Annotated in this window: 53 protein-coding genes and 1 riboswitch (2 of these 54 only partly in view); of the genes, 33 read left to right on the top strand and 20 right to left on the bottom strand. The window is 71.7% G+C overall.

From position 1 onward, the window contains the following. The 3 genes in view from LMU33_RS24440 to LMU33_RS24430 are tightly spaced (at most 40 nt apart) and all read right to left on the bottom strand, a layout consistent with a single transcriptional unit that may run on beyond the window. On the bottom strand, positions 1–677 hold the 5' portion of the coding sequence (locus LMU33_RS24440; RefSeq protein ID WP_228622759.1) for a TetR/AcrR family transcriptional regulator. 1 nt of this gene lie to the left of the window's left edge; only the first 677 of its 678 coding nucleotides appear in the window; its start codon is at positions 675–677; only part of the stop codon is in view: it crosses the left edge, with 2 bases visible at positions 1–2. 40 nt (positions 678–717) lie between these two features. Continuing rightward, entirely contained in the window at positions 718–1,287 is a 570-nt protein-coding gene (locus tag LMU33_RS24435; RefSeq protein ID WP_228622758.1) for a hypothetical protein, read from the bottom strand. Then, the gene (locus tag LMU33_RS24430) at positions 1,280–2,059 is read right to left on the bottom strand and encodes an alpha/beta hydrolase (RefSeq protein ID WP_228622757.1); all 780 of its coding nucleotides are present in this window, start codon (positions 2,057–2,059) and stop codon (positions 1,280–1,282) included. Before LMU33_RS24430 ends, LMU33_RS24435 begins: the two co-directional genes overlap by 8 nt. Positions 2,060–2,233: 174 nt before the next feature. On the opposite strand from LMU33_RS24430, the gene LMU33_RS24425 reads away from it, so the two are divergent. From LMU33_RS24425 to LMU33_RS24410, 4 genes are all read left to right on the top strand, one after another. Continuing rightward, positions 2,234–2,974 carry a lysophospholipid acyltransferase family protein gene (locus LMU33_RS24425; RefSeq protein WP_228622756.1) on the top strand — a complete coding sequence of 247 codons (741 nt, stop codon included), beginning with the start codon at positions 2,234–2,236 and terminating at the stop codon, positions 2,972–2,974. Positions 2,975–2,999: 25 nt separating this feature from the next. Further along, entirely contained in the window at positions 3,000–4,205 is a 1,206-nt protein-coding gene (gene macS, locus LMU33_RS24420; RefSeq protein ID WP_228622755.1) for a MacS family sensor histidine kinase, read from the top strand. Continuing rightward, a complete protein-coding gene (locus LMU33_RS24415) occupies positions 4,202–4,879 on the top strand; it encodes a response regulator (protein ID WP_228622754.1) in 678 nt (225 codons plus the stop codon). The genes macS and LMU33_RS24415 overlap by 4 nt, the downstream gene beginning before the upstream one ends. Positions 4,880–5,011: 132 nt before the next feature. Continuing rightward, on the top strand, positions 5,012–6,040 hold the full coding sequence (locus LMU33_RS24410; protein WP_228622753.1) for a 6-phosphofructokinase: 1,029 nt from the start codon (positions 5,012–5,014) through the stop codon (positions 6,038–6,040). Positions 6,041–6,087: 47 nt separating this feature from the next. On the opposite strand, the gene LMU33_RS24405 is transcribed toward LMU33_RS24410, so the two are convergent. Both LMU33_RS24405 and LMU33_RS42045 read right to left on the bottom strand, forming a co-directional pair. Continuing rightward, positions 6,088–7,950: an anthranilate synthase family protein gene (locus LMU33_RS24405; protein WP_228622752.1), complete on the bottom strand. Its 1,863-nt coding sequence runs from the start codon at positions 7,948–7,950 to the stop codon at positions 6,088–6,090. A gap of 93 nt (positions 7,951–8,043) precedes the next feature. Then, entirely contained in the window at positions 8,044–8,100 is a 57-nt protein-coding gene (locus LMU33_RS42045; RefSeq protein WP_073894098.1) for a trp operon leader peptide, read from the bottom strand. A 107-nt stretch (positions 8,101–8,207) separates the two neighbouring features. Between LMU33_RS42045 and LMU33_RS24400 the strand changes: the two genes are divergently transcribed. Both LMU33_RS24400 and LMU33_RS24395 read left to right on the top strand, forming a co-directional pair. Continuing rightward, positions 8,208–9,560 (top strand): class II 3-deoxy-7-phosphoheptulonate synthase, encoded by a 1,353-nt coding sequence (locus tag LMU33_RS24400; RefSeq protein ID WP_228622751.1) that lies wholly within the window; start codon positions 8,208–8,210, stop codon positions 9,558–9,560. 149 nt (positions 9,561–9,709) lie between these two features. After that, positions 9,710–9,934, top strand: a complete 225-nt coding sequence (locus LMU33_RS24395) for a (2Fe-2S)-binding protein (RefSeq protein ID WP_228622750.1) — start codon at positions 9,710–9,712, stop codon at positions 9,932–9,934. Here LMU33_RS24395 and bfr read toward each other — a convergent pair. Then, positions 9,931–10,410, bottom strand: coding sequence for a bacterioferritin (bfr, locus tag LMU33_RS24390; RefSeq protein WP_228622749.1), 480 nt, complete (start codon positions 10,408–10,410; stop codon positions 9,931–9,933). The two genes, LMU33_RS24395 and bfr, sit on opposite strands and share 4 nt — an antisense overlap. Positions 10,411–10,595: 185 nt before the next feature. On the opposite strand from bfr, the gene LMU33_RS24385 reads away from it, so the two are divergent. Beyond that, positions 10,596–11,228: a sulfite oxidase-like oxidoreductase gene (locus LMU33_RS24385; protein WP_228622748.1), complete on the top strand. Its 633-nt coding sequence runs from the start codon at positions 10,596–10,598 to the stop codon at positions 11,226–11,228. Positions 11,229–11,243: 15 nt separating this feature from the next. Here the strand turns inward: LMU33_RS24385 and LMU33_RS24380 are convergent, their stop codons facing one another. After that, the gene (locus LMU33_RS24380) at positions 11,244–12,137 is read right to left on the bottom strand and encodes a deoxyribonuclease IV (protein ID WP_228622747.1); all 894 of its coding nucleotides are present in this window, start codon (positions 12,135–12,137) and stop codon (positions 11,244–11,246) included. Between LMU33_RS24380 and LMU33_RS24375 the strand changes: the two genes are divergently transcribed. Beyond that, positions 12,125–12,481: a hypothetical protein gene (locus LMU33_RS24375; protein ID WP_228622746.1), complete on the top strand. Its 357-nt coding sequence runs from the start codon at positions 12,125–12,127 to the stop codon at positions 12,479–12,481. The genes LMU33_RS24380 and LMU33_RS24375 overlap by 13 nt on opposite strands. 57 nt (positions 12,482–12,538) lie before the next feature. On the opposite strand, the gene pknB is transcribed toward LMU33_RS24375, so the two are convergent. The 4 genes from pknB to thiO form a co-directional block, all read right to left on the bottom strand. Further along, positions 12,539–14,455, bottom strand: a complete 1,917-nt coding sequence (gene pknB / locus LMU33_RS24370; RefSeq protein ID WP_228622745.1) for a Stk1 family PASTA domain-containing Ser/Thr kinase — start codon at positions 14,453–14,455, stop codon at positions 12,539–12,541. Between the two features lie 815 nt (positions 14,456–15,270). Next, positions 15,271–16,065 (bottom strand): thiazole synthase, encoded by a 795-nt coding sequence (locus tag LMU33_RS24365; RefSeq protein ID WP_228622744.1) that lies wholly within the window; start codon positions 16,063–16,065, stop codon positions 15,271–15,273. Positions 16,066–16,068: 3 nt separating this feature from the next. Continuing rightward, entirely contained in the window at positions 16,069–16,281 is a 213-nt protein-coding gene (gene thiS, locus LMU33_RS24360) for a sulfur carrier protein ThiS (RefSeq protein WP_228622779.1), read from the bottom strand. Positions 16,282–16,283: 2 nt separating this feature from the next. Continuing rightward, entirely contained in the window at positions 16,284–17,465 is a 1,182-nt protein-coding gene (thiO, locus tag LMU33_RS24355; protein WP_228622743.1) for a glycine oxidase ThiO, read from the bottom strand. Continuing rightward, positions 17,463–17,574: riboswitch (TPP riboswitch) on the bottom strand. It overlaps the preceding gene by 3 nt. Positions 17,575–17,627: 53 nt before the next feature. On the opposite strand from thiO, the gene LMU33_RS24350 reads away from it, so the two are divergent. The 6 genes from LMU33_RS24350 (at position 17,628) to LMU33_RS24325 (ending at position 22,480) form a co-directional block, all read left to right on the top strand. Then, the gene (locus tag LMU33_RS24350; protein ID WP_228622742.1) at positions 17,628–17,978 is read left to right on the top strand and encodes an avidin-fold protein; all 351 of its coding nucleotides are present in this window, start codon (positions 17,628–17,630) and stop codon (positions 17,976–17,978) included. A gap of 32 nt (positions 17,979–18,010) precedes the next feature. Beyond that, on the top strand, positions 18,011–19,243 hold the full coding sequence (locus tag LMU33_RS24345) for an NAD(P)/FAD-dependent oxidoreductase (protein WP_228622741.1): 1,233 nt from the start codon (positions 18,011–18,013) through the stop codon (positions 19,241–19,243). A gap of 65 nt (positions 19,244–19,308) precedes the next feature. Beyond that, a complete protein-coding gene (locus LMU33_RS24340) occupies positions 19,309–19,674 on the top strand; it encodes an Rv2175c family DNA-binding protein (RefSeq protein WP_030742629.1) in 366 nt (121 codons plus the stop codon). Positions 19,675–19,769: 95 nt separating this feature from the next. Beyond that, positions 19,770–20,417: a thiamine phosphate synthase gene (gene thiE, locus LMU33_RS24335; protein ID WP_228622740.1), complete on the top strand. Its 648-nt coding sequence runs from the start codon at positions 19,770–19,772 to the stop codon at positions 20,415–20,417. Between the two features lie 144 nt (positions 20,418–20,561). After that, on the top strand, positions 20,562–21,485 hold the full coding sequence (gene metF, locus LMU33_RS24330; protein WP_228622739.1) for a methylenetetrahydrofolate reductase [NAD(P)H]: 924 nt from the start codon (positions 20,562–20,564) through the stop codon (positions 21,483–21,485). A 56-nt stretch (positions 21,486–21,541) separates the two neighbouring features. Next, entirely contained in the window at positions 21,542–22,480 is a 939-nt protein-coding gene (locus LMU33_RS24325) for an SCO2102 family sporulation regulator (protein WP_228622738.1), read from the top strand. 47 nt (positions 22,481–22,527) lie between these two features. Here LMU33_RS24325 and LMU33_RS24320 read toward each other — a convergent pair whose 3' ends face one another. The 4 genes from LMU33_RS24320 to LMU33_RS24305 form a co-directional block, all read right to left on the bottom strand. Then, complete coding sequence (locus LMU33_RS24320) at positions 22,528–24,039, bottom strand: phytoene desaturase family protein (RefSeq protein ID WP_228622737.1); 1,512 nt, start codon at positions 24,037–24,039, stop codon at positions 22,528–22,530. Positions 24,040–24,412: 373 nt separating this feature from the next. After that, entirely contained in the window at positions 24,413–25,042 is a 630-nt protein-coding gene (locus LMU33_RS24315) for a TetR/AcrR family transcriptional regulator (protein WP_228622736.1), read from the bottom strand. Positions 25,043–25,089: 47 nt separating this feature from the next. Next, the gene (locus tag LMU33_RS24310; RefSeq protein WP_228622735.1) at positions 25,090–27,174 is read right to left on the bottom strand and encodes a YhgE/Pip family protein; all 2,085 of its coding nucleotides are present in this window, start codon (positions 27,172–27,174) and stop codon (positions 25,090–25,092) included. After that, a complete protein-coding gene (locus LMU33_RS24305) occupies positions 27,161–27,943 on the bottom strand; it encodes an ATP-binding cassette domain-containing protein (protein WP_228622734.1) in 783 nt (260 codons plus the stop codon). The genes LMU33_RS24310 and LMU33_RS24305 overlap by 14 nt, the downstream gene beginning before the upstream one ends. A gap of 165 nt (positions 27,944–28,108) precedes the next feature. On the opposite strand from LMU33_RS24305, the gene LMU33_RS24300 reads away from it, so the two are divergent. The 3 genes from LMU33_RS24300 (at position 28,109) to LMU33_RS24290 (ending at position 30,273) form a co-directional block, all read left to right on the top strand. After that, positions 28,109–28,672, top strand: a complete 564-nt coding sequence (locus LMU33_RS24300; RefSeq protein ID WP_228622733.1) for an SAV_6107 family HEPN domain-containing protein — start codon at positions 28,109–28,111, stop codon at positions 28,670–28,672. Between the two features lie 166 nt (positions 28,673–28,838). After that, positions 28,839–29,609 (top strand): methyltransferase, encoded by a 771-nt coding sequence (locus tag LMU33_RS24295; protein WP_228622732.1) that lies wholly within the window; start codon positions 28,839–28,841, stop codon positions 29,607–29,609. Between the two features lie 277 nt (positions 29,610–29,886). Next, the gene (locus LMU33_RS24290) at positions 29,887–30,273 is read left to right on the top strand and encodes an SCO2097 family morphological protein (protein WP_228622731.1); all 387 of its coding nucleotides are present in this window, start codon (positions 29,887–29,889) and stop codon (positions 30,271–30,273) included. An 87-nt stretch (positions 30,274–30,360) separates the two neighbouring features. Here LMU33_RS24290 and LMU33_RS24285 read toward each other — a convergent pair whose 3' ends face one another. The 4 genes from LMU33_RS24285 to LMU33_RS24270 all read right to left on the bottom strand — a co-directional run bounded on the left by LMU33_RS24285 (position 30,361) and on the right by LMU33_RS24270 (position 35,945). After that, positions 30,361–32,748 carry a transglutaminase TgpA family protein gene (locus LMU33_RS24285; protein WP_228622730.1) on the bottom strand — a complete coding sequence of 796 codons (2,388 nt, stop codon included), beginning with the start codon at positions 32,746–32,748 and terminating at the stop codon, positions 30,361–30,363. Next, a complete protein-coding gene (locus tag LMU33_RS24280; RefSeq protein ID WP_228622729.1) occupies positions 32,745–34,106 on the bottom strand; it encodes a DUF58 domain-containing protein in 1,362 nt (453 codons plus the stop codon). Before LMU33_RS24280 ends, LMU33_RS24285 begins: the two co-directional genes overlap by 4 nt. Next, positions 34,106–35,146 (bottom strand): AAA family ATPase, encoded by a 1,041-nt coding sequence (locus tag LMU33_RS24275; RefSeq protein WP_228622728.1) that lies wholly within the window; start codon positions 35,144–35,146, stop codon positions 34,106–34,108. Before LMU33_RS24275 ends, LMU33_RS24280 begins: the two co-directional genes overlap by 1 nt. Positions 35,147–35,396: 250 nt before the next feature. Then, entirely contained in the window at positions 35,397–35,945 is a 549-nt protein-coding gene (locus LMU33_RS24270) for a beta-class carbonic anhydrase (RefSeq protein WP_228622727.1), read from the bottom strand. 420 nt (positions 35,946–36,365) lie between these two features. On the opposite strand from LMU33_RS24270, the gene rsmH reads away from it, so the two are divergent. The 16 genes from rsmH to LMU33_RS24190 all read left to right on the top strand — a co-directional run bounded on the left by rsmH (position 36,366) and on the right by LMU33_RS24190 (position 54,514). Beyond that, entirely contained in the window at positions 36,366–37,322 is a 957-nt protein-coding gene (rsmH, locus tag LMU33_RS24265) for a 16S rRNA (cytosine(1402)-N(4))-methyltransferase RsmH (protein WP_228622726.1), read from the top strand. Positions 37,323–37,394: 72 nt separating this feature from the next. After that, the gene (gene ftsL / locus LMU33_RS24260) at positions 37,395–38,036 is read left to right on the top strand and encodes a cell division protein FtsL (RefSeq protein ID WP_228622725.1); all 642 of its coding nucleotides are present in this window, start codon (positions 37,395–37,397) and stop codon (positions 38,034–38,036) included. A gap of 223 nt (positions 38,037–38,259) precedes the next feature. Then, positions 38,260–40,221, top strand: a complete 1,962-nt coding sequence (locus LMU33_RS24255) for a peptidoglycan D,D-transpeptidase FtsI family protein (protein WP_308280803.1) — start codon at positions 38,260–38,262, stop codon at positions 40,219–40,221. Between the two features lie 27 nt (positions 40,222–40,248). Continuing rightward, positions 40,249–41,904: a UDP-N-acetylmuramoyl-L-alanyl-D-glutamate--2,6-diaminopimelate ligase gene (locus LMU33_RS24250; protein WP_228622723.1), complete on the top strand. Its 1,656-nt coding sequence runs from the start codon at positions 40,249–40,251 to the stop codon at positions 41,902–41,904. 28 nt (positions 41,905–41,932) lie between these two features. Continuing rightward, entirely contained in the window at positions 41,933–43,339 is a 1,407-nt protein-coding gene (locus tag LMU33_RS24245) for a UDP-N-acetylmuramoyl-tripeptide--D-alanyl-D-alanine ligase (protein WP_228622722.1), read from the top strand. Continuing rightward, complete coding sequence (gene mraY / locus LMU33_RS24240; protein ID WP_228622721.1) at positions 43,336–44,409, top strand: phospho-N-acetylmuramoyl-pentapeptide-transferase; 1,074 nt, start codon at positions 43,336–43,338, stop codon at positions 44,407–44,409. The genes LMU33_RS24245 and mraY overlap by 4 nt, the downstream gene beginning before the upstream one ends. Further along, positions 44,391–45,827, top strand: a complete 1,437-nt coding sequence (murD, locus tag LMU33_RS24235) for a UDP-N-acetylmuramoyl-L-alanine--D-glutamate ligase (protein WP_228622720.1) — start codon at positions 44,391–44,393, stop codon at positions 45,825–45,827. Before mraY ends, murD begins: the two co-directional genes overlap by 19 nt. Before the next feature lie 68 nt (positions 45,828–45,895). Then, positions 45,896–47,263 carry a putative lipid II flippase FtsW gene (gene ftsW / locus LMU33_RS24230; protein WP_228622719.1) on the top strand — a complete coding sequence of 456 codons (1,368 nt, stop codon included), beginning with the start codon at positions 45,896–45,898 and terminating at the stop codon, positions 47,261–47,263. 6 nt (positions 47,264–47,269) lie between these two features. Beyond that, complete coding sequence (gene murG, locus LMU33_RS24225) at positions 47,270–48,358, top strand: undecaprenyldiphospho-muramoylpentapeptide beta-N-acetylglucosaminyltransferase (protein WP_228622718.1); 1,089 nt, start codon at positions 47,270–47,272, stop codon at positions 48,356–48,358. Positions 48,359–48,384: 26 nt separating this feature from the next. After that, complete coding sequence (locus LMU33_RS24220) at positions 48,385–49,179, top strand: cell division protein FtsQ/DivIB (RefSeq protein WP_228622717.1); 795 nt, start codon at positions 48,385–48,387, stop codon at positions 49,177–49,179. A gap of 279 nt (positions 49,180–49,458) precedes the next feature. Beyond that, a complete protein-coding gene (ftsZ, locus tag LMU33_RS24215; protein ID WP_228622716.1) occupies positions 49,459–50,670 on the top strand; it encodes a cell division protein FtsZ in 1,212 nt (403 codons plus the stop codon). Further along, positions 50,667–51,431, top strand: a complete 765-nt coding sequence (gene pgeF, locus LMU33_RS24210; protein ID WP_228622715.1) for a peptidoglycan editing factor PgeF — start codon at positions 50,667–50,669, stop codon at positions 51,429–51,431. Before ftsZ ends, pgeF begins: the two co-directional genes overlap by 4 nt. A 6-nt stretch (positions 51,432–51,437) precedes the next feature. Then, complete coding sequence (locus LMU33_RS24205; RefSeq protein ID WP_228622714.1) at positions 51,438–52,157, top strand: YggS family pyridoxal phosphate-dependent enzyme; 720 nt, start codon at positions 51,438–51,440, stop codon at positions 52,155–52,157. 129 nt (positions 52,158–52,286) lie between these two features. Further along, a complete protein-coding gene (locus tag LMU33_RS24200) occupies positions 52,287–52,928 on the top strand; it encodes a cell division protein SepF (RefSeq protein ID WP_228622713.1) in 642 nt (213 codons plus the stop codon). A gap of 61 nt (positions 52,929–52,989) precedes the next feature. Beyond that, the gene (locus LMU33_RS24195) at positions 52,990–53,277 is read left to right on the top strand and encodes a YggT family protein (RefSeq protein ID WP_055707297.1); all 288 of its coding nucleotides are present in this window, start codon (positions 52,990–52,992) and stop codon (positions 53,275–53,277) included. A 55-nt stretch (positions 53,278–53,332) separates the two neighbouring features. Then, entirely contained in the window at positions 53,333–54,514 is a 1,182-nt protein-coding gene (locus tag LMU33_RS24190) for a DivIVA domain-containing protein (protein WP_228622712.1), read from the top strand. Positions 54,515–55,120: 606 nt separating this feature from the next. Here the strand turns inward: LMU33_RS24190 and ileS are convergent. Further along, positions 55,121–56,529, bottom strand: the final stretch of a protein-coding gene (ileS, locus tag LMU33_RS24185; RefSeq protein WP_228622711.1) for an isoleucine--tRNA ligase. The gene runs 1,735 nt beyond the window's last position; 1,409 of the gene's 3,144 nt are visible here — the last part of the coding sequence; its start codon lies off the right edge, out of view — the gene reads right to left on this strand; its stop codon occupies positions 55,121–55,123.

Genomic DNA, 56,529 nt, shown 5'->3' with positions numbered 1-56,529 from the left:
TACGGGGCGCTGTCCTCCGGCCGCAGCCCCTCCAGCAGCGCCCGCAACCCCGCCGCATAGCTGCCGTCGGCCGCGGCCGCGTACTCGGTAGCCGCCGTCGTCCCCAGCCGCGCCCGCAGCCGTGGAAACGGCTCCGCCGCCTGAGCCGCCTTGGCCAGGGTCTCCGAGAACATCTCCTCCGCGTCCTCCCCGGCCCGCCGCACCTTCCTCGTCAGGGAGGCGGTGGCGGACGCGCCGAGGGCGTTGCCCAGGACGTACGTCACCACCGCACCGGCGGCCCGGTCCGCCTCCTGCGGTGTGAACCCCGCGGTCTCGAAGACGCCGAGGAGATGGTCGTCGTAACGGGCCTTGCCGGTGCCGTAGAGGAGATGGGAACCGATCGCCTGCACCAGCCACGGATGCCGTACGAGCATCGCGTGCAGCCGGTCGGCCATCACCGTGGCCGTGCCCCGCCAGTCGTCCGCGTCGAGCGTCGGCAGGTCGACCTCGTGCCACACCCGGTCCGCGGCGAGCAGTACGAGGTCGTCCTTGTTCTTCACATGCCAGTAGACGGCGGTCGCCGCGGCCCCCAGCCGCTTGCCCAGGCTGCGCATGTTGAGCCCTTCGAGGCCCTCGTCGTCCAGCAGCCGCACGGCCGTCCGGACGATCTGTTCCTGGGTGAGCGTGTCGCGCGGCATGGGCTCACCCTAGGTGAGCCCCGCGGCACTTGTACAAAGTTCAGACCACCGCGCCCCGCCCCGGGTCGTCGTCCTCCTCGTCCGTGCGCATCCGCATCACCAGCGCGGCGATGCCGCCGAGGAAGCCGCCGATGCCGAGGGTCGTCAGCCACCAGGTCATGTCCCAGCCGAGCAGCACCGCCAGCAGCAGCAGGATCGGCCCGCCGACCACGCCCAGCCAGGCGAACTTCGCGGTGGTGTCGGCCTCCGGCAGCGGCGGATCCGGCGGGACGAAGTGGCCCTCGTCGTCCTCGTCGAAGTCGTCCTCGGAGGGCTCGGGCGGGTTGTAGTCGCGCGGGCCGACTCCGGGCGCGAAGGAGACCGAGCTGCCCAGCGGCCGGACCGGCGCCTTGTCGGTGTCGCTCGCGGCGTCCTTCTCGGTGTCCTTCTCCGGCTCCGGCAGTGCCAGGTCCTCCACCGGCTTGAAGGGCCTGGCGCCCGGCGGGTCCGGCGGCTCCGCGCCGTACCCCGCGACGATGGCCCGCCAGGCGGCGTCCTCGTCGAAGGGCACCTTCTGCTCGTCCGGCTCGGGGCCCTCGCGGCCCTCGCGGTCGGACTCGTGCTCAGCCACCTGTGGCCGTCCCTTCCTTGCCGAGACTGGGTGCGAGCCGGCCCATGAAGGCGAGGCTCTCCTCGAAGATCCGGTCCGCATCCTGGTCCAACGTCGCCACGTGGTAGCTGTGTTCCAGCACGATCTCCGTCACGTCCGTGGACGACACCCGGCTCAGCACCCGGGCCGAGTCGGCCGCCGGGACGACATGGTCCTGGGCGCTGCGCAGCAGCAGCAACGGCTGGGTGACCTGGGGCAGCTCGCCGTCCAGCCGGCGCAGGAACACCCGCAGCGAGTGCGCCGCGTGCAGCGGCACCCGGTCGTAGCCCAGCTCGGCCGCGCCCTCCTTGGCGATGTCGCTGGCGATGCCCTTCGTCGTCCGCACGAGATGCCGGGCCACCGGAAGGGCGTACGCCGACAGGCCGTGCACCCTGTTCGCCGGGTTGACGACCACCGCGCCCGCGACCCGTTCGCCGTGCCGGGCCGCCAGCCTGAGTGCCAGCGCGCCGCCCATCGACAGGCCCGCGACGAACACCTGGGAGCAGCGCTCGGCGAGGAGGCGCAGCTCGCGGTCGACCTCCGCATACCAGTCCTGCCAGCCGGTGACCTGCATGTCCTCCCAGCGGGTGCCGTGGCCGGGCAGCAGGGGGAGCGACACGGTCAGGCCGTGCGCCGCGTGGTGCTCCGCCCAGGGGCGCAGCGACTGGGGCGAGCCGGTGAAGCCGTGGCAGAGGAGGACCCCTACCTCCCCGCCCTCGTGGCGGTACGGCTCGGCTCCGGGGAGGACCGGCACCTTCGGCGCTCCTGTTCCTGAAGAGAGCCCCCATCCGGTGACCGGTGGCGGCGTGCGGGAAACGTGCGGATGTGCTTCACCGTACGCGACCGCACTGACACCGACCAGGGTCGTCGGGGCCTTTGACGGTCCCGACGGGTTAAGGTCTGTTCGACGGAAACAGGAGGCACGCGGGTGTTGTACGGCACGATGAAGGTCGCCATCGGTGGGCCGCTGAAGGTCGCCTTCAGGCCCTGGGTGGAGGGACTGGAGAACATACCGGCCGAGGGTCCCGCCATCCTGGCGAGCAATCACCTGTCCTTCTCGGACTCGTTCTTCCTGCCCGCGGTCCTGGACCGCAAGGTCACCTTCATCGCGAAGGCCGAGTACTTCACCACCCCCGGGGTGAAGGGCCGGCTGACCGCCGCGTTCTTCAAGGGCGTCGGACAGCTCCCGGTGGACCGCTCCGGGGCGCGCGGCGCCGGCGAGGCCGCGATCAAGAGCGGCATAGAGGTGCTGGAGCGCGGCGAGCTGTTCGGCATCTACCCCGAGGGCACCCGCTCGCCGGACGGCCGGCTGTACCGGGGCAAGCCCGGCGGCCTCGCGCGCGTGGCGCTCGCCACCGGCGCGCCGGTCATCCCGGTGGCGATGATCGACACCGAGAAGATCCAGCCGCCCGGCAAGGTGATGCCGAAGCTGATGCGGCCCGGCATCCGCATCGGCAAGCCGCTGGACTTCAGCCGCTACCACGGCATGGAGCACGACCGTTTCGTGCTGCGCGCCCTGACCGACGAGGTCATGTACGAGATCATGAAGCTGTCCGGCCAGGAGTACGTCGACATGTACGCGACGGCGGCCAAGCGGCAGATCGCGGAGGCGGCGAAGGCGGCCAAGGCGGCCGACAAGAAGGAAGCCGAGAAGAAGACAGGGGCTTGACGGAGGGCCGGGGGAACGGGGGGACATGCCCAGGCGCGAGCGCGTGATGAGGATGTCGGTCGAGCTGCCGCTGTGGCGCGCGCTCGCCGGCTACCGCGTCCTGACCATGCTGTACGCGATCGGCCTGGGCGCCACCAGGTACCACCTCTTCACGCGCCCCTGGGTCGCCGTCGGCTACTTCGCCGTCCTGTTCGTCTGGACCCTCGCCACCCTGCCGAGGGTGCGCAACGCGGCGAGCTGCACCAGGCGCTTCCTGGCCGTCGACCTGGCCGTCGCCCTCACCGGCGTCCTGATCACCCCGCTCGCCGACAGCCACCAGCGGATCGCGGGCGGCCCCACGCTGCCGTCGATATGGACCGGCGGTGCGGTGCTGGCCTTCGCGATCAAGGGCGGCTGGCGCTGGGCCGCCGTCGCCTCCACGCCGGTCGCGCTGGCCAATCTGGTCGAACGGGGCCATCCCGCCCGGGACACCGTGCACAGCCTGATCCTCCTCTGGGTGGCCTCGATCGCCATCGGCTACGTCGTGGAGGTCGCCCGCGCCTCCGAGCGCACCCTCGCCCGCGCCCTGGAGATCGAGGCCGCGACCCGGGAACGGGAGCGGCTGGCCCGGGACATCCACGACAGCGTGCTCCAGGTGCTGGCGATGGTGCAGCGGCGCGGCGCGGTCATCGGCGGCGAGGCGGCGGAGCTGGGGCGGCTCGCGGGGGAGCAGGAGGTGGCGCTGCGCACGCTGGTCTCCGGCGGTCTGCTGCCGGTCTCCCGGGTCTCGGAGGACGCCTCCGCGGGAGCCGTCGTACGCGCGGTGGAAGAGCCCGACGACGACGGACCGGTCGACCTGCGCACCCTGCTGGCGCCCTACGCGGGTGCCCGGGTGAGCCTGGCCGAGCCCGGCGCGCCGGTCGAGCTGCCCCGGCCGGCCGCGCGGGAAGTGGCCGCCGCGGTCGGCGCCGCCCTGGACAACGTGCGCGCGCACGCGGGCGAGCAGGCCCGGGCCTGGATCCTGGTCGAGGACGAGCCGGACGAGGTCCTCGTGACCGTCCGGGACGACGGCCCCGGCATCCCCGAGGGCCGGCTCGCCCAGGCCGAGGGGGAGGGGCGCCTCGGCGTGGCCCAGTCGATCCGGGGGCGGCTGCGCGACCTGGGCGGCGGCGCCGAACTCGTCTCCGTCCCCGGGCAGGGCACGGAAGTGGAACTGAAGGTACCGAAGAACGCGAAGGCGGGGCGTCGATGAGCGAGCAGCAGGACCCGATCAAGGTCATGGTGGTGGACGACCACCCCATGTGGCGCGACGCGGTCGCCCGGGACCTGGCCGAGTCCGGCTTCCACGTGGTCGCCACCGCCGGCGACGGCGAGCAGGCGGTCCGCCGCGCCAAGGCCGCCGTCCCCCACGTCCTCGTGCTGGACCTCAACCTGCCCGCCAAGCCCGGCGTCCAGGTGTGCAAGGAACTGGTCGCCCACAACCCGGCGTTGCGGGTCCTCGTCCTGTCGGCGAGCGGTGAGCACGCCGACGTGCTGGAGGCGGTGAAGTCCGGCGCGACCGGCTATCTGCTGAAGTCGGCCTCCACCGAGGAGCTGCTGGACGCCGTGCGCCGTACCGCCGTCGGCGACCCGGTGTTCACGCCCGGCCTCGCCGGACTGGTCCTCGGCGAGTACCGCCGGCTGGCCGCCGAGCCCGCCCCGGCCCCGGAGACCGACGAGCCCGGCGCGCCCCGGCTGACGGACCGGGAGACGGAGGTGCTGCGGCTGGTCGCCAAGGGCCTGAGCTACAAGCAGATCGCCGAACGCCTCGTCATCTCCCACCGCACGGTGCAGAACCATGTGCAGAACACCCTGGGCAAGCTGCAGTTGCACAACAGGGTCGAGCTGGTGCGGTACGCCATAGAGCGCGGACTGGACGACGAGTAGCGCCCGCCAGTCGAACAAGGTCGGGCTTCGAAGCCGTACACGCCGGAATCACCCTTCCCGCCTCTCCCGATGTGACGTGAATCACCATTAGCGTGACTCTCTGTCAGGGAACCGCGGTGAAGGGACTTTTCCATGCGGGTGGGAGTACTGACCGGAGGCGGCGACTGCCCCGGGCTCAACGCCGTCATCCGGGGCATCGTCCGTAAGGGCGTGCAGGAGTACGGCTATGACTTCGTCGGCTTCCGGGACGGCTGGCGGGGTCCCCTCGAGGGCGACACCGTCCGTCTCGACATCCCCGCGGTGCGCGGCATCCTGCCCCGCGGCGGCACCATCCTCGGCTCCTCGCGCACCAACCCCCTCAAGGCGGAGAACGGCATCCGCCGGATCAAGGACAACCTGGCCAAGCTGGACGTGCAGGCCCTCGTCGCGATCGGCGGCGAGGACACCCTGGGCGTGGCCGCGCGGCTGTCCGACGAGTACGGGGTGCCCTGCGTCGGGGTGCCCAAGACCATCGACAACGACCTGTCCGCCACCGACTACACCTTCGGCTTCGACACCGCCGTCAACATCGCCACCGAGGCCATCGACCGGCTGCACACCACCGCCGAGTCCCATATGCGGGTCCTGGTCGTGGAGGTGATGGGCCGGCACGCCGGCTGGATCGCCCTGCACTCCGGCCTGGCCGGCGGCGCCAACGTCATCCTCATCCCCGAGCAGCGCTTCGACGTCGACCAGGTCTGTGCCTGGGTGACCTCCCGCTTCCGGGCGTCGTACGCGCCGATCGTGGTCGTCGCCGAGGGCGCCACGCCGAAGGACGGGGACGTGGTGCTCAAGGACGGGTCGCTGGACTCCTTCGGGCATGTGCGCCTGTCCGGAGTCGGCGAATGGCTGGCCAAGGAGATCGAGAGCCGCACCGGCAAGGAGGCCCGGACCACGGTCCTCGGCCACGTCCAGCGCGGCGGCACACCCAGCGCCTTCGACCGCTGGCTCGCCACCCGCTTCGGCCTGCACGCCATCGACTGCGTCCACGACGGTGACTTCGGCATGATGGTCGCCCTGCGCGCCACCGACATCGTCCGGGTCCCGATCTCGGAGGCCACCGCCAAGCTGAAGACGGTGAACCCGAAGCTGTACGAGGAGGTCGGGGTGTTCTTCGGCTGACAGTCCGGTCCGGGCCCGGGGACCGAGCGGTCCCCGGGCCCGTCCGCTCACCCCGCCCTGCTCGCCCCGCGCAGCTGACCGACCAACTCCCGCACCACCGCGGCCCCGTTCAGGCTGAGGACCGACTCCGGGTGGAACTGCACGCCCGCGAAGCCCGGACCGCGCATCGCGTGCACCTCGTCGTTCGCCGCCCGGCTCACCTCGATGCCGTGCGCGGCCAGCTCCCGGGCGGTCTCCTCGTCGCAGCGGGCGACGAAGCTGTTGTAGAAGCCGACGGTCTCGGGCCGCCCGAACAGGTCGACCGCCGTCTGCGCCCCCTGGTACGGCACCTCCTTGCGGACGATGTCCAGCCCCAGCTCGGCCGCGATCAGCTCATGGCCCAGGCAGACGCCCAGCACCCCGTGCCGGTGCTCCCGGATCACGGTGGCGGTCAGCTCCCGCAGGAACCGCATCTTCGGGTCGGCGAGGTCCGCCGGGTCGCCCGGGCCGGGGCCGAGCACCACCGGCCCCTCGTGCGCGAGCACGGCCGCCCGCAGCCCGGGCTCGTCGTACCGCCGCACGGTCACCTCAAGGCCGCCCGAGCGCAGCACGTGCGCCAGCATCGCGGTGAAGGTGTCCTCGCCGTCGACGACCAGGGCGTGGCCGGTCAGCTCCCGTGCCGGCTGCTGCATCCGCAGCCAGAACGGCGCGAGCGCGGCCCGCCGCCCGTCCAGCGCGGCCCGCACCCGCGGGTCGTCGGCGAGCCGGGGCCGCTCGCGCTCCTCGCGCGGCCTCGACGGCCGTACGCCGAGGGCCGCCAGCACCCCCGCCGCCTTCGCGTGTGTCTCCGCGACCTCGCCCGCCGGGTCCGAGCCGCGCACCAGGGTCGCTCCGACCGGCACGCGCAGCTGTCCCCGGGAGGAGATGTCGGCGGTGCGGATCAGGATGGGGGAGTCCAGGGTCTGCGCGCCCCCGGAGTCCCGGCCGAGCAGCGCCAGCGCGCCCGCGTAGTAGCCGCGCCCGCCGACCTCGTGGCGCTCGATGACCCGGCAGGCGTTCTGCACCGGCGAGCCGGTCACCGTCGCCGCGAACATGGTCTCCTTCAGCACCTCCCGCGCATCCAGGGAGGACTTGCCGCGCAGCTCGTACTCGGTGTGCGCGAGGTGCGCCATCTCCTTCAGCCGCGGCCCGACGACCACCCCGCCCATGTCGCCGACGGTGCACATCATCTTCAGTTCCTCGTCGACCACCATCGACAGCTCCTCGATCTCCTTGCCGTCGGCGAGGAAGGAGAGGAGGTGCTCCGGGGTCGGGCCCTCGGCGGGATAGCGGTAGGTCCCGCTGATCGGGTTCATGACGACCGTGCCGCCGGACATCCGCACGTGCACCTCGGGGCTGGCCCCGACCAGCGTCCGGTCTCCGGTGTGCACGACGAACGTCCAGTACGCGCCCCGCTCGCCCTCCAGCAGCCGCCGGAACAGCGCGAGCGCGTCGGCGCGGCCGAACCCCGGGATGTCGCCCTCGTAGGTGCGCCGGATCACGAAGTTCGCGCCCTCGCCCCGGCCGATCTCCTCCGCCAGCACGCGTCCGACGATCTCGCCGTACTCCTCGTCGCCGACGTCGAAGCCGCCGCCCTCGACGCGCACCTCGTGCGCCGGAAGCTGCGCCAGCGCCACGTCGAGCGGGAGCTCGTACGACTCCTCGGGGGTCAGCACCAGCAGCGGGGTGCCGTCGTCGCGGACGTCGAAGCCGCGCTCGCGGATCTGCCGGAACGGGACGAGTGCGAGTCCCGCGTCGGGGAGATCGGCGAGCCGGTCGCAGCAGGTCACCGGGCCGAGCAGCACCTCCACCGGGTGCTCGTCGCGGCCCGGGGTGCGGCGGCGGAGCAGGGCGAAGGGGCGGTCGTCGTGCAGGAGCTGTGCCAGGTCCATGGGTCCTCTTCCGTCGATGTCGGTGAGGAACGACCCCGGACACGCCGAAGGCCGCCCCTCGGGCGGCCTTCGCGAAGTCTTGCGTACGCGCGATCAGTGGGCCGCCGGAGAAGCGGTCCACCACCAGTTCTGGATCGAAAGCGCGAACATGGCGCAAACCCTACCGCACCCGTCCCCCGGTCCACAGGACAACCGTCGCGTCTCACCCTTCGAGCCAGAAGATGGGGCATGCGACGCGACCCCGTAATGTTTACGAGGTGACCGTGAACGCTAAGACCAGCCCGAGCGCTGGCAACACCTGGCGAAACCTGCCCGCGGCGCAGCAGCCCGAGTACCCCGACCCCGAGGCTCTGCGCGCAGTGATCGCGGACCTCGAGTCGTATCCGCCGCTCGTCTTCGCGGGCGAGTGCGACCAGCTGCGCGCCCGGATGGCGGCCGTCGCCAAGGGAGAGGCGTTCCTCCTCCAGGGCGGCGACTGCGCCGAGGCCTTCGACGCGGTGTCCGCGGACCACATCCGCAACAAGCTGAAGACGCTGCTCCAGATGGGTGCCGTCCTCACCTACGCGGCCGCCGTGCCCGTGGTGAAGGTCGGCCGCATCGCCGGGCAGTACTCCAAGCCCCGCTCCAAGCCGACCGAGACCCGCGACGGCGTGACGCTCCCGGTGTACCGGGGCGACTCCGTCAACGGCTTCGAGTTCACCGAGGCGTCCCGGATCCCGGACCCCGAGCGGCTCAAGCGCATGTACCACGCGTCGGCGTCCACGCTGAACCTGGTGCGCGCCTTCACCACCGGCGGTTACGCGGACCTGCGCCAGGTGCACGCCTGGAACCAGGACTTCGTGAAGACCTCGCCGTCGGGCCAGCGCTACGAACAGCTCGCCCGCGAGATCGACAACGCGCTGAACTTCATGCGGGCCTGCGGTACGGACCCGGAGGAGTTCAAGACCGTCGAGCTGTACTCCTCGCACGAGGCGCTGCTGCTGGACTACGAGTCCGCCCTCACCCGGGTCGACTCGCGCACCGGCAAGCTGTACGACGTCTCCGCGCACATGGTGTGGATCGGTGAGCGCACCCGGCAGCTGGACCACGCGCACATCGAGTTCGCCTCGCAGATCCGCAACCCGCTCGGCATCAAGCTCGGCCCGACCACGACGGCCGAGGACGCGCTGAAGTACATCGACCGTCTCGACCCCGACCGGGAGCCGGGCCGGCTGACCTTCATCGTCCGGATGGGCGCCGACAAGATCCGCGACAAGCTCCCCGAGCTGGTGGAGAAGGTCACTGCGTCCGGCGCGACGGTGGCCTGGGTGACCGACCCGATGCACGGCAACACCTTCGAGGCGGCCTCCGGGCACAAGACGCGCCGCTTCGACGACGTGCTCGACGAGGTCAAGGGCTTCTTCGAGGTCCACAAGGCGCTCGGCACCCACCCGGGCGGCATCCACGTGGAGCTGACCGGCGACGACGTCACCGAGTGCGTGGGCGGCGGCGACGAGATCTTCGTCGACGACCTGCACCAGCGCTACGAGACGGCCTGCGACCCGCGGCTGAACCGCAGCCAGTCGCTGGACCTGGCGTTCCTGGTCGCGGAGATGTACCGGGACCAGTAGGACCTGTGGGCGATCTGGGGCGCGGATCACATCCGATCCGCGCCCCTGCCTACTTTTGCGGGCCCCGGTGGGGCGGGTAAGGTTAGGTTTGCCTCACCGATAACGGGGATGGCAGTCAAGAGAGCGACCCCGTCGGGAGGTGAATCCGCGTGTACGTCTGCAGCTGCTTCGGCATCACCGAGGCCCAGGTCAAGGAGCACGCGGAGGACGGTGCCTGCACCCCCCGCCAGATAGCCTCCGCCTGCAAGGCGGGCACGGACTGCGGCTCCTGCGTCCGCCGGATCCAGGCCCTCCTCGGCCGCGGCGCCTGCCCCCGGCGTGAACTGGCCGACCAGGGCAAGCCGGTCCTCTCCGAGTTCCCGGAAGCCGCCTAGCTCTCCGGCTGCTCGATGACCTGGGAGATGTAGAGCGCCTCGCCCAGCTTCTCCACCAGGTCCAGCTGGGTGTCGAGGTAGTCGATGTGGTGCTCCTCGTCGGCGAGGATGTCCTCGAAGATGTTGGCGGACGTGACGTCGCCCTTCTCGCGCATCACCTTGATGCCCCGGCGCAGCCGGTCGATCGCCTCGACCTCGATCTGCCGGTCGGCCTCGAACATCTCCTTCACGGTCTGCCCGACGCGCACGTGGAACAGCCGCTGGTAGTTCGGCAGCCCCTCCAGGAACAGGATCCGGTCGGTGAGCACCTCGGCGTGCTTCATCTCGTCGAACGACTCGTGCCGTGTGTACTTGGCGAGCTTGTACCACCCGAAGTTCTCCTGCATCTTCGCGTGCAGGAAGTACTGGTTGATCGCCGTCAGCTCGCCGGTGAGCTGCTCGTTGAGGAACTCGATGACCTCGGGGTCGCCCTGCATCGCAGCGGCTCCTTCCACACGGGAAACACGGGGGTGTCCGGCCGCATGATTGCACCGGCGACGAAGATCGTCCAGTAAGTGGGTACTTAGTAAGTAAGTGCTTGCTTGATGGGATTTGTCCGATCCGTGGGCTCCTGGTCGACTCATGGTCAAGGGCACTGCCCGGGGTCTGTCAGGATGGATACATGGGTCATCCGGTGGAGCGAGAGTCTGGAGCAACGGCAGGGTCCGAGCTTCCGCCGGGTCAGCGTCTCCAGCGCGGCTGGCCGGTCACGCACTACGGCCCCGTACCGAAGTTCCGCCCCGAGCGCTGGGAGTTCCGGGTCTTCGGCGCCACCGCCGACGGTGACAAGCACCTCTGGAACCACGAGGAGTTCACGGCCCTGCCGTACACCACCGTGGTGGCCGATCTGCACTGTGTGACCAAGTTCAGCATGGTCGGCGCGGAGTGGGGCGGCATCCCCGCCCGCACCATCCTCGAACTGGCCCCGCCGGCGCCGGACGTCACCCATGTGATGGTCTGGGCCGAGTACGGCTTCAGCTCCAATCTCCGCCTGTCGGACTTCGCCTCCGCCCGCACGATCTTCGCCACCCACAAGGACGGCGAACTGCTCACCGCCGAGCACGGCTTCCCCGTCCGCCTGATCGTGCCCCACCTGTACGCCTGGAAGGGCCCGAAGTGGGTCCGCGGCGTCGAGTACATGACCGCCGACCGCCGCGGCTTCTGGGAGGAACGCGGCTACCACAACATCGGCGACCCGTGGAAGGAACAGCGGTACTCCTATCAGGAGCAACCGGGGGAGGGGCCGGAGCTGTGAACCGGCCGGGCGCCGTCAGCCGTCCCTGAGCTTCTTCAGTCGTGCCACGTCCGCCGCGTGTCCCGCCCTGCCGCCGGGTGTCTCGATGATCAGCGGTACGCCTTCGGTCGCGGGGTGGGTCATCAGGGCCCGGAACGGGTCCTCGCCGATGTGCCCGGCGCCGATGTTCTCGTGGCGGTCCTTGTGGGCGCCGACGACGTCCTTGGAGTCGTTGGCGTGGATCAGCTTCAGGCGGCCCTCGCCGACGGTGTCCACGAGCAGGTCCAGGGTCTGGTGCATGCCGCTCGGACCGGTCAGGTCGTGACCTGCGGCGAAGATGTGGCAGGTGTCCAGGCAGACCCCGAGTCTGGGGTGCGCGTCCAGCGCCTCGAAGTACGGGCCGAAGTCCCAGGTGCGCGAACACAGGGAGGCACCCTGCCCGGCCGTCGACTCCAGGAGCAGAAACGGGTCGTCGTCGTGCGTCAGCTCGTCCAGCAGCGGCAGCATGTGCGCGCGCACCTGCTTCAGCGCCACCTCGCGGGCCCGCCCGCCGGTCGCGCTCCCGGTGTGCACGACCACACCCAGCGCACCGATCTCCCGCCCGCGCCGCAGGGAGTGCCGCAGCGACTCCACCGACCGCTCCACGGTCGCCTCGGTGTGCGAGCCGAAGTTGATCAGGTAGGGGGCATGGACGTACGCCGGGATCGACTCCTCGGCGCAGGCGGCGCGAAAGGCCTCGTCCTGCCGGGGGTTCCCGGCGGGCGTGGCCCAGCCCCGCGGATTGGCCACGAAGACCTGCACGGTCTCCGCCCGCAGCTCACGGGCGTACGACAGCCCCACGGAGTGCAGGCCGCCGGCCACGGGGACATGGCCGCCGACGGGGTTGCGCGCGAGGGGGGCCGGGAGCGAGGGGGAAGATGGTGAGGTCATGGCCCACCCAGCATGCCAGGACGCGTGGAGACGCCCCCGGTCAGGGTACGACTGCACCAGCGTACCCGTGCGGACGCCAGGGCAGGCCGGACACGGGGGACGCCGTCAGCTTCTCGCTGCCGGACGAGGTCAGGGGCCTCTTCGAGCCGGCCGAGGAGGACGTCTACGGCCTGGAGGAGATCTCGGTCAACGGCGGCACGGTCGTCAGGCGTGCCCAGGAGGGCCTCGGCGCGGCCGCGGCCGAGGTGTCCGGATCCGACCCGGCGTGCGTGCGGCCTTCTCCCGCAGCCGGGGGATACGCTCGCCATGACAGCGGCCTCGGCGGGGGCGGGCGGAGCGGGTAACGGACCGTCATCGGCGGCCAGTTGGCACTGGTGCCGATGAGTCCGAACGTGCCCTGGTCACCGGATGGTGATCGTGATGGTCGACCCCTTGGGCGCCTTGTCGCCGCCCTGCACCGACTGCTTCTTCACGGTGTCGCCGAACAGCCCGAGCAGGCCGCGGTCCTCCTCCACCTTGAACCCGGCGTCCTCCAGCGCCTTGTGGGCGTCGTCGACGCTGTCGCCGACCACGTCCGGCACGTCGACCATCTCCGGGCCCTTGGACAGCGTCAGCGTCACCGTGTCGCCCTCGGCGGCCTGACTGCCGTCGCCCGGGGACTGCTGGGCCACCTTGCCCTTGTCGTACTCGGAGTTGACCTGCTGGGACGCGATCTTCACCTTCAGCCCGGCGTCCGTCAGCTCCTGCCTGGCGTCGGCCGGATCGTCACCGGTCACGTCCGGCACGTCGACCGGGCGGCCCTTGCTGACGGTCAGCGCGATCGCCGACCCGGCGTGCCGCTTGGTGCCGGCCTGCGGTGTGGTCGCGATCACCGAACCCTGGGCGACGTCCTCGCTGAACTCCCGGGTGACCATGCCCGGTTCCAGCCCGTCCGCCTTCAGCCGGGCCATCGCCTCGGCCAGGGGACGGCCCGCGACATCCGGCACCTTCACCGTCTCCGGGCCCAGGGAGACGGTCAGCGTCACCGAGTCGTGGTCGCGGATCCGGGCTCCGGGCGCCGGGTCGGTGCCGATGACCGTGCCCCGCTGGACGGTGTCGTTGTACTCGCGCTTGACCTGCCCGACCTCCAGCCCGGCCGACTCCAGCCGGTGCCGGGCCTGCGCCTCGGTCTTCGACAGCAGCGGCGGGACCTTCGTGAACTGGCCGGAGTTGATGTACCAGACCCCGGCGCCCACGCCGAACACCACCAGCACGGCGGCGACGATCGTCAGCACCAGCCGCCTCGAGCGGCGGGGCGGCGCCGGCGGCGCCTGCAGCCGGGTGGTGTGCCGGACGACTCCCTCGGCCGGCTCCTCCTCGTTGACGGGCAGCGGCCGGGGCACGGTCAGCGAGCGCGGTATCACGCTCGTACGGTCGCCGGCGTTGTCGTGCTCCGCGGCGATCGCCTGCGGCGGCACCGCGTCCAGCTGCTCGTCGCTCAGCCCCCGGCGCGCCTCGCGCACCTGGGCGAGCAGTGCCACGGCGTCGTACGGCCGGATGTCCGGGGTGCGTGCGGTGGCCGAGGCGACCAGCTCGTCCAGCTCGTACGGCAGCCCCGGCACCAGTGCCGAGGGCGGCGGCACGTCCTCGTGGATGTGCTTGTAGAGGACCTGGGCGGGGGAGTCCCCGGAGTGCGGCTTGCCGCCGGTCAGCATCTCGTAGAGCACGACACCGCACGCGTAGACGTCGACGCGCGGCTCGGCGGTGCCCGTCTCTATCTGCTCGGGCGCGAGATACGAGACGGTCCCGAGCACGGTGCCGGTGGTGCTGGTCTGGGTGTCCACGGACCGCACGAGCCCGAAGTCGGCGACCTTGACCCGACCGTCGTCGCCTATCAGTACGTTCTCGGGCTTCATGTCCCGGTGCACGAACCCGGCCCGGTGCGCGGCGCCGAGCGCGGCGAGGACGGGTTCGAGGATGTCCAGGGCCGCGCGGGGCTGCAGCGCCCCGCGCTCGCGCAGCACGTCCCGCAGGGTGCACCCGGCGACGTACTCCATCGCCAGGTACACGTACGACCCGTCGGTCCCCTGGTCGAAGACCTGCACCACGTTCGGGTGCGCCAGGCGGGCGACGGACTTCGCCTCCCGTATGAACCGCTCCACGAACGATCCGTCGGCCGCGAGCGTCGGGTGCATCACCTTCAGCGCGAGCACACGGTCCAGACGGGTGTCCAGGGCCCGGTAGACCGTGGCCATCCCGCCGACCGCGATCCGCGCGTCGACGCGATAACGGCCGTCGAGCACCTGCCCGACGAGGGGGTCCTGAAGGGTCGTATCCACGCAGGGGAGTCTACGAGGACGCACCGACACTTCCCCCGCCGAGACCGCTTTCCCCCAGCCACTGAAGCCGACCTGTGACGCGACACACGACCCCACCTCACATCCCCACCCCACCGACTGCCCCCGCGCCCACCACATCGGCTGGCCCCGCGCCCGCCTCATCGACTGGCCCCGCGCCCGCCTCATCGGCTGGCCCCGCCCGGCCCGGGCCGTCGGCAAGCGACGGCTGGCGCTCCCGCGATCCGTGCCGACAGCCGGTGCCCCGCGGCCCACGCCCCCGCCGACCGCCCCCGCGCCCACCCCGCCGACTGCCCTCGCGCCCGCCTCATCGGCTGGCCCCGCCCGGCCAGGGCCGTTGGCAAGCGACGGCTGGCGCTCCCGCGATCCGTGCCGACAGCCGGTGCCCCGCGGCCCACGCCCCTGCCGACCGCCCGCGCGCCCACCCCGCCGACTGCCCCCGCGCCGACCACACCGGCTGACCGCGCCCCGGCCAGGGCCGTTGGCAAGCGACGGCTGGCGCTCCCGCGATCCGTGCCGACAGCCGGTGCCAGCCCCCGTCCGTGGCGCTCGTTTCCGCCCGCAACCGCCGTACAGCTCGCCGCCCGCCTCGGACCCGTGTCACCGGCCCGGGCCCCCACGACTCGCGGCGGTTGACGGCGCTGCCGTTCCGCTGCCGCCGTCGGCCCCCGCGGCCCCTCCCCACGACCTGCGGTCGCCGATGGTGAATGCGTCCCACGGGAAAGTCCAGTCCTCCAGTGGGCGGTGGCGGGTGGTGCGTGGGTGGGTGAGCAGCGGTGGGTGGCTGCAGCGCCGGGTCAGAACGCGGGGCGCTCGGGATCCAGCACGGCCAAGCCCTCCGCAGGAGACGACGCCTCGGCGAAGTGCCTGCGCGGAATCCGCCCCGCCAACCGAGCCAGCCGACCCCCCTCCACGGCATGCCGCATCGCCGCCGCCATGAGCTCCGGCTCCTGCGCCCGGGTCACGGCGGAGGCCAGCATCACCCCCGCACACCCCAGCTCCATGGCCAGCGCGACGTCGGACGCCGTACCGGCCCCCGCATCCAGAATCACCGGCACACGCGCGTGCTCGACGATCAGCTGGAAGTTGTGGGGGTTGCGGATCCCGAGCCCGGACCCGATCGGCGACCCCAGCGGCATGACGGCGGCGCAGCCCACGTCCTCCAGCTTCCGCGCCAGCACCGGGTCGTCATTGGTGTACGGCAGCACCGTGAACCCGTCGTCGACCAGCGTCTCCGCCGCCTCCAGCAGCTCCACCGGATCCGGCAGCAGCGTCCGCTCGTCGGCGATGACCTCCAGCTTGATCAGATCCGTGCCCAGCGCCTCCCGCGCCAGCCGCGCGGTCAGCACGGCCTCGCCCGCCGTGAAACAGCCCGCCGTGTTCGGCAGCACCCGGATGCCCAGCTTCTCCAGCACCGACAGCACCGAACCGTGCACGGAGGGGTCCACCCGCCGCATCGCGACCGTCGTCAGCTCCGTACCGGAGGCGACGAGCGCCCGCTCCAGCACCTCCAGGCTGGGCGCCCCGCCCGTCCCCATGATCAGCCGCGACGAGAAGGTCGTACCCCCGAGAACCAAGGGATCGTCGGCCATGGCTCAGCCCCCCTGCACGGCGGTGAGGACTTCGACCCGGTCGCCCTCGGCCAGCGCCGTGGTCGCCCACTGCGCGCGCGGGACGACGGTCTCGTTGACGGCGGCGGCCACCCCGGAGGGCGCCGACACCAGCGACCGTACGACGTCGTCGAGAGCGGTACCCGGAGCGATCTCCCGGCGCTCTCCGTTGACGGAGACGGACACAGTGGCGGACATGCTCATGCGGGCTGCTCCATGAGGACGGCGGCGTCGAAGCGCTGCGGTGTGAAGGGACGGGCTTCTTCGGGGAGCCGGCCACCGGCCAGCACCTCGGCCATCGCATCCCCGGTGACCGGCGTGAGCAGCACCCCGTTGCGGTAGTGCCCGGTGGCCAGCACCAGCCCGTCGAGCCCGGACGGGCCGAGCAGCGGCGCGTTGTCGGGGGAGCCGGGTCGCAGCCCGGCCCGGGTCTCGGTGAGCGGCAGTTCGGTGATGCCCGGCACCAGCTCATGGGCGTCGCGCAGCAGCTCGTACACCCCGCCGGCGGTGACCGTCGTGTCCCAGCCCAGTTCCTCGCTGGTCGCGCCGACGACCAGTTCGCCGTTCTCCCGGGGCACCAGATACACGTGGCCGCCGCGCACGATGGCCCGCACGGTACGGCTCAGGAAGGGCGCGTACCGGCGCGGCACCGTCAGCCGCAGCACCTGCCCCTTGACCGGCCGTACCGGCGGCAGCAGCGCCTCCGGCACGCCCGCGAGCCGCCCGCTCATGCTGCCGGCCGCGAGCACGACCTGCTCCGCGCGCAGCCCGGTGCCGTCCGCGAGCGTGACCCCGGCGGCCCGGTCCCGTACGGCGTCCAGCCGATCGGCCCACGCGCGGTGGAACACCACGCCGGCCCGTTCGCATGCGGCCACCAGGGCCGCCGCCAGCCGCCGCGGGTCGATCTGGTGGTCGCCGTCGACCCGCAGCCCGCCGCGCACCCCGGGCGCCAGCATCGGCTCCAGTCGCCGGCACTCCCGCCCGGACAGCCACTCCGACTCCAGGCCGCAGCGCCGCTGCAACGCGTGCAGTTCGCGCAGATGCGCGCGGTCGTCGGCGTCGAGCGCGACCTGGAGGGTGCCGCAGCGGCGGTAGCCGAGGTCGTGGCCGGTCAGCTCGGTCAGCTCGGCCGCGAAGTCCGGGTAACGGCGGGCCGATTCCAGGTTCAGCGCAAGCAGCTGCTCCTCGCCGTAGTGCAGTTCGGTGACCGCGGCCAGCATTCCGGCCGCGACCCGCGCCGCCCCGCCGCCGGGCTCGGGGTCCACCACGGCGGTCGCGAGCCCGCGCTGCGCCGCGCGCCAGGCCGTGACCAGGCCGATGATTCCGCCCCCGATGACAAGGACGTCGGACGTGTCGGACGTGTCGGACGTACGTGACGACATGGGCGTCCAGCCCCTCCCTTCGCCGGCATGACCCGGATCAGGTTCGTACGGTCGGAGGCCGCCAGCCTCCCTCTCAGCCCGGTGCGTCCGGGCTCCCGCGAGTGCTTGTACGGTGGCCACCCTAGCCCGCCCCCCTCGTCACCCGTAAGGGAGCCCCCGCCCGTGGCCCGGTCGCTCGACGGACTGATCCTCGCCCCCGTGGCGGACCAAGCCCCAGGTCAGGTGGGCACCCGCACCCGGTTCGCGTACCACGAGAAGGACGGCGAGATCTGGGCGGAGTACGCGGGCGGCGATGTCGTGCGCGGCCATTTGGTCGGCACCCGCGAGGGTGACCGGCTGGACTTCCGCTATGTCCAGCTGAAGACCGACGGGACCACTTCTTCGGGGCACTGTGTCTCCACGGTCGTTCAGCTGCCGGACGGGCGGGTGCGGCTGGAGGAGAGCTGGGAGTGGGAGTCCCAGGCGGGCGCCGGTACGAGCGTTGTGGAACAGGTCACCGGGCACGCCCGCTGACTGACGCGTTGTCACGTGTCTATGGTGATCGGGTGAGCGAGCAGACAGCGCAAGGGGGCACGTCGGCGAGGCGGCGCGTGGTCGTGGTCGGCGCGGGCATGGCCGGGGTGCAGACCGCGGTCGCCCTGCGGGAGCAGGCCTACAAGGGCCCCGTCACCGTGATCGGCGCGGAGCCGCACCAGCCGTACGACCGGCCGCCGCTGTCGAAGGCCGTACTGCTCGGCAAGGCCGAGGACTCCGCCTTCGACGTGGACTTCGAGTCCCTCGGCGTCGAACTGCGGCTCGGCTGCGAGGTGCTGGGCCTGCGCCCCGACCAGCGTGAACTGGACACCGAGGCGGGCCCGGTGCCGTACGACGTGCTGGTCCTCGCCACCGGTGCCGAGCCGATCACCCTGTCGGGCACCGAGGGGGTGCCCGGCGTGCATCTGCTGCGCACCCTGGACGACGCCGAACGGCTCAAGCCGGTCCTCGCCCGCCAGCACGAGATCGTGGTCGTCGGGGCCGGCTGGATCGGCGCCGAGTTCGCCACCGCCGCCCGCGAGGCCGGCTGTGCGGTGACCGTCGTGGAGGCCGCCGACCGGCCGCTCGCCGGCGCCCTGCCCGCCGAGGTCGCCGCACCCATGGCCGCCTGGTACGCCGACGCGGGCGTCGAGCTGCGCACGCACGCGCGCGTGGAGCGCGTCGAGCCCGGAGAGGTCATCCTCGCCGACGGTACCCGGCTGCCCGCGGGTGCCGTCGTCGTCGGCATCGGAGCCCGCCCCGCCACGGCCTGGCTGGCCGGCTCCGGCGTCGAGCTGGGCCCGCACGGGGACGTCCTCGTCGACGACCGTCTGCGCACCTCGGTCGAGGACGTGTACGCCGTCGGCGACTGTGCCTCCTTCCCCTCCGCCCGCTACGGCGAGCGGCTGCTCGTGCACCACTGGGACAACGCCCTGCAGGGCCCGCGCACGGTGGCCGCGAACGTCCTCGGCGAGACCCCGGCGGTCTACGACCCGGTGCCGTACTTCTGGTCCGAGCAGTTCGGCCGCTTCGTGCAGTACGCCGGCCACCACGTCGCCGCCGACCGCCTGGTGCGGCGCGGCGACCCGACGGGCCCGGCCTGGACGGTGTGCTGGCTGCGCGAGGACCACCTGGTGGCCCTCCTGGCGGTCGGCCGCCCGCGTGATCTGGCGCAGGGGCGCCGACTGATCGAGGCGGGCCGCCGCATGGACACGCAGGCCCTGGCCGACCCCTCGAAGCCCCTGAAGGACGCCACGGCCGACTAGCCCGGTCATCCCGGCCGGACCTGCCTGACTTCCGACTGTCAGTGGGGGATGGCAGGCTTGTTCTCGTGACCGAGATTGACGCAAAAATCGATGCTCTCGTCCCCGCCTGGCTCACCCTCCCCGACATCGCCGAACAGCTCGGCGTCGAGGTGACGCGCGTGCGGCAGCTGGTCAAGGAGGGCCAGCTCATCGCCGTACGCCGAGGTGAGAACCGCGCACTGCACGTCCCCGCCGCCTTCATCGACGGGGACAAGGTCGTCAAGGGCCTGTCCGGCACCCTGACGCTCCTGCGGGACGACGGCTTCACGGACGAAGAGATGATCGAGTGGCTCTTCACCCCCGACCCGACCCTGCCCGGCACCCCCGCACAGGCCCTGAGCGAGAATCGCGGCACGGAGGTGAAGCGCCGGGCCCAGGCGCTCGCCGTCTGAGCCGAATCGCACACGAAGAGGTGGTGTGCGGGCCGTCGTAGCCCGTACGCCACCCGCCGAAGCCGTCAGGGACACCGACCAGGGGGGACCCACGTATGTCCGACACCGCACGCGCCGCGCTCGCCGACGCCCGCCTGTACCTGTGCACGGACGCGCGCACGCGCCAGGGCGATCTTCCCGGGTTCCTGGACGCGGTCCTGGCCGGCGGTGTCGACATCGTGCAGCTGCGCGACAAGGGCATGGAGGCCGCCGAGGAGCTGGCGCACCTGGAGGTCTTCGCGGAGGCCTGCGCCCGGCACGGCAAGCTCCTCGCGGTGAACGACCGCGCGGACGTCGCCCACGCCGCCCACGCCGATGTGCTGCACCTCGGCCAGGGCGACCTGCCGGTCCCCGCGGCCCGCGCCGTCCTCGGCGACGAGGTGCTGATCGGCCGCTCCACGCACGCCGAGTCCGAGGCCGCCGCGGCCGCCGTGCAGGAGGGCGTGGACTACTTCTGCACCGGCCCCTGCTGGCCCACCCCGACCAAGCCCGGCCGCCATGCGCCCGGCCTCGACCTGGTCCGGTACACGGCCGGCCTGGGCACCGACCGCCCCTGGTTCGCGATCGGCGGGATCGACCTCGCCAACCTCGACCAGGTGCTGGACGCGGGTGCCCGCCGGGTGGTCGTGGTGCGCGCGATCACCGAGGCCGACGACCCGGGAGCGGCCGCGGCCGAGTTCGCGAAGCGGCTGCGGCAGGGCTAGCGGCACCGGCGGGGAGCCCCTGCCCCTGTCTCGATTCGTGCTTCTGTCCGTGTTTTTGTCCAAGGCGTGGACAGGAGGGTGACAATTCGGGCAAATGTCCGTCGTCCGGTTGGGGGACCGCCCGCCCCTGGCTAACCTGCCCGTATGGCCCTCGGAACCCCCTCCACCAGGACTGATCGCGCACGCACCGTGCGCGACATGCTCGCCACCGGCAAGGCGACGTACTCGTTCGAGTTCTACGCGCCGAAGACCCCCCAGGGTGAGCGGAACCTGTGGAACGCGCTCAGGAGGGTCGAGGCCGTCGCGCCCGACTTCGTCTCCGTCACCTACGGCGCCGGCGGTACCACGCGCACGACCACGGTCCGCGAGACGCAGCAGATCGTCGTGGACACGACGCTCACACCCGTCGCCCACCTCACCGCGGTCGACCACTCGATCGCCGAACTGCGGAACATCATCGGCCAGTATGCGGACGCCGGGATCCGCAACATGCTCGCCGTCCGGGGCGACCCGCCCGGCGACCCGATGGGCGAGTGGGTACCGCACCCCCGGGGACTGACCTACGCGGCCGAGCTCGTCCGGCTCATCAAGGAGTCGGGTGACTTCTGCGTGGGCGTCGCCGCCTTCCCGGAGATGCACCCCCGCTCCGCGGACTGGGACACGGACGTCGCCCACTTCGTGGACAAGTGCCGTGCGGGCGCGGACTACGCCATCACACAGATGTTCTTCCACCCGGAGTCGTATCTGCGGCTGCGCGACCGCGTGGTGGCCGCGGGCTGCGAGACGCCCGTCATCCCCGAGGTTCTGCCGGTCACGAGCGTAAAGATGCTGGAACGGGTGCCCAAGCTCAGCACCGCCCTGTTCCCCGACGCCCTGAAAGAGCGGATCCTCACAGCGAAGGACGATCCGGCGGCGGTACGCTCCATCGGTATCGAGTTCGCCACGGAGTTCTGTGCTCGGCTGCTCGCCGAGGGAGTGCCCGGACTGCACTTCATCACGCTCAACAACTCCACGGCGACCCTGGAAATCTACGAGAACCTGGGCCTGCACCACCCCCCGCAGGCCTAGACCGGCCGCACCGTGATACGACACACTGCGTAGCGGTTACTGGGAGAGGGGCGTACATGGGCTGGACGGTCCTCTACATCGCGTTCGGCATCGTCGCACTGTGGTTGCTGGGCGAGGTGCTGCTGCAGTACAAGGCGCGCCTGCGCTGGCGGCTGCTGGCGTTCGCCGGCTTCCTCGGGGTCGTGGTCGGCGTGCTGATGCCGTCCGTGATCGTGATCGGCGTCGGCGCCATCGCCTTCGCGGTCGGCCAGACCTATGTCACGCTGTCGTTCCGCCGCGGCTTCGCCGCCGGCTGGGCGGTCAAGCGCCCCGACGCCGGGGCCGAGCCCGCGGGCGGCAGCAAGCGCCGTCGCGGCAGGGCCGACCGGCACGACCCGGCCCTGGACGACACCGACCTCGGGCCCGTCGGCCCGGAGGACGACCGGGACGCCGACCCGGCCGGCTACGGCCAGGGGCCGGGCGACTACGACGACTACGACCGCGACGACGTCTTCACCCCGGCCGGCCGGCCGGCCTCGGAGCCCAGCGCGGCCGAGACCACCACCATCTACGAGCCGCAGCCCATCCCCGAGGACACCGGCTCCTACGGCGTCTACGGCGACACCGCCTACGCGGCCGCGGCCCAGTCCCAGAACGCCGAGCAGCAGAACTACGCCTACGACTACTCGGGCTACGCCCAGCAGGGGTACGGCTACGACGCCGGCGCCCAGCAGGGCTACGCCAACTACTCCGACCCGTACATCGGCAGCCAGTCCTACGGCGACGCCGCGTACGACACCGGCTACTCCGGCCAGTACGCCCAGCAGGGCTATGCCCAGGCCCCGTACGGCGGCGGCTACGGCGAGACCCCGTCGGGCGGGGTGTGGGTGCCGCAGCAGCGCACCGACGAGACCTACGGCGGCGAACTCCCCCAGGAGCAGCCGTACCCGTACCAGAACCAGGGGCAGGCCCCGCAGCAGCCCGGTGCCGGGTACGACGAGCAGTACCGTTTCTGAGGCCGTATCGCTTCCGAGGCGTACCGTTTCCGGAGGCCGGGCTCGGCTCACTGGGAGCCGCGGAACTCCGGGCCCTCCACGATCAGCCCCGCCACCAGCGCGCCCGACATGCCCGCGTGCGGCAGCCCGCCGCCGGGGTGGGACCAGCCGCCGACCCGGTACAGACCGGGCAGCCGTGTGGTGTTCGACGGGTGCAGGAAACGGCCCCGGCCGGCGGCCAGTGAGGGGGCCGGCACCGCGCCGAGGAAGGCACCCGTCTCGTCGTCGGTGTTGTCGGGTGTGCGCACCTCCTGCCACAGGACGCGGTCCCGCAGACCCGGTATCGCGGCCTCGGCGGCTTCGAGGAGATGCTCGGTGCAGTGTCGGACCATGCCCTCCTCGTCCCAGTCGGCGGCGCTCGGCACCACCGCGGACAGCACCACGGACTCGTGCCCGTCGTCCGGTCTGAGCGCGGGGTCGTCCGGGCGCAGCACGGTCACCGTGGGCGGTGGCGGCTGGTCCCCGTCCGCCGAGGCCAGGAAGTCCAGCTCGGACTCCGGGTCCGGCGCGTGGACGACCGTGCGGTGTGCGGCACCGGCGTCGCGCCCGCCGCGCAGGGCCAGCAACAGGACGAACCGCCCCGGACGGGTCACGAAGGGATCGGCCCGCACATCCCCGTTCTCGTCCAGCGGACGGTCCGTCAGCGCCTTCAGCCATGCCGGGTCCACGTCCGCCACGACATGGTCCGCCTCGGCCACCGTGCCGTCTCTCAACTCCACGCCCGAGGCCCGGCCGTCCTTGTCCAGGATGCGCATGACCTCCGCGTCGAAGACGAACTCCACCCGCCGCTTCAGACACCGCTCGTAGACGGCGCGCGCCAACTCCCTCATGCCGCCGCGCACATACCAGGTACCGAAGGCGTGCTCCATGTAGGGCAGGACGGCCGCGCTCGCCGGAGCGGTGCGCGGATCGAGGCCGTGGGCGAGCGCGGAACTGTGCAGCAGGGCGGCGAGGCGTTCGTCGCGCAGCTCCCAGGTGCCGATCTCGGCCAGCGTGCTCGCGCGCCGAGTGCGCAGCAGACGCTTGTGCGGGACGGCCGGATACGGCTCCTTCTCGGCCAGCACCCGCCAGTTGGGCCACAGCGGCTCCTCCAGCAGCGGCCTGCGGGTGCGGTCCCAGGCCTCCCGGGCCCGCACCAGGAACTCGCCCCAGCGCTCGCCCGCGCCCCCGCCCAGCGCCTCGTCCAGGGCCGCGACCACACCCGCGCGCGAGGCGTTCGGCAGCGACGCCTCGGTGCCGTCCGCGAAGAGGTGCCGCGAGGACGGATCGACCTGGACCAGCTCGACGCAGTCCTCCAGCGGCTCCTTGCCGGTCTTGACGAACAGATCGCGGTACACGGCGGGCAGCGTCAGCAGTCCCGGGCCGGTGTCGAAGCCGAACCCGTCCCGCTCGAAGCGGCGCACCGCACCCCCGTACGTGTCCGTGCGCTCGTACACCACCACCCGGTGGCCCGCGACGGCCAGCCGGGCGGCGGCCGCCATCGCGCCCATCCCGGCGCCGATCACCGCAATCCGTGCCATGTCTGCGACTTTATCGACCGCCACTGACAACCCGCCCCGCGGGAGGCCGGGGTGCCCGCGAGGCAGGCCGGAAGCGTGGGCACGCGTGCGCACGGCTGAGTATCCGTACTCAGGCCGCGAGATGAGTACGCGCACGGATGGGCCGCGGCCTCGGCGAACGGGACAGTGGAGGCACGGCAAGGGGGCGCGGCCCGGCACCGCCGACACGGGGCGGCGGAACGGCGCCCGCCACCCGGCCGCTCCTTCCGCCGATCCGTCGGCGGAAGCGAGCCGGGGGACCCGGGGACGACCACCCACGGGGGACCACAGGGGGAGTACGGGGGAGTGGGAGGGCGCCGGTCCGGCAGCGGACCGGCGCCCTCCTCGTACGTGCTCAGCCCTTGCCGCTCACGCGCCCCTGCAGCAGCCGCGACAGGGCCGCGTGGACGTCGTCGAGGGACCGCTCCGGCTGGAAGGACTTCCAGTCCAGCGCGGCCACCAGGACCATGCCGACCAGCGCGGCCGCCGTCAGCTGGACGTCGATCTCGTCGCTGAACTCTCCGGCCGCCACACCCTCGCGCAGCACCTGCTCGACCACCGCGACGGCCTCCTGCCGGACCACCATCAGCGTGGACTGCCAGGCCCGGTTGGTGCGCCACAGCTCGGCCACGTACAGCTGGGTGAAGGCCGGGTAGCGGTCGATGAAGACCAGGCCCGCGCGGACCATCGCGTCCAGTGCGTCCACCCTGCTGCCGCCGGCCCGCGCGGTCCGCTCCGCCGCCTCCTGCAGAGAGGCGGTGAGCAGGCCCACCCCGTGCCGCAGCAACTCCTCGAAGAGGACCGACTTGCTCGCGAAGTTGTAGTAGACCGTCCCCTTCGCGACCCCCGCCCGCTCCGCGATCTCGTCCACCGTGGTGGCGGAGAAGCCCTGCTCGGCGATGAGCGTGACGGCCGCCTCGTAGAGCTTCTGCCGGGTGGCCTCGCGGCGCGTGCTGCCGCCGGACCTGGCGCTGCTGCTTTCCATGGCCCTGATTCTCACAGGTACGCGCGCGTGCGGGGCCTCCCTCTCGATCACAGGCTAAGCTCCGGGTGCAGCCGGTCCAGGGTCCACACCTGGCGGCGTCGGGCCGCGAGGGCGGTCAGCGCGAGCGCGCCCGCGGTGAACGCGGTCAGCACACCGCACGCCTGCCAGACCGGGCCGAGCCCGCCGCCGGTGATCAGCCGGCGCAGCGCCTCCACGATGTAGCTCATCGGCAGGAACGGGTGGATCGCGTTGAAGAAGCCCGGGCTGGTCTGCACCGGGTAGGTGCCGCCCGCCGAGGTCAGCTGGAGCATGAGCAGCGCGAGCACCAGGATCCGGCCGGCCGCGCCGAAGCGGGCGTTCAGCCATTGCACGATCGCCCCGAAGCACGCCGTGACCAGACACAGGAAGCCGATGGTGCCGGCCGCGCGGAGCATCTGCAGACCGATCGCCCAGTGCAGTACGGCCATCAGCGCGGCCACCTGGAGCACGCCCACGGCGACCACCGGCAGCCAGCCGGCGAGCGCGATCCGCCAGGCCGGCGAACCGGCCGCCAGGGCACGCCGGTTGAGCGGCGGGATGAGCATGTAGGCGACCATCGCGCCCACCCACAGGGACAGCGGGATGAAGTACGGGGCGAATCCGGTGCCGTAGTTCGGCGCCTTGTGCAGGTCGTGCGAGGCCAGCTGGACCGGGTCGGCCATCACGCCGGTGCGCCGGTCGCGGTCCTTCTTGTCGTAGTCCGGGATCTTCCCGGCGCCGTCGTGCAGTCCGCCGGCGAGCTTTCCGGAGCCGTCGGACAGCTTGTACAGGCCGCCGTTCAGGGTCGTGGCGCCCGACGCGGCCGTCCCGATGCCGCTGTCCAGCGTGGTCGCGGCGGTCTGTGCGGTACCGAGCCCGGTGTGCAGCTTCTTGGCGCCGTCGGCGACCTTCTGGGCGCCGGCGTTCAGCTTGTCGATCTTCTTGACGGCGTCCTCGACGTCCTCGTACAGGTGCGGTGCGCGCTTTTCGAGGGCCGTGGCCTGTTTCTGGAGGGTGCCGAGGTTGTCCCGCATCGTCTTCAGGTCGCCGTCCTGGTCCGCGATCAGCGTGTTGAGGTCGTCGGCGACGGTGGCCACCTCGGCGGCGGCCGTCTTGGCCCGCTTCAGCTGGGGGCAGTACGGGTCGGGAACGGCCGCGGTCTCGCAGCGCGCCTTGTAGATCTCCTCCAGGACGGCGGAGTTCGTGTGGGCGGTCTTCGCGGCGCCCGGGGCGAGCTTCACCAGGACGTCGAGGTTGTCCTTGACGGTCCTGGCCGAGTCGGCGACCAGGCGCGCGGTGTCCCCGATGGTCTTCTCGTTGTCCTTGAGGTAGGGACCTGCCTTGTCGTGGACGCCGTCTACCTTGTCGGCGAGCGCCTGGGTGCCGTCGGCGACCCCGCGGGAGCCGTCCTGGAGGTCACCGGCGCCCGTGTTCAGCTTCTTCAGGCCCTTGGCCAGCTTGCCGCTGCCGCTCTTGGCGTCCTTCAGCCCGTCGGCCAGGTTCTTCGAGCCCTTCTCGGCCTTCCCTATGCCGGTGTTCAGCCGGTCGGCGCCCTCTGCGGCCGTGACGGTCTTGTCGTGGATGTCGGAGAACGAGACGAAGATCTTGTCCAGGAAGGTCCGGGAGGCCTTGGCGGAGGCGGCCGAGCGGACCTCGTGGAAGACGGTCCGGGAGATCTGGCCGACGATGTAGTTGTTCGCGTCGTTGGTGCGCACCTGAAGGGCGCCGGTCTCCGGGGAGTCGCCGGAGCTGGAGGCGATCCGCCGGCTGAGGTCCGCCGGCATCGTCAGCGACAGGTAGTACGTGCCGTTCTCGACGCCCTCGCGGGCCTCCTCGTCGCTCACCTCGTGCCACTCGAAGCTCCGGCTGTCGCGCAGTCCGTCCACGATGTCGTCGCCGGCGCTGATCCTCTTCCCGCCCGTGGTGGCGCCCTTGTCGTCGTTCACCAGGGCCACCGGGATGCGGTCCAGACGGCCGTACGGGTCCCAGAAGGACCACAGGTACAGGGCGCCGTAGAGCAGCGGCAGCACGAGCAGCGCGACCAGGGCGGCGCGCGGCAGCCGCCCGCGGCCGAAGCGCCTCAGCTCGAGCGCGGCCAGCCTAGGCGAGCGCATCGACGTCCTCCTTCGGATCGCTCTTTGCGTGCGGGTCGCCCTTCCCGCTCCCGCCGCCCGTGCCGGCCTGCGCGCCCGTGTCCCTTGACTGGGTCGGTACGACGACGCAGTCGCCGGGGGCCGTGCGGCAGACGACCGCCACCGTCGTCCCCGCCCGCGTGAGCGAGCGCAGCAGATCCCACAGGTCGGCGCGTTCGGCGTCCGACAGCTTGGTGTCGATGTCGTCGACGCCGAGCAGTCCGGGGCTGCCGAGCAGCGCCAGGGCGATGGACAGGCGCAGTTCCTGCGGCCGCTCCAGGTCGCGCACGGCCGTCCGGGAGCCCTTGGGCAGCGTTTCCAGGTCGAGCCCGGCGGCGGCCAGGGCCGCGTCGACGCGCAGCCGTGCCTCGTACACGCGCTGGGTGCGCGGGCGCAGCAGTTCGCGCAGGGAGTCGCCGAAACGGCTCTGCAGCAGGGCCCGTTCGCGCAGGTGCTCGCCGACGGTCAGGGCCGGCTCCAGATCGGTCACCCCGGCCACGTTGGCCACCGCGCTGACCCGGCGCAGCCGGGCCATGTGCCTCGGGAGCCGGAAACCGCCGACGGTGGCCGTGCCCGCGGTGGGCTTCATCCGTCCCGTGAGTGCGAGCAGCAGGCACGTGCGCCCGGAGCCGGACGGTCCCTCGATCGCGATGAGTGAGCCGGGCTCCGCGTCGAGGGTGACGCCGCGGAAGGCCCACCCCCGCGGTCCCTTGAGGCCAAGGCCCTCGGCCTTGACGTGCACGCCGTTCACAAGCCCCCCTGCGGCTTCGTGTTTTTGAACTGACTGGTCAGTGCAAAAATACGCCCGAAACTACGATCGAGGCAAAGCCCCAGGTCAGAACGGATTGTCAGTGCCATACCTCACGATGGGCACATACGGCACCCGTGCCGTCACCCAGACGACAGGAGGTTCGTCATGGCCAACCCGTCCGCAGCCGCCGCCCGCCGGCGCCGCGCCACCGGCCCTGCCCCCTCACTGACCGGCCCGGCGAGCGACGTGCACCCCGTGCTCCGCCGGACCACGGCCCCGCCCGCCGCCCTCGACCTGCTCGCCCAGGCCCGCGCCGCACTGGACGAGGCCACCGTCCTGGAAACACCGAACGAGCGCTATGCGACGGCCCACCTCGCCGCCCTGCGCACCGCCGCCGCCGTGCTTGCCGCCCGCGGCCGTCCCGAGACCTCCCCGCGCCGCCGCACCCGGATCCGCAGCGCCTGGGAGGTACTGCCCGAGATCACCCCCGAACTGACCGAGTGGAGCGCGCTGTTCGCCTCCGGCGCCGCCCGCCGCGCCCGCGCCGAGGCCGGCATCCAGGGCGCGGCGAGCCGCCGCGACGCCGACGACCTGATACGGGACGTGGCGATGTTCCTGCGCATCGTCGAGCGGATGCTCGTCCTCCAGCCGGTCCTGCCCCAGCCCCGCCAGGACCCCGGAGAACCGGACGGTCCGAGAGCGCGCGGTGACCTTCCGGACGCGGGCTGACCACCGGCTCGGAGCGGCCCCGCGGGCGAGCGGACGGAAGGGTTGTCCGGCGTGCGAGACGCGGACGGCGGTACCCGCCCGCGGTGACCGGGTACGGCAGCAAAGGCAATAGGGTGGAGGACGTCTGAAGCCTTCAGTCTTCCGCCCTGCCGAGGAGTCAACTGCCGTGTCGGACCCGATGCGCCCCCGCGCCTCCCTGCGTACCGCCGTGGTCTGGGAGGTCCTCCAGGACGCCCTCGACCGCCGGGTCAAGGCCACGGGCCGGGAGTCGCTGGACGTCCTCGACACCGGAGGCGGCAGCGGCAACTTCGCCGTGCCCGTCGCCCGGCTCGGCCATCGCGTCACCGTCGTCGACCCCAGCCCCAACGCGCTGTTCGCGCTGGAGCGCCGGGCCGCCGAGGCCGGCGTCGCCGACCGCGTCCGGGGCGTCCAGGGCGACGCGCACGGCCTGTTCGACGTGGTCGAGCGAGGTGGCTACGACGTCGTGCTGTGCCACGGCGTCCTGGAGTACGTGGACGACCCGGCCGAGGGCGTCCGCAACGCCGTCGCCGCGCTGCGCTCCGAGGGTGTCCTCAGCCTGCTCGCCGCCGGCCTCGGCGGCGCCGTGCTCGCCCGCGCCCTCGCCGGCCACTTCACCGAGGCCCGGCAGGCACTGCAGGACCCCGAGGGCCGCTGGGGCGCCGGCGACCCGATGCCGCGCCGGTTCACCGCCGAGCAGCTCACCACCCTGGTGGAGGGCGCGGGCCTGGAGGTCGGCGCCGTGCACGGCGTGCGGGTCTTCGCCGACCTGGTCCCCGGCGTCCTCGTGGACACCGAGCCCGGTGCCCTGGACGCGCTCCTCAAGCTGGAGGCCGCCGCGGCCGAGCAGCCCGCGTTCCACTCCGTCGCCACGCAGCTGCATGTGCTCGGTGAGACGCCGGGCGCCGCGGAGGCCTGAGCGGACGACCGTGACCCGCCGCTGATCAGGGCCTCGGCGGCGGATGGAGTACGCCACAAGACCCCCGATCGAGGGGTTTGCGCCGTATGATCGAGGTACACCACCCGGCATGACGGGTCGGCCGCCGGGGAATGGAAGCCTCAGCGAGCCGGGACGGCCATGGCGGATTCCGGTTGGCCAATTGGCGTAGAGGGGCGGGTTTCACGGGGGCGATTCCCTGCCTATCCTGAAGGGACCCCCCGGGTCGCCCCGGCGACTGCACGATGAGGAGGACTCCGTGCCGCTCTCGGAGCACGAGCAGCGCATGCTCGAGCAGATGGAGCGAGCGCTGTACGCCGAAGATCCCAAGTTCGCGTCAGCGCTTGAGGGAAACGGGCTGCGGACGTACACCCGGCGGCGGGTCTACCAGGCGGTTGCGGGCTTCCTCATTGGTATCGCTCTCCTCATGACCGGAATGGTCATGCAGCTGATCTGGGTCAGCGTGGTGGGTTTCCTCGTCATGCTGGGCTGTGCCGTACTCGCCGTCACCGGCTGGCGCAAGGCCCCGAAGCCGGGCGAGCAGCCCGCGGCGGGTGCCGTCCATCGCCAGGTGCGGCCGAAGCGTTCCATGATGGAGCGGATCGAGGAGCGCTGGCAGCGCCGCCGGGACGAACAGGGCCACTGACCTCCGGTCGTTCCCGCGGACGCGGCGACGACGACAGACAACGGGTGAGGGGCGACCACCGCCGGTGGTCGCCCCTCACCCGTGCTCTCAGCCCTGCTGCTGCGACGGTCGCCGCAAACCGTCGGGCCGGGCCCCCGCCACCCGCGCCCTGAGCGCCGACCAGCGGGCCGACACCGCCCACAGCACATGCACCGACGAGCGGGGCAGGAACAGCGCCCGCAGCCGCGTGCCGGTGCTCGCCGAGCCCCGCAGCCCCTCGATCACCCGGCGCACGTCCGCCGCCGTACCCCCCACCGGGCGCGGCCGGGGCGCGTACAGCACCTGCTCCACCGCGTCCGCGACCCGGTGCACCGCGGCCCCGGTCGCCGGGTCCAGCCGACCCAGCTCGACGATCCGCGCGGCCGCCCGCCGCGGGGTCAGCGACTCGTCCGGCGCGATGCCGTGGTCCCAGGCGCTGTCCGTCAACTCCTGCCAGGCGCCCAGGGTGTGTGCCGCCGCACCCTGCTCGGTCCGGGCGTGCCCGCCGAGCCGCACCGAGCGCACCCGCATCCGCCACAGCAGCGGCGACAGCGGAAGCGCCAGGACCACCAGCGCGGCCGCACCGATCAGCAGATACCACCACGGGCCCGGGCCACCGCCGCCGCTGGGCGGGGCCGCCGCGGCGGACGCGGTGTCGCAGCCCTGCAGCTTGACCAGCTCGGGCGTGCAGCTCTGGCTGGAAGAGGCCGACGCCGAGGGCGCCGCGGACGACTGGTGCGACGGCAGGTCCTGGTCCGGCAGCGAGGTGCCGGGCGTGTCCGACTGGGTGTACGACGGCATGGTGCCGCGGGTCGGGGTCGGCTCGAAGCGCGTCCACCCCACACCCTCGAAGTACAGCTCGGGCCAGGCGTGCGCGTCCTTCTGGTTCACCGCGATCGTGCCGTCGGCCTGCGGGGTACCGGGCGCGAAGCCCACCGCGACCCGGGCCGGGATGCCGAGGGTGCGGGCCATCGCCGCCATGGCGAAGGAGAAGTGGACGCAGAAGCCCTCCTTCTTCTTCAGGAAGTTGGCGATGGCGTCGGGGCCGCGGCCGACCTCGACCTGGGTGTCGTACTGGAAGCCGCCCGTGACGGCGAAGTAGTCCTGGAGCTTGACGGCCTCCTCGTAGTGGCTGCGCGCGCCCGCCGTGATCTCCTTGGCGGTCCTGGCCACCACCTTCGGCAGCGCGGACGGCACCTTCGTGTACTCGTGCTTCAGGGCCGCCGGCGGCTCCGGCGCGGTGGACAGCTGCTCGGCGGTCGGCTGCACGTCCAGGCTGGTCACCTGGTAGGTCTCGCCACGCGTGGTCTGGCCGCGGTCCCCGACCAGGGTCATGCCGACGGGCTCGTAGCGCCACCGGCCGCCGATCTTCACACCGCTCGGCGGATACGGCATCGGCAGCCAGTCCTGGGCGTACCAGTCCGACGCCGTGACCGTGGTCGTCACCGTGCCGCGTTTGACGTCACCGCCGAGACCGATGGGCGTGGGGAACTGCGTCGGCACGCCCACGATGTGCCGCTGGGCCGGTTTCCAGGTGGTGCCGTCGAAGTCGTCCAGGGAGACGATCCGCAGATACAGGTCCGAGATGTCGTCCGTGCTGGTCTTGACGGACAGCACCTGGCGGTCGTTGTTCGTGTTCAGGCTGTCGCGCAGCGACACCAGCGGGTTCACCGCGGAGATCGTGCCGCCGTTGCCGTCGCCGACCCCCACGCCCGTGCCGGCGGTGTCCAGCAGGCCTCCCTGCATCGCGGGCAGGACGAGCGGCACCACCAGGGCCGCACCGAGCGCGACCGCGCCGATCCGGCGCCCGGTGCGCACCGGGGCAACCGCGTCGCCCTCCGGGGAGGCCGGGGAACGCGGAGCACCGCCGAAGACCCGGCCCCACTGCGCCAGCCGGTCCCTGCCCTCCGCCAGCAGCAGCATCAGATAGCCGGCCGCCGCCACCAGGAACCACAGCCAGTCGGCCCCGCCGTCGGACAGCCCGGCGGCCACGGAGTACAGCGCGAGCAGCGGCAGCCCGGCCGGGGCCGCGCTGCGGAAGGTCACCGCGAGCGTGTCCACCAGCAGGCCGATCAGCAGCACGCCACCGATCAGCATCAGCTTGATGCCGTCGGTCAGCGGCGCCGGTATCGCGTACTCGCTGACGTCGTTCGAGCCCTGCTGGAGCAGGTCGGCCAGGTACCGGAAGGCGTCCGGGCCGGGGATCAGGCCGATGACCGCGTGCTCCCGGGCGAAGACCAGGGTCAGCAGCACCAGGGTGACCAGCGCCTGCGCCGCCACGGTCAGCGGCCGGCCCAGCGGCACCCGGCGGGCCGCCGCGCCCACCCCGGTCTGCACGGCCACCAGCGGGACCAGTTGCAGCAGCCAGGTCGGCTCCGCCACCAGGGGCAGCAGCGCGCTGGACGCCATCAGCGTGGCCGCGGCCGCGCACAGTGCCAGTCGTGCCCGCCCGCTCATCGCACCGCCTCCCCGCCGACCGCGGCCAGGCCGGAGCGCTCCCGGTCCGCCTGCTGCCACAGCCCGTTGAGCGCGGCGCCGCGCGGCACGCTCAGCGCCGTCCAGCCCGCCTCGCGCAGCATCCGCAGCCGCTCGGCGTGCCGGTCGCCCGGCTGCGGCACATCGGCCGCCTCCCGTACCCAGGTGTCCGGGTCCAGCACGAAGGCGACGGCACCGCCGCTGCGCCGGCTCATCTTGGCGACCGTCGCGGCCTGCTCCTCGTCCAGGTCGCCCAGGAAGGCGACCAGCAGCCCCTCATTGCCGCCGCGCAGCACGTCGTACGCCCGGGACAGGCCCGTGCCGTCGGAGTGGTCGATCACTGCGAGGGTGTCCATCATCAGCCCGGCCGCCTCCGCGGTCTCCTGGCCGGTGCCCGCGAACCCGTCGGCGCCCGCGCCGGGCACCACGCTGCCGCTGTCGGTCAGCAGCCGTACCGAGAAGCCGCGTTCGAGCATGTGCACCAGCACCGAGGCGGCCCCGGAGACGGCCCACTCGAAGGCCGAGTCGGGGCCCGCGCCCTCGAACGCGCCGCCCCGCGTGTCCAGCAGGACGGTGCAGCGGGAGCGCCGGGGCTGCTCCTCGCGGCGCACCATCAGCTCGCCGTAGCGCGCGGTGGACCGCCAGTGCACCCGGCGCAGGTCGTCGCCGTAGCGGTAGCCGCGCGGGATCACGTCGTCCTCGCCGGCCAGGGCCAGCGAGCGCTGCCGCCCGTCGCCGTACCCCTTGGCCTCACCGCTGAAGCGGACCGGGTCGAGCGGCTCCACACGCGGGATGACCGTGAGGGTGTCGAACGCCGAGAAGGAACGGGTGAGTTCGCACATCCCGAAGGGGTCCGTCAGCCGCAGCTGCAGCGGGCCCAGCGGATAACGGCCACGCAGGTCGGAGCGGACCCGGTAGGAGACCTCGCGGTGGCCGCCCGGCTCCACCCGGTCCAGCACGAACCTCGGGCGCGGCCCGAGGACGTACGGCACGCGGTCCTGGAGCATCAGCAGGCCGGTGGGCAGCCGGGAGACGTTGTCCATCCGCAGATGCACCCGTGCCTCGCTGCCGGCCGGCACGCGCGCGGGGGAGAGCCGGCGGGTGCCGACCACCCGGTAGCGCGTGCGGTACACCACGGTCGCGCAGATCACCGGCAGTGCGGCCAGCAGCAGGCCGACCCGCAGCAGATCGCTCTGGCCCAGCACGTACGCGCAGATCGCCGCCGCGATCCCGGCCGCCAGGAAGGAACGGCCGCGGGTCGTCAGGCCCGCCAGGGCGGTACGGACACCGCCCGTCTCCCCGCGGTCGGCCTCCGCCTGCCCCGTCCCCCCGGCGCTCATCACAGACTCCGCGGGGGCTGCTGGGGATACGCCGGGACGCCCTGTCCGAGGCCGCCGAAGCCGCTGTGCGGGCCCGGTGCCGCGGGCACCGGGGTGTGCTGGAGGATCTCCCGCACGACCTGCTCGGCGGTACGCCGGTTCAGCTGGGCCTGGGCGGTGGGCAGCAGGCGGTGCGCGAGGACGGCGACGGCGAGCGCCTGGACGTCGTCCGGCAGTGCGTACTCCCGGCCGGCGAGGGCCGCGGACGCCTTCGCGGCGCGCAGCAGATGCAGCGTCGCGCGCGGGGAGGCGCCGAGTCTGAGGTCCGGATGGGTGCGGGTGGCGGCGACCAGCTCCACCGCGTACCGCCGGACCGGCTCGGAGACGTGCACGGTGCGCACGGCCTCGACGAGTTTCACGATCTCGTGCGCGTGCGCCACCGGCTGCAGGTCCTCCAGAGGGCTCACCCCGCCGTGGATGTCGAGCATCTGCAGCTCGGCCTCCACGCTCGGGTAGCCGACGGAGACGCGGGCCATGAAACGGTCGCGCTGGGCCTCGGGCAGCGGGTAGGTGCCCTCCATCTCGACCGGGTTCTGCGTGGCCACCACCATGAAGGGACTGGGCAGTTCGTACGTCTGCCCGTCGATGGTGACCTGCCGCTCCTCCATGGACTCAAGGAGCGCCGACTGGGTCTTGGGCGAGGCGCGGTTGATCTCGTCGCCGATCACGATCTGCGCGAAGATGGCGCCCGGCTTGAACTCGAAGTCCCGGCGCTGCTGGTCCCAGATGGACACACCGGTGATGTCCGAGGGCAGCAGGTCGGGCGTGAACTGGATGCGCCGCACCGAGCAGTCGATGGACCGCGCCAGCGCCTTGGCCAGCATCGTCTTGCCCACCCCGGGGACGTCCTCGATCAGCAGGTGGCCCTCGGCGAGCAGCACGGTCAGCGCGAGATGTACGACCTCGGGCTTGCCCTCGATCACGCCCTCCACCGAACCGCGCACCCGCTCCACCGTGGCGGTCAGATCAGTGAGGCTCGCTCGATCGTCATAGGTCGTCACCCGGCCCTCCTCGGCCCGTTCTATCCGGGCCGACGCTGCCTGCGAAACCGGCCCACCCCGAAACACGGACACCACGCGGGAAAGGTTCCGCGTGACGCCACACCCGCATTCTTGCCGCCGTTACCGATTCGTGTCACTCGCCTGTGGACAACTGCCCGCACGATGTCGGTCTTACATCTTTTTCGACCGTATTTTCGATGCGGCGATACGGTGGCGGGATGCTTCCGGGGCGGCCGGCCGGTGTGCCCGGTCAGGCCGGGTCGACCTCACGCAGCAGACCGGTGCGCACGTCGAACACGAAACCGCGCACGTCGTCGGTGTGCACCAGGAACGGCGAGGTGCGCACGCGCTGCATGGACTGGCGCACGTCCTGGTCGACGTCCCGGAAGGACTCCACCGCCCAGGCCGGCCGCTGGCCGACCTCCATCTCCAGGTCGTGCCGGAAGTCCTCGGTGATGCTCTCCATGCCGCACCCGGTGTGGTGGATGAGCACGACGCTGCGGGTGCCGAGCGCCCGCTGGCTGATGGTCAGGGAGCGGATCACGTCGTCGGTGACCACGCCGCCCGCGTTGCGGATGGTGTGACAGTCGCCGAGCTGCAGGCCGAGCGCGGCGTGCAGGTCGAGACGGGCGTCCATGCAGGCCACGACCGCGACCTTGAGAACGGGACGGGCGTCCATCCCGGGGTCGGTGAACTCGGCGGCGTACGCCTGGTTGGCCTCGACCAGGCGGTCCGTCACGGTGCCGCCGTTCGTTATGGCGTCTTCGGATCCAGTGGGAACTGCTGCGGAAGTCGTCATACTCATGACGTTACTGGTCACCCCCGGTCCCGTCCTGCTGTGAGAGCGGGACAAAAAACGTCATCGTGGCTTGTTGTGAGCCATCCCATAGGGAGGGCAAACCTGCCCCGGGCGGGTGAATCCCGTCGAATTGCGGCGCCCGCCGTGATGCGGTAGGCGACGCGCAGGCCGGTTGATTGACCGCGAGACGGGGTGGACTAAAGTGACGCGAAGCGGGAGACGCGGCTCTCCCTGCTGGTGAAACCCCCGGAGACCCCGGCTCACCCCGGACCGTCTCCCCACGTGCGCGGCGCGTACGTACGGCTCGGCCTCCTCCCGCTCCCGGTCCGGCTGACGCTTCCGGCGCCGGCAGGCCCGACCCTTCACGAGCTGGCGGGGACCCGGCGGTGCGTACGGCCCGCCGGAAGATGAGAGGCCCCCTTGAGTCAGAGTCGACACGTCCCGGTGATGCTCCAGCGGTGCCTGGACCTGCTGGCGCCCGCCCTGGAGCGCCCGGGAGCGGTGGTCGTCGACTGCACCCTCGGCCTCGGCGGACACAGCGAGGCGCTGCTGACGAGGTTCCCCGGGGCGCGGCTGATCGGCCTCGACCGGGACAAGGAGGCGCTGCGCCTGTCGGGCGAGCGGCTGGCGCCCTACGGTGAGCGCGCCACCCTCGTACACGCCGTCTACGACGAGTTGCCCGACGTACTGCAAAAGCTCCGCATCGCGCGCGTGCAGGGCGTTCTGTTCGACCTCGGGGTCTCCTCCATGCAGCTGGACGAGGCCGACCGCGGCTTCGCCTACGCCCAGGACGCGCCGCTGGACATGCGGATGGACCAGACGAGCGGCATCAGCGCCGCCGAGGTCCTCAACACCTACCCGGCCGGCGAACTCGTGCGGATCCTGCGCGCGTACGGCGAGGAGAAGCAGGCCAAGCGGATCGTGTCCGCGATCGTGCGCGAGCGCGAGAAGGAGCCGTTCAGTAACAGCGCGCGGCTCGTCGAGCTGATCCGGGACGCTCTCCCGCAGGCCGCCAAGCGCACCGGCGGCAATCCCGCCAAGCGCACGTTCCAGGCGCTGCGCATCGAGGTCAACGGCGAACTGTCCGTCCTGGAGCGGGCGATCCCGGCGGCGGTGAAGGCCCTCGACGTGGGCGGCCGCATCGCCGTGCTGTCGTACCACTCGCTCGAAGACCGCCTGGTCAAGCAGGTGTTCGCGGCCGGGGCCGCGTCCACCGCGCCGCCCGGCCTCCCGGTTGTGCCGGAGCGCTACCAGCCGCGGCTCAAGCTGCTCACCCGGGGTGCCGAACTTCCCACCGAGGAAGAGGTCGCCGAGAACCGCCGGGCCGCACCGGCCAGGCTGCGCGGTGCCGAACGCATCAGGGAGGACGCCGAGTGACGCAGACGGGTCGGTTGGATTCCCGAACTCACCGGGAGCGCCGCGAAGGCCTCCGGACCGACCGGGGGAGCCGTGAGTAGGACACCCGTACTGAGGGGGCGGGCCGCGCGGCTCGCCCGGCTCTTCCCGGCCGGCCGTGCCAGGGCCGCCCGCACCCCGTTCGTCCTGCTCGTCGTCCTGCTCCTCGGCGGCGGCCTCATCGGACTGCTGGTGCTCAACTCCGCGCTCAGCGAAGGCTCGTTCAAACTCGCCGACCTGCAGAAGCAGACGAAGAACCTCACCGACGAGGAACAGGCCCTCCAGCGGGACATCGACGCCTACTCCGCTCCCGACGCCCTCCAGCGCCGCGCCCGCGAACTTGGCATGGTCCCGGGCGGCGACCCGGCCTTCCTCGGCTCGGACGGCAAGATCAAGGGCGTCCCGGGCGCCGCCGGACCGGAGTCCGCCGCCTTGACCGACCCCGTCGCCCCCGAGTCCCTGACCCCGGCCACGGCCCCCTCCACGGCCCTGGCCGCGCCCACCACCGTGGCCCCGGCCACGCCCACCGTCCCGGCCCCCACCGCGCCCGCCACCCCGGCCCCGGCCACGCCGTCGCCCGCCGCCCCGCCACAGGGACAGCCCCAGTCCGCCGCCGTCGCCTCCGACCCCGCCGCGGCCATCCCCCCGCCCCCCTCCATCTCCCAGCCCACCCCCACCCCGACTCCCGGCAGGTGACGGAAGTGTCCGACAGGAAACTGCCGCGCCGTCGTGTGGTCGGGCCGGCGTGCGCGCTCGGCCCGCGTGGCGGTGTGGCCGGGCGCCGGTCCTGGCGTGGGGTCGGTGTGGTCGGGCTCGTGCCGCGTCGGCGTCCGGCCCCGGTCGCCGTTCCGGTAGGTGTCGCGGCGCCGTTTTCGATGTCCCAGCCCGTTCCGACCCCGACTCCCGGCAGGTGACGGAAGTGTCCGACAGGGAACCGCGCCGTCGTGTGCCCGGGCCGGCCAGGCCGCCGCGGCCGAGTAGTGCCGTGCGGCGGCAGCCCGGGCCCGGTGCGCGTCCGGCGCGACGTCCGAGTGGTGCCCGGCCGCTGGCCCAGCGCCCGCTCCGGCTCGGCAGCCCGCGGCCCCGGCTGCGCCTGGTCAGCCTCACGCTGACCCTGGTGCTGATCGCCTTCGTCGTACGGCTGCTCCAGGTGCAGGCCGTAGACGCCAGCGCGTACGCCGCGCGGGCCGAACAGAACCGGTATGTCGTGCACACGCTGGCCGCCGAGCGCGGCGGTATCACCGACCGCAACGGCGTTGCCCTCGCCATCAGCGAGGACGCGTACGACATCACGGCCGATCCGACGATGTTCAGCAGGAAGCAGCTGAAGATCGGCGACGGCCCGGAGCAGGCCGCCGCGCTGCTCTCGCCGATCCTCGGGCAGAGCCAGGCCGACATCGTGAAGAAGCTGCGGCCCCAGAACACGAACTCCCGGTACGCCCGGCTCGCCACCCGGCAGACCCCGCAGGTCTGGAAGCAGATCAAGGACCTGAAGAGTGCGCTCGCCAAGAAGGCGGAGACGGACAAGACCACCGTCAACGTGCTCGCCGGAGTCTTCGCCGACCCGAGCAGCCAGCGCGTGTACCCCAACGGCGATCTCGCCGCCGGGATACTGGGCTGGGTCAACGCCGACGGCCAGGGCGGCGGCGGCATCGAGCAGGAGCTGAACAAGCAGCTCACCGGGAAGGACGGCAAGATCCGTTACGCCCAGTCCGGCGGGCGTGAGGTGCCCACGGCGGGATCGACGGAGACGCCCGCCGTGCCCGGTTCCGACGTCGAGCTGACCATCGACCGCGACATCCAGTGGGCCGCGCAGCACGCCATCACCGAGCAGGTGCAGAAGTCCAGGGCCGACCGCGGCTACGTCGTCGTCCAGGACACCCGCACCGGGCAGATCCTGGCCATGGCCAACTCGCCCGGTTTCGACCCCAACGACCTGTCCAAGGCCGACGGCGAGGCCCTGGGCAACGCGGCCCTCCAGGACGCGTACGAGCCCGGCTCCACCGCCAAGGTGATGTCCATGGCGGCCGTGCTCCAGGAGAACGCGGCGACCCCGCTCACCCACGTCGTCGTACCCAACCGGCTGCACCGCGGCGACCGGCTCTTCCAGGACGACGTGGACCACGACACCTGGTACCTCACGCTGAACGGCGTCCTCGCCAAGTCCAGCAACATCGGCACCATCCTGGCCACCGGCCAGCTCGGCAGGACGCAGTCCGAGGCCGACAAGGTGCTCTACTCGTACCTGCGCAAGTTCGGCATCGGCAGCTACACCGGACTCGGTTTCCCCGGCGAGACCCCCGGCATCCTCGCGCCGTACCAGAAGTGGTCCACCTCGCAGCAGTACACGATTCCTTTCGGCCAGGGTTTCTCCATCAACGCCGTACAGGCCGCCTCCGTGTACTCGACCATCGCCAACGGCGGGGTCCGGATCGAGCCGACCCTGGTGCGCGGCACCAAGGGGGCCGACGGGCGCTTCACACCCGCGCACAAGCCAAGGCAGACCCGGGTCGTCAGCGAGAAGACGGCCAGGACCGTCGCGCAGATGCTGGAGTCCGTGGTGGACGACGAGCAGGGGACCGGCATCAAGGCCCGTATCCCCGGCTACAACGTCGCCGGCAAGACCGGCACGGCCAACCGCGTGGATCCGGCCACCGGCAGGTACCGCGGCTACACCTCGTCCTTCGCCGGGTTCGCGCCCGCCGACAACCCCCGCATCACCGTCTACTGCGCCATCCAGAACGCCACCTCCGGCAGCTACTACGGCGGCCAGATCTGCGGTCCCATCTACAAGCAGGTGATGGAGTTCGCCCTGAAGACCCTCCAGGTCCCGCCGACCGGTGCGCCGGCCGCGAACCTGCCCGTCGACTACAAGCCCTGATCAGCACCGGAACACCAGGAATCGCTCGTGACAACGATCACCCCCGACGCCGGGAACTACGGGGCCGAGAACCCCTCGCTTCGCTCCGGGGCGGGTACGCCCGGTACGCTCACCGCCGTGCCACACGCTGATCAGTCCCAAACCACCCAGAAGGGCGCTTCCGTGACATATCCGGGGCCGCCGCGACCGGTTCAGGTCTCCGCCACACCCCTCGCGGAACTGGCCGATCAGCTGGGTGCCGCCGCTCCTGACGCCGCCGCAGAGGTCACGGGGATCACCCACGACTCGCGCGCCGTCCGTCCCGGCGACCTGTACGCCGCCCTCCCGGGCGCCCGCCTGCACGGCGCCGACTTCGTCACCCAGGCCGCCGGCCTCGGCGCGGTCGCCGTGCTCACCGACCCGACGGGCGCCGAGCGCGCCGCCGCGACCGGACTGCCCGTCCTGGTCGTCGACGACCCGCGCGGACGGATGGGCGAGCTGGCGGCGACGATCTACGGCCATCCCGGCCGTGACCTGCTCCAGATCGGCATCACCGGCACCTCCGGCAAGACCACCACCGCCTATCTGGTCGAGGGCGGGCTCAGGACCGCGAAGTCCACGGGCCTGGTCGGCACCGTCGAGATGCGCATCGGCGACGAGCGCATCAAGTCCGAGCGAACCACCCCCGAAGCCACCGACCTGCAGGCCCTGTTCGCCGTCATGCGCGAGCGCGGCGTCGAGGCGGTGGCCATGGAGGTCTCCAGCCACGCCCTGGTCCTCGGCCGGGTCGACGGCTGTGTCTTCGACATCGCCGTGTTCACCAACCTCAGCCCGGAGCACATGGAGTTCCACTCCGACATGGAGGACTACTTCCGGGCCAAGGCGCAGCTGTTCACACCGGAACGCAGCAGACTCGCCGTGATCAACGCCGACGACGCGTACGGCCGCCGGCTCGCCGAGGAGGCCACGGTCCCGGTCGTCACGTTCTCCGCCGAGGGCCACCCCGACGCCGACTGGCGTGCCGAGGACGTCCAGGTCGGCCCCATGGACTCGACGTTCACCGTCGTGGGCCCGAACGGCGAGCGAGTACACGCCAAGTCGCCGATCGCCGGTCCCTTCAACGTGGCGAACACCCTCGCCGCCGTGGTCGCCCTCGCCGCCGCCGGTCTCGACCCGCAGACCGCCGCCGACGGCATCGCCGCCGTCCCGGGTGTCCCCGGCCGCCTGGAGCGCGTGGACGCCGGGCAGCCGTACCTCGCGGTCGTCGACTACGCCCACAAGACCGACGCCGTCGAGTCGGTGCTCAAGGCGCTGCGCAAGGTCACCAAGGGCCGCCTGCACATCGTCCTCGGCTGCGGCGGCGACCGCGACCAGACCAAGCGCGCCCCGATGGGTGCCGCCGCGGCCCGGCTCGCCGACACGGCCGTACTGACCTCCGACAACCCGCGCTCCGAGGACCCCCTCGCGATCCTCGCGACGATGCTCCAGGGCGCCGCCTCCGTGCCCGCGCACGAGCGCGGCGAGGTGCTCCTGTTCGAGGACCGGGCCGCCGCGATCGCCGCCGTCGTGGGCCGCGCCCAGGCCGGCGACACCGTGCTGGTCGCGGGCAAGGGGCACGAGCAGGGCCAGGACATCGCCGGTGTGGTCCGTCCCTTCGACGACCGCCAGGTGCTCCGCGAAGCCATCCAGAAAACCCAGGGATGAAAATCCAGAAGACCCAGGGGATGAACTTGTGATCGCCCTCTCCCTCGCCGAGATCGCAGCAGTCGTCGGCGGGCAGACGCACGACATACCGGATCCGTCCGTCGAGGTCACGGGACCGGTCGTCCGGGACTCCCGCGAGGTGGTGCCCGGCAGCCTGTTCGCCGCCTTCGTCGGCGAGCGCGTGGACGGCCACGACTACGCACCGCAGGTGATCGAGGCGGGCGCGGTCGCCGTACTCGCGTCGCGCCCGGTCGGCGTGCCCGCGATCGTCGTGGACGACGTCCAGACCGCGCTCGGCGCCCTGGCCCGGCACGTCGTACGCCGGCTCGGCGCGACCCTCGTCGCCCTGACCGGCTCGGCGGGCAAGACCAGCACCAAGGATCTGATCGCGCAGGTGCTCCAGCGCAAGGCGCCGACCGTGTTCACGCCCGGCTCGCTGAACAACGAGATCGGGCTGCCGCTGACCGCCCTGTCCGCCACCGAGGAGACGCGGTTCCTCGTGCTGGAGATGGGCGCCCGCGGCATCGGGCACATCCGCTACCTCACCGACCTCACGCCCCCGAGGATCGGCCTGGTCCTCAACGTCGGCACCGCCCACATCGGCGAGTTCGGCGGCCGCGAGCAGATCGCGCAGGCCAAGGGCGAGATCGTCGAAGGCCTTCCGGAGGACGGCGCCGCGATCCTCAACGCCGACGACCCGCTGGTCCGCGCCATGGCCTCCCGTACCAAGGCGAAGGTGGTCCTTTTCGGAGAGTCGGCCGAAGCGGACGTACGCGCCGAGAACGTGCGACTCACGGACAGCGGACAGCCTTCCTTCAGGCTTCTCACACCCTCCGGTGCAAGCGATGTGACCATGCGCCTGTACGGTGAGCATCACGTGTCGAACGCGCTCGCCGCGGCCGCCGTCGCCCATGAGCTGGGCATGTCCGCGGAAGAGATCGCCACCGCGCTCTCCGAGGCGGGCTCCCTCTCCCGCTGGCGGATGGAGGTCACCGAGCGCCTGGACGGCGTGACCATCGTCAACGACGCCTACAACGCCAACCCCGAGTCCATGCGGGCCGCCCTTCGGGCGCTCGCGGCCATGGGCAAGGGGCGCCGCACGTGGGCGGTGCTCGGCAAGATGGCCGAGCTGGGGGACGAGGCGCTCGCCGAGCACGACGCCGTCGGACGGCTCGCCGTCCGGCTCAACGTCAGCAAGCTCGTCGCCGTCGGGGGGATTGAGGCCTCCTGGCTGCAACTGGGCGCATATAACGAGGGTTCGTGGGGTGAGGAGTCGGTGCACGTGTCCGACGCACAGGCGGCGATCGACCTGTTGCGCAGCGAGTTGCGCCCAGGGGACGTCGTGCTCGTGAAGGCGTCCCGTTCGGTGGGTCTGGAGAGCGTTGCCCAGGCGCTCGTCGAGACCGGTGCCGAGGGCGAGGTTGCCGCCCGATGATGAAGCAGATCCTGTTCTCAGGAGTCATTGGCCTCTTCCTGACGCTGATCGGCACCCCGCTGCTGATCAAGCTCCTCGCCCGCAAGGGCTACGGCCAGTACATCCGTGACGACGGCCCGCGTGAGCACGCCAGCAAGCGCGGTACGCCGACCATGGGCGGCATCGCCTTCATCCTGGCGACGATCGCCGCGTACTTCCTGAGCAAGCTCATCACCGGTTACCCGCCCACCTACTCCGGGATCCTGGTCCTCGGCCTGATGTTCGGCATGGGCCTGGTCGGCTTCCTCGACGACTACATCAAGATCGTCAAGCGGCGTTCGCTGGGTCTTCGGGCCAAGGCGAAGATGGCAGGCCAGCTGATCGTCGGCATCTCCTTCGCGGTGCTGTCCCTGATGTTCGCCGACGCCCGCGGCAACACCCCGGCCTCCACCAAGCTGTCCTTCATCACCGACTTCGGCTGGACGATCGGCCCGGTGCTGTTCGTCGTCTGGGCGCTGTTCATGATCCTCGCGATGTCGAACGGCGTGAACCTCACCGACGGTCTGGACGGCCTCGCCACCGGCGCCTCCGTGCTCGTCTTCGGCGCCTATACGTTCATCGGCGTCTGGCAGTTCCAGGAGTCCTGTGCCAACGCGCAGACCCTGACCAACCCGGCCGCCTGCTACGAGGTGCGCGACCCGCTCGACCTCGCGGTGATCGCCTCCGCGCTGATGGGCGCCTGCCTGGGCTTCCTGTGGTGGAACACCTCGCCGGCGAAGATCTTCATGGGCGACACCGGTTCGCTCGCCCTCGGCGGTGTGCTCACCGGTCTGGCCATCCTCTCCCGCACGGAGCTGCTGGTGGCCATCATGGGCGGCCTGTTCGTCCTCATCACCATGTCGGTCGTCATCCAGGTCGGCTCCTTCCGGCTCACCGGCAAGCGCGTCTTCCGGATGGCACCACTCCAGCACCACTTCGAACTCAAGGGCTGGTCCGAAGTCCTGGTGGTGGTCCGGTTCTGGATCATCCAGGGAATCTGTGTGATTGTCGGACTGGGCCTCTTCTATGCAGGATGGGCAGCGGACAAGTGACCTCCACCTCGGAGCTCTACGACTTCCAGGGCAAGCACGTCACCGTCGCCGGGCTCGGTGTCTCCGGCGTCCCGGCGGCCAAGGTGCTGCACGCGCGCGGGGCGAGTGTCACGGTCGTCAACGACGGCGACGACGCACGCGCGCGTGAGCAGGCCGCGGAGCTCGAGGCGCTCGGCATCACCGTGCGCCTCGGCGACGGGGCGACCCTGCCGGAGAGCACCGAGCTGATCGTCACCGCGCCGGGCTGGAAGCCCGACAAGCCGCTGTTCCTGGCGGCGGCCGAAGCGGGCGTGCCGGTCTGGGGCGACGTCGAGCTGGCCTGGCGCCTGCGCGGCCCCGACGCGGCGCCCTGGCTGGCCGTCACGGGCACCAACGGCAAGACCACCACCGTGCAGATGCTCGCGTCCATCCTGAAGGCCGCGGGCCTGCGCACGGCCGCCGTCGGCAACATCGGCGTCTCCCTGCTGGACGTCGTGCTCGGGGACGAGGAGTACGACGTCCTCGCCGTGGAGCTGTCCAGCTACCAGCTGCACTGGGCGCCCTCGCTGCGTGCCCACTCGGCCGCGGTCCTCAACCTCGCCCCGGACCACCTCGACTGGCACGGCTCCATGGAGGCGTACGCCAAGGACAAGGGCCGTATCTACGAAGGCAATCGAGTCGCCTGCGTCTACAACGTGGCCGACAAGCTCACCGAGGACCTGGTGCGCGAGGCCGACGTCGAGGAGGGCTGCCGGGCCATCGGCTTCACCCTCGGCAGCCCCGCGCCCTCCCAACTCGGCGTCGTGGACGGCATCCTGGTCGACCGCGCCTTCGTGGAGAACCGGCAGAAGAACGCCCAGGAGCTGGCCGAGGTCTCCGACATCGACCCGCCGGCCCCGCACAACATCGCCAACGCCCTTGCCGCGGCGGCCCTGGCGCGCGCCTTCGGGGTGCCCGCCCAGGCCGTACGGGACGGCCTCAAGGCCTTCCGCCCGGACGCGCACCGCATCGAGCACGTCGCCGACCTCGACGGCGTCGCGTACGTGGACGACTCCAAGGCGACCAACACCCATGCCGCGGAAGCCTCGTTGGCGGCATATGAGTCGATTGTATGGATTGCGGGTGGTCTGGCGAAGGGCGCGACCTTCGAGGAACTGGTCGCCAAGTCGGCAAAGCGACTTCGCGGCGCCGTCCTGATCGGCGCCGACCGGGCGCTGATCCGCGACGCCCTCGCGCGACACGCCCCGGAAGTACCCGTGGTCGACCTCGACCGGACCGACACTGGGGCGATGCTCCAGGCGGTGACGGAGGCGAGGCGGCTCGCTCAGCCCGGCGACACGGTGCTGCTGGCCCCGGCCTGCGCCTCCATGGACATGTTCACCAACTACAACCAGCGCGGTGACGCGTTCGCGGCGGCGGTCCGCGGACTCGAAGCCTGACCCCGGCCGCCCGCCGGGCGGATCTTGGGAGGGACGCGTGGGACGGTCGACGTTCAGTGGAGGCGCCGATGCCCAGTAGCCGTACCGGAAAGCCGCCCGTGCAGCGGGCGTCCCGGCGTCCGCGTCCCGCCGTTGCCCGGCCCTCGAGCGAGAACCCCGTACAACGGCTCTACGGCCGGGCGCGCAAGGCCTGGGACCGGCCGCTGACCGCCTACTACCTGATCGTCGGCGGCAGTGTGCTGATCATCGTGCTGGGCCTGGTGATGGTCTACTCGGCCTCCCAGATCACCGCGCTGCAGATGTCACTGCCGGGGTCGTACTTCTTCCGCAAGCAGCTGCTGGCCGCCGTGCTGGGCGGAGTACTGCTGTTCGTGGCCTCCCGCATGCCGGTGAAACTGCACCGGGCGCTGGCCTACCCGATCCTCGCCGCCGCCGTCTTCCTGATGGCCCTGGTGCAGGTGCCCGGGATAGGGATGGCGGTCAACGGCAACCAGAACTGGATCGCCCTGGGCGGCTCCTTCCAGGTCCAGCCCAGCGAGTTCGGCAAGCTCGCCCTGGTGCTGTGGGGCGCGGACCTGATCGCGCGCAAGCAGGAGAAGAGGCTGCTGACCCAGTGGAAGCACATGCTGGTGCCGCTGGTGCCGGTCGCCTTCCTGCTGCTCGGGCTGATCATGCTCGGTGGCGACATGGGTACCGCGATCATCCTCACGGCGATCCTGTTCGGCCTGCTGTGGCTCGCGGGGGCGCCCACCCGGCTGTTCGCCGGGGTGCTGACGGTCGCGACCCTGATCGGCGGCGTCCTCATCAAGACCAGCCCCAACCGGATGGCCCGGCTCGCCTGCATCGGCGCCACCCAGCCCAAGTCGGGGATCGCCGACTGCTGGCAGGCCGTGCACGGCATCTACGCCCTCGCCTCCGGCGGAATTTTCGGTTCCGGTCTCGGTGCGAGTGTGGAGAAATGGGGCCAACTCCCCGAAGCCCACACCGACTTCATCTTCGCGGTCACCGGTGAGGAACTGGGCCTGTCGGGGACGCTGTCGGTGCTCGCCCTGTTCGCGGCTCTAGGCTATGCGGGTATCCGCGTGGCCGGACGCACGGAGGACCCCTTCGTGAGGTACGCCGCGGGAGGCGTGACGACGTGGATCACCGCCCAAGCGGTGATCAACATCGGTGCGGTGCTCGGTCTGCTGCCGATCGCCGGCGTCCCCCTCCCGCTGTTCTCCTACGGAGGGTCCGCCCTGCTGCCGACCATGTTCGCCATCGGGCTGCTGATCGCTTTCGCGCGCGACGAGCCCGCTGCGCGGGCGGCGCTTGCGATGCGGCAACCTCGCTTTGGTAGAAAGCGGGCGGGAGGCTCCGGCGGTGCGCGGGGGCCTCGGAGATGGAACACGATGCGACGGCGTGCCTCGGCGGCGCGTTCGTCCGGAGAGCGGTGAATTTCGGTGCATGTCGTACTCGCCGGTGGGGGGACCGCCGGCCACATCGAGCCCGCGCTCGCCCTCGCGGACGCCCTGCGCAGGCAGGACCCGACCGTGGGGATCACGGCCCTGGGCACGGAGCGCGGCCTGGAGACCCGGCTCGTCCCGGAGCGCGGCTACGAGCTGGCGCTGATCCCGGCGGTGCCGCTGCCTCGTAAGCCGACCCCCGAGCTGATCACCGTCCCGGGCCGGCTGCGCGGCACCATCAAGGCCGCCGAGCAGATCCTGGAGCGCACCAAGGCGGACGCGGTGGTCGGTTTCGGCGGTTACGTCGCCCTGCCCGGCTACCTGGCCGCCAAGCGCCTCGGCGTGCCCATCGTGATCCACGAGGCCAACGCCCGCCCGGGCCTGGCCAACAAGATCGGCTCGCGGTACGCGGCCCGGGTCGCCGTCTCCACGCCCGACAGCAAGCTGCGCGACGCGCGCTACATCGGCATCCCGCTGCGCCGTTCCATCGCCACCCTGGACCGTGCGGCCGCCCGCCCCGAGGCACGCCACCGCTTCGGCCTCGACCCGAACCTGCCCACGCTGCTCGTCTCCGGCGGCTCCCAGGGCGCCCGGCGCCTCAACGAGGTGGTCCAGCAGGTCGCTCCGTGGCTCCAGCAGGCCGGCATCCAGATCCTGCACGCGGTCGGCCCGAAGAACGAACTGCCGCAGGTGCACCAGATGCCGGGAATGCCCCCCTACATCCCGGTAAGTTACCTGGACCGGATGGATCTCGCGTACGCCGCGGCCGACATGATGCTCTGCCGCGCGGGCGCGATGACCGTCGCCGAACTCTCCGCCGTCGGACTCCCGGCCGCCTATGTCCCGCTGCCCATCGGCAACGGCGAGCAGCGGCTCAACGCCCAGCCGGTGGTGAAGGCCGGCGGCGGGCTCCTCGTCGACGACGCGGAACTCACGCCCGAGTGGGTGCAGCAGAACGTCCTGCCCGTGCTCGCCGATCCGCACCGGCTGTACGAGATGTCCCGCGCGGCAAGCGAGTTCGGCCGCCGGGACGCCGACGAGCTGCTCGTCGGCATGGTGTACGAGGCGATCGCCTCGCGCCGTTAGGACCGTATGACGAAAGGGCAGTGAGCGTGGCCGGACCCTCCACCGCCGAGCGCGGTGAACGCCAGCAGGAGTCGTCCGGCCCGCCGCCCGTCCGCGGGCCCGGAAGAGCGCGCCTTCGTACGATCGTCATCCTGGCCGTGCTCGCCGTGCTCCTCGGGGCCGGTGGCACCTGGGTGTTGTACGGATCGACGTGGGTGCGCGTCGAGCACGTCTCGGTGTCCGGCACGCGCGTGCTGACCCCCGCCGAGGTGCTGGACGCGGCGGCCGTACCGGTCGGGGCGCCGATGATTTCGGTCGACACGGACGGCATCGAAGCCCGACTTCGCCGGAAACTGCCCCGAATTGACACGGTTGATGTGGTCCGTGCATGGCCCCATGGAATCGGTCTGAAAGTGACCGAGCGCACTCCGGTTCTGCTGAGCCGAAAGGGCCGGGACTTCGTCGAAATCGACCACGAAGGTGTCCGGTTCGCCACGGTTTCGCAGGCACCGAATGGCGTTCCGGCACTGGAATTGTCCGTCTCCCGTACCGGTTCCGCCGCCGCGAGCTTCCGGCGCTTCGGCACCGACCGGCTGGTGCGCGAGGCGGTCCGGGTCGCGGGCGAACTGCCGGCCGCCGTGGCGGCGGACACCCGGACCGTCCAAGTCCGTTCCTACGACGCCATCTCGCTGGTGTTGGCCGACGGCCGCACGGTCGCGTGGGGCAGCAGCGAGAACGGCCGGGCCAAGGCACGGACCCTCGCAGCTCTCATGAAAGCAGCTCCCGGCGCGCGGCACTTCGACGTCAGCGTTCCCACCGCCCCTGCGTCATCGGGGAGTTGACGCGCATCAGCGCAGGCCAGCACCCTGGTTGGGCACTGCTATGGCTGATCACATAGGGTGAAAAGAAAAACGGGAGGTTCGGCGTGTTCGTTGAACGGGCGCCACTTGTCGACTTAGTGTCCTGTTCAGAAGACTCCAGGGAACAGACACACTGGTAACCCTAAACTTCAGGGTTAGGGTTCGGGTCGGCGTTACGGACCGTCCCATTCGGCATCCGTCGTCCCGGCGCGGGGCACCGCACGGCGGCGACAACGTAATTCGAGGCGAGAGGCCTTCGACGTGGCAGCACCGCAGAACTACCTCGCAGTCATCAAGGTCATCGGTGTCGGCGGCGGTGGTGTCAATGCCATCAACCGGATGATCGAGGTCGGTCTCAAGGGTGTCGAGTTCATCGCCATCAACACCGACGCACAGGCGCTGTTGATGAGCGACGCCGACGTCAAGCTCGACGTCGGCCGCGAACTCACCCGCGGACTCGGCGCCGGAGCCAACCCGGCCGTCGGCCGCAAGGCCGCCGAGGACCACCGCGAGGAGATCGAGGAGGTCCTCAAGGGGGCCGACATGGTCTTCGTGACGGCCGGTGAAGGCGGCGGCACCGGCACCGGCGGCGCGCCCGTCGTGGCCAACATCGCGCGCTCGCTGGGCGCCCTGACCATCGGCGTGGTGACGCGCCCGTTCACCTTCGAGGGACGGCGCCGCGCGAACCAGGCCGAGGACGGCATCGCCGAACTGCGCGAAGAGGTCGACACCCTGATCGTCATCCCCAACGACCGGCTGCTGTCCATCTCGGACCGCCAGGTCTCGGTCCTGGACGCCTTCAAGTCCGCCGACCAGGTCCTGCTCTCCGGTGTCCAGGGCATCACCGACCTCATCACCACCCCCGGCCTGATCAACCTCGACTTCGCCGATGTGAAGTCGGTCATGTCCGAGGCCGGTTCGGCCCTCATGGGCATCGGCTCGGCCCGCGGCGACGACCGCGCGGTGGCCGCGGCCGAGATGGCCATCTCCTCGCCGCTGCTGGAGGCGTCCATCGACGGCGCCCGCGGCGTGCTGCTCTCCATCTCCGGCGGCTCCGACCTGGGCCTGTTCGAGATCAACGAGGCCGCCCAGCTGGTCAGCGAGGCCGCCCACCCCGAGGCCAACATCATCTTCGGCGCGGTCATCGACGACGCCCTCGGCGACGAGGTCCGGGTCACCGTGATCGCGGCCGGCTTCGACGGCGGCCAGCCCCCGGCCCGCCGGGACAACGTCCTCGGCTCGGCCTCGGCCTCGGCGGGCTCCCGCCGCGACGAGCCCGCTCCGGCCCGGCCGAGCGAGCCCAGCCGTCCGTCCTTCGGCTCGCTGGGCAGCGTCAAGCCCAAGGAGGAGCCGGAGCCGGCGCCCGAGCCGGTGGCCGACATCCCGGCCGCCCCGCCGGTGACGCCGGCGCCCCGCACCTCCTACGCGGACAGCGCGGCCGAGGAGCTGGACGTGCCGGACTTCCTCAAGTGATAGGAACGCGCGAGGACGTGAGCGGCGCGCACTTCGCCTTCACCGACCGGTGGGGCGGGGTGAGCGCCGCTCCGTATGAGGAGCTGAACCTCGGCGGCGCGGTGGGCGACGACCCGGAGTCCGTACGGGCCAACCGGGACATCGCGGCCAAGTCGCTCGGCCTCGATCCGGGCCGGGTCGTCTGGATGAACCAGGTGCACGGCGCCGAGGTGGCCGTCGTGGACGAGCCCTGGGGAGTGGGGGTCCCCCCGCTCGAGCGAAGTCGAGAGTGGGGGAGTCCGGTGCCGGAGGTCGACGCGATCGTGACCGCCCGCCGCGGACTCGCCCTCGCCGTCCTCACCGCCGACTGCGTGCCGGTGCTGCTGGCCGATCCCGTCGCCGGGGTCGTGGCGGCGGTGCACGCGGGCCGGCCCGGCATGGTCAAGGGCGTCGTCCCGGCCGCCGTACGGGCCATGGCCGAACTCGGCGCCGAGCCGGGCCGGATCGTCGCCCGCACGGGCCCGGCCGTGTGCGGGCGGTGCTACGAAGTGCCGGAGGCGATGCGCGCCGAGGTGGCGGCCGTCGAGCCGGCGGCGCACGCTGAGACGGGCTGGGGCACGCCGGCGGTCGACGTGAGCGCCGGGGTGCACGCGCAGCTCGACCGGCTCGGGGTGTGCGACCGGGCGCAGTCGCCGGAGTGCACGCTGGAGTCGGGCGACCACTTCTCGTACCGCCGCGACCGCACCACCGGGCGGCTCGCGGGCTATGTCTGGCTGGACTGATGGGGCATGACGGACCGTAAGACCGAACTCGCCGGAAACCTGGCGAAAGTGGAGGAGCGCATCACCGCCGCGTGTGTGGCGGCCGGGCGCAAGCGGGAGGAGGTGACCCTCATCGTGGTCACCAAGACCTACCCGGCGAGCGATGTGCGGATCCTGTCGGAACTCGGTGTGCGCCATGTCGCCGAGAACCGTGACCAGGATGCGGCACCGAAGGCCGCGGCATGTGCGGACCTGCCCCTCAAATGGCACTTTGTCGGTCAGTTGCAGACCAACAAAGTCCGTTCCGTGGTCGGTTACGCGGATGTCGTGCAGTCCGTGGACCGTCCCAGGCTCGTCACGGCCCTGTCGAAGGAGGCCGTGCGGGCGGGGCGGGAGGTGGGCTGCCTCGTCCAGGTGGCGCTGGACGCGGGGGCGAGCGGCAGGGGCGAGCGCGGAGGCGTCGCGCCGGACGGAATCGAAGAGTTGGCCGACCTCATCGGCGAGGCTCCGGGACTGCGGCTCGACGGGCTGATGACCGTCGCTCCGCTCACCGGGGAGTACGCGGGACGCGAACAGGCGGCGTTTGAACGGCTCGTGGATTTGTCGACTGACCTGCGCCGAGCCCATCCGGCTGCAACCATGGTGTCAGCAGGGATGAGTGCGGACCTCGAACAGGCCGTGGCAGCCGGGGCGACACATGTGCGCGTCGGCACTGCGGTACTCGGAGTCCGCCCTAGGCTCGGGTAACGTCGCCAAGAAGTCGGACCACAGCAGAAAATATGGTCAATGTCCGTTAAAAGCGGGCACAACGACCTCGTGGATCGCGGGCACTTGGCAGTCGTCAGCCGATCCACCACAGAGCGGAGGACTCAGAGCATGGCCGGCGCGATGCGCAAGATGGCGGTCTACCTCGGCCTCGTGGAGGACGATGGGTACGACGGCCGCGGATTCGACCCCGACGACGACTTCGAGCCCGAGTTGGACCCGGAACCCGAGCGGGATCACCGACGGCATGAATCTTCACACCAATCGCACGGCGCACATCAGTCCCAAAGGGATGAAGAGGTGCGAATCGTGCAACCGCCCGCGCCGCGCGAGCCGGTGGCCCGTTCGACTGCACTCGCCGCGGAATCCGGACGTCCGGCGCGGATCGCGCCCGTGGCATCCATCACACAAGAACGTCAGTCCCTCGAGAAGAACGCACCGGTGATCATGCCCAAGGTTGTGTCCGAGCGAGAGCCTTACCGGATCACCACGCTTCACCCCCGGACCTACAACGAGGCCCGTACCATCGGGGAACACTTCCGTGAGGGCACCCCGGTGATCATGAATCTGACTGAGATGGATGACACAGACGCGAAGCGACTTGTCGACTTTGCGGCCGGTTTGGTGTTTGGTCTTCACGGCAGCATCGAGCGGGTGACGCAGAAGGTGTTCCTGTTGTCTCCTGCTAACGTCGATGTCACGGCGGAGGACAAGGCCCGCATCGCAGAGGGCGGGTTCTTCAACCAGAGCTGAGACGCAACAACCGGATCGAGGCTCGGAAGAGCATGGAACAGGGGAGAGGGAAGCGCAGGCCATGAGCGTGTTCGTCACGGTGGTCCACACCGCGCTGCTGGTGTTCCTCGCCGTGCTCATCTTCCGGCTGGTCATGGATTACGTGTTCCAGTTCGCCCGCTCGTGGCAACCCGGCAAGGCGATGGTGGTCGTACTGGAGGCCACCTACACTGTCACCGATCCACCGCTGAAGCTTCTGCGGCGGTTCATCCCGCCGCTGCGTCTCGGGGGCGTGGCGCTCGACCTGTCCTTCTTCGTACTGATGATCATCGTCTACATCCTCCTCTCCATCACGGGGAGCTTCATGTGATGAGGGTGGACGATACGGTCTTGCCGACTGCCGATGACTACGTTGAGGTGAAGAGATGCCGTTGACCCCCGAGGACGTGCGGAACAAGCAGTTCACGACCGTCCGCCTCCGAGAAGGCTATGACGAGGACGAGGTCGATGCCTTCCTCGACGAGGTCGAAGCCGAACTGACCCGTCTGCTCCGCGAGAACGAGGACCTGCGCGCCAAGCTGGCCGCGGCGACCCGTGCGGCCGCGCAGAACCAGCAGAACATGCGCAAGGGCCCGCCGGAGCAGGACCAGCAGCCGCACCCGCAGCAGCAGGGCATGCCCCAGCAGGGCATGCGAGGTCCCGGCGCTCCGGTGCCCGCCGGCATATCGGGCCCGCCGCAGCAGCAGATGGGCGGCCCCATGGGTGGCCCGCCCCAGCTGCCGAGCGGCGCCCCGCAGCTGCCCGCCGGTCCCGGCGGACAGGGCGGCCCGCAGGGTCCCGGCCCGATGGGCCAGGGTCCCATGGGTCAGGGCCCGATGGGTCAGGGCCCGATGGGTCAGGGTCCGATGGGCCAGGGCCCGATGGGCGGCCAGCCGCCCATGCAGCAGATGGGTGGCCCGATGGGCGGCCCCATGGGCGGTCCGATGGGCGGCCCCGGTCAGGGCCCCGGCGGCGACAGCGCCGCCCGAGTCCTCTCGCTGGCCCAGCAGACCGCCGACCAGGCGATCGCCGAGGCCCGCTCCGAGGCCAACAAGATCGTCGGCGAGGCCCGCAGCCGCGCCGAGGGTCTGGAGCGTGACGCCCGTGCCAAGGCCGACGCCCTGGAGCGGGACGCGCAGGAGAAGCACCGCGTCGCGATGGGCTCCCTGGAGTCCGCCCGCGCCACGCTGGAGCGCAAGGTCGAGGACCTGCGCGGCTTCGAGCGCGAGTACCGCACGCGCCTGAAGTCGTACCTCGAGTCCCAGCTGCGCCAGCTGGAGACCCAGGCCGACGACTCCCTGGCCCCGCCGCGCACCCCGGCCGCCGCGTCCCTGCCGCCGTCCCCGGCGCCCTCCATGGCACCGGCCGGCGCGAGCGCCCCGTCCTACGGCGGCAACCAGACGATGGGCGGCAACTCCGCTCCGTCCGGCCCGTCGTACGGCGGCCAGCAGCAGATGACGCCGGCCATGACCCAGCCGATGGCGCCGGTCCGCCCGCAGGGCCCGTCCCCGATGGGTCAGGCACCCTCGCCGATGCGCGGGTTCCTGATCGACGAGGACGACAACTGAGTACCGGGCACTAGTACGACAACGGCGTCGGCAGCGCTCAACGAGGGCGGGCCCCCTGGACTTCGGTCCCGGGGGCCCGCCCTTTTTACGCGGGTTGACGGAGGTGTCAGCGGCGGGTCGTAGCGTGCGGGGCCATGGGAGAACAGACGTCCTACGGCTTCGAGCGCGCGGACGCCGAGACCGCTGCACCGCCGGCAGGTGTGGGCGGGCGAGGTCCGGACGCAGCTCGCGGCGGCAGGGCTGCCGGTGCAGGCGGAGCGCATGGACGTGGCGGTGAGCGGCGGCGTCGAGGTGACCGTCGATCCCGGAGCCGACGAGGCGGACGGCGGGTACGTCGGCCGGCACCCGGCGCCCGTGCTGCGGACGGCCTCGATGCGGGCCGCGCAACGGCAGGACGCCCATGACCCGGCGCTGCGGGGGAGAGCCCGAACGACCTGGTGCCCGAGCAGCTGTACGTACTACGCCCCCCACCAGAGCCGCTGCTGCGACGGGTGGGCGCCGATGCCCTGCGCCGCACGGGCGAGGGCGGTGGCCTCCGACCGAACCCATGAGGAAGGGCCCGGCCTCCTCACCGGAGACCGGGCCCTTTCTCGAACCGCTCGGCGCTTACGCCTTCCGCAGCCGGAACGTGAGAGACAGCCCCTCGTCGGTGAACGGCTCACCGAAGCCGTCGTCGCCCTCGCCCTGCCCGAAGTCGGTCGCCAAGACCTCCTCGGCGATCAACTCGCTGTGCTCAGCCAGCGCAGCGACCACCGCGGGGTCGGTCGACACCCAGCGCAGCGCGATCCGGTCGGCCACGTCCAGACCGCTGTTCTTGCGGGCCTCCTGGATCAGCCGGATCGCGTCACGGGCCAGGCCCGCCTGCCGCAGCTCCTCGGTGATCTCCAGGTCCAGCGCCACCGTGGCACCGGAGTCGGAGGCCACCGACCAGCCCTCGCGCGGGGTCTCGGTGATGATCACCTCGTCGGGAGCGAGGGTCACCGTCTCGCCGTCGACCTCCACCGAGGCCGTGCCCTCACGCAGCGCGAGGGACAGCGCGGCCGCGTCGGCAGCGGCGATCGCCCTGGCCACGTCCTGCACCCGCTTGCCGAACCGCTTGCCCAGCGCGCGGAAGTTGGCCTTGGCGGTGGTGTCCACCAGGCTGCCGCCCACCTCGGAGAGCGACGCCAGCGAGGAGACGTTCAGCTCCTCGGTGATCTGCGCGTGCAGCCCGGGGTCCAGGGACTCGAAGCCGGTCGCGGCGATCAGCGCGCGGGACAGCGGCTGACGCGTCTTGACGCCCGACTCCGCGCGCGTGGCGCGCCCCAGCTCCACCAGCCGGCGGACCAGGACCATCTGCTTCGACAGCTCGGGGTCGATGGAGGGCAGGTCCGCCTCCGGCCAGGAGGCCAGGTGCACGGACTCCGGCACGCCCGGGGTCACCGGCACGATCAGGTCCTGCCACACCCGCTCGGTGATGAACGGGGTGATCGGCGCCATCAGCCTGGTGACCGTCTCCAGCACCTCGTGCAGCGTGCGCAGCGCGGCCTTGTCGCCCTGCCAGAAGCGGCGCCGGGAACGGCGGACGTACCAGTTGGACAGGTCGTCGACGAACGCGGACAGCAGCTTGCCGGCGCGCTGGGTGTCGTACGCCTCCAGCGCCTGCGTCACCTGGTCGGTCAGCGCGTGCAGCTCCGACAGCAGCCAGCGGTCCAGCACCGGGCGCTCGGCCGGGGCCGGGTCGGCCGCGCTGGGCGCCCACTGGGACGTACGGGCGTACAGCGCCTGGAAGGCCACCGTGTTCCAGTACGTCAGCAGCGTCTTGCGGACGACCTCCTGGATGGTGCCGTGGCCGACCCGGCGGGCCGCCCACGGGGAGCCGCCGGCCGCCATGAACCAGCGCACCGCGTCCGCGCCGTGCTGGTCCATGAGCGGGATCGGCTGCAGGATGTTGCCCAGGTGCTTGGACATCTTGCGGCCGTCCTCGGCGAGGATGTGACCCAGGCAGACGACGTTCTCGTACGACGACTTGTCGA

This window comes from Streptomyces barringtoniae (assembly GCF_020819595.1).
Lineage (GTDB): Bacteria > Actinomycetota > Actinomycetes > Streptomycetales > Streptomycetaceae > Streptomyces > Streptomyces barringtoniae.
This window is presented reverse-complemented; position numbering and strand designations above follow the sequence as displayed.

Excerpts from the sequence above, each read along its gene's own strand:
- macS (WP_228622755.1), top strand. The coding sequence starts at position 3,000 with ATGCCCAGGCGCGAGCGCGTGATGAGGATGTCGGTCGAGCTGCCGCTG.
- LMU33_RS24415 (WP_228622754.1), top strand. The coding sequence starts at position 4,202 with ATGAGCGAGCAGCAGGACCCGATCAAGGTCATGGTGGTGGACGACCAC.
- LMU33_RS24410 (WP_228622753.1), top strand. The coding sequence starts at position 5,012 with ATGCGGGTGGGAGTACTGACCGGAGGCGGCGACTGCCCCGGGCTCAAC.
- LMU33_RS24405 (WP_228622752.1), bottom strand. The coding sequence starts at position 7,950 with ATGGACCTGGCACAGCTCCTGCACGACGACCGCCCCTTCGCCCTGCTC.
- bfr (WP_228622749.1), bottom strand. The coding sequence starts at position 10,410 with ATGCAGGGCGACCCCGAGGTCATCGAGTTCCTCAACGAGCAGCTCACC.
- LMU33_RS24385 (WP_228622748.1), top strand. The coding sequence starts at position 10,596 with ATGGGTCATCCGGTGGAGCGAGAGTCTGGAGCAACGGCAGGGTCCGAG.
- LMU33_RS24375 (WP_228622746.1), top strand. The coding sequence starts at position 12,125 with ATGGTGAGGTCATGGCCCACCCAGCATGCCAGGACGCGTGGAGACGCC.
- LMU33_RS24380 (WP_228622747.1), bottom strand. The coding sequence starts at position 12,137 with ATGACCTCACCATCTTCCCCCTCGCTCCCGGCCCCCCTCGCGCGCAAC.
- LMU33_RS24365 (WP_228622744.1), bottom strand. The coding sequence starts at position 16,065 with ATGGCCGACGATCCCTTGGTTCTCGGGGGTACGACCTTCTCGTCGCGG.
- thiS (WP_228622779.1), bottom strand. The coding sequence starts at position 16,281 with ATGTCCGCCACTGTGTCCGTCTCCGTCAACGGAGAGCGCCGGGAGATC.
- thiO (WP_228622743.1), bottom strand. The coding sequence starts at position 17,465 with ATGTCGTCACGTACGTCCGACACGTCCGACACGTCCGACGTCCTTGTC.
- thiE (WP_228622740.1), top strand. The coding sequence starts at position 19,770 with ATGTCCGACACCGCACGCGCCGCGCTCGCCGACGCCCGCCTGTACCTG.
- metF (WP_228622739.1), top strand. The coding sequence starts at position 20,562 with ATGGCCCTCGGAACCCCCTCCACCAGGACTGATCGCGCACGCACCGTG.
- LMU33_RS24325 (WP_228622738.1), top strand. The coding sequence starts at position 21,542 with ATGGGCTGGACGGTCCTCTACATCGCGTTCGGCATCGTCGCACTGTGG.
- LMU33_RS24320 (WP_228622737.1), bottom strand. The coding sequence starts at position 24,039 with ATGGCACGGATTGCGGTGATCGGCGCCGGGATGGGCGCGATGGCGGCC.
- LMU33_RS24315 (WP_228622736.1), bottom strand. The coding sequence starts at position 25,042 with ATGGAAAGCAGCAGCGCCAGGTCCGGCGGCAGCACGCGCCGCGAGGCC.
- LMU33_RS24310 (WP_228622735.1), bottom strand. The coding sequence starts at position 27,174 with ATGCGCTCGCCTAGGCTGGCCGCGCTCGAGCTGAGGCGCTTCGGCCGC.
- LMU33_RS24300 (WP_228622733.1), top strand. The coding sequence starts at position 28,109 with ATGGCCAACCCGTCCGCAGCCGCCGCCCGCCGGCGCCGCGCCACCGGC.
- LMU33_RS24285 (WP_228622730.1), bottom strand. The coding sequence starts at position 32,748 with ATGAGCGGGCGGGCACGACTGGCACTGTGCGCGGCCGCGGCCACGCTG.
- LMU33_RS24280 (WP_228622729.1), bottom strand. The coding sequence starts at position 34,106 with ATGAGCGCCGGGGGGACGGGGCAGGCGGAGGCCGACCGCGGGGAGACG.
- LMU33_RS24270 (WP_228622727.1), bottom strand. The coding sequence starts at position 35,945 with ATGACGACTTCCGCAGCAGTTCCCACTGGATCCGAAGACGCCATAACG.
- mraY (WP_228622721.1), top strand. The coding sequence starts at position 43,336 with ATGATGAAGCAGATCCTGTTCTCAGGAGTCATTGGCCTCTTCCTGACG.
- murD (WP_228622720.1), top strand. The coding sequence starts at position 44,391 with ATGGGCAGCGGACAAGTGACCTCCACCTCGGAGCTCTACGACTTCCAG.
- ftsW (WP_228622719.1), top strand. The coding sequence starts at position 45,896 with ATGCCCAGTAGCCGTACCGGAAAGCCGCCCGTGCAGCGGGCGTCCCGG.
- LMU33_RS24205 (WP_228622714.1), top strand. The coding sequence starts at position 51,438 with ATGACGGACCGTAAGACCGAACTCGCCGGAAACCTGGCGAAAGTGGAG.
- LMU33_RS24200 (WP_228622713.1), top strand. The coding sequence starts at position 52,287 with ATGGCCGGCGCGATGCGCAAGATGGCGGTCTACCTCGGCCTCGTGGAG.
- LMU33_RS24195 (WP_055707297.1), top strand. The coding sequence starts at position 52,990 with ATGAGCGTGTTCGTCACGGTGGTCCACACCGCGCTGCTGGTGTTCCTC.
- LMU33_RS24190 (WP_228622712.1), top strand. The coding sequence starts at position 53,333 with ATGCCGTTGACCCCCGAGGACGTGCGGAACAAGCAGTTCACGACCGTC.